57 protein-coding genes and 2 pseudogenes (2 of these 59 cut by a window edge) are annotated in these 55,349 nt (G+C 69.0%); 28 read left to right on the top strand and 31 right to left on the bottom strand.

Features of this window, described 5'->3' with window-relative positions:
* Together HDA45_RS40970 and HDA45_RS40965 are read right to left on the bottom strand one after the other, a co-directional pair.
* Positions 1-420, bottom strand: the start of a protein-coding gene (locus tag HDA45_RS40970; RefSeq protein ID WP_184906544.1) for an ABC transporter substrate-binding protein. The gene continues 1,368 nt to the left of window position 1, outside the view; the window shows 420 of its 1,788 coding nt (coding positions 1-420); it begins with the start codon at positions 418-420; its stop codon lies beyond the left edge, outside the window.
* 327 nt (positions 421-747) lie between these two features.
* A complete protein-coding gene (locus tag HDA45_RS40965; RefSeq protein ID WP_184904785.1) occupies positions 748-2,544 on the bottom strand; it encodes a hypothetical protein in 1,797 nt (598 codons plus the stop codon).
* Positions 2,545-2,650: 106 nt separating this feature from the next.
* Here HDA45_RS40965 and HDA45_RS40960 point away from each other — a divergent pair, with 106 nt between their 5' ends.
* The 3 genes from HDA45_RS40960 to HDA45_RS40950 are packed head-to-tail and all read left to right on the top strand — an operon-like array spanning position 2,651 to position 4,370.
* Positions 2,651-3,007 (top strand): cupredoxin domain-containing protein, encoded by a 357-nt coding sequence (locus HDA45_RS40960; protein ID WP_184904783.1) that lies wholly within the window; start codon positions 2,651-2,653, stop codon positions 3,005-3,007.
* Complete coding sequence (locus tag HDA45_RS40955; protein ID WP_184904781.1) at positions 3,004-4,227, top strand: hypothetical protein; 1,224 nt, start codon at positions 3,004-3,006, stop codon at positions 4,225-4,227. Before HDA45_RS40960 ends, HDA45_RS40955 begins: the two co-directional genes overlap by 4 nt.
* Positions 4,224-4,370, top strand: a complete 147-nt coding sequence (locus HDA45_RS40950) for a hypothetical protein (RefSeq protein WP_020635224.1) — start codon at positions 4,224-4,226, stop codon at positions 4,368-4,370. Before HDA45_RS40955 ends, HDA45_RS40950 begins: the two co-directional genes overlap by 4 nt.
* On the opposite strand, the gene HDA45_RS40945 is transcribed toward HDA45_RS40950, so the two are convergent.
* Complete coding sequence (locus HDA45_RS40945; protein ID WP_184904779.1) at positions 4,367-4,858, bottom strand: nitroreductase/quinone reductase family protein; 492 nt, start codon at positions 4,856-4,858, stop codon at positions 4,367-4,369. The genes HDA45_RS40950 and HDA45_RS40945 overlap by 4 nt on opposite strands.
* Positions 4,859-4,944: 86 nt before the next feature.
* Between HDA45_RS40945 and HDA45_RS40940 the strand changes: the two genes are divergently transcribed.
* Positions 4,945-5,613, top strand: a complete 669-nt coding sequence (locus HDA45_RS40940) for a TetR/AcrR family transcriptional regulator (protein WP_184904777.1) — start codon at positions 4,945-4,947, stop codon at positions 5,611-5,613.
* Between the two features lie 56 nt (positions 5,614-5,669).
* On the opposite strand, the gene HDA45_RS40935 is transcribed toward HDA45_RS40940, so the two are convergent.
* Positions 5,670-6,230 carry a TetR/AcrR family transcriptional regulator gene (locus HDA45_RS40935; RefSeq protein ID WP_184904775.1) on the bottom strand — a complete coding sequence of 187 codons (561 nt, stop codon included), beginning with the start codon at positions 6,228-6,230 and terminating at the stop codon, positions 5,670-5,672.
* 92 nt (positions 6,231-6,322) lie between these two features.
* Between HDA45_RS40935 and HDA45_RS40930 the strand changes: the two genes are divergently transcribed.
* Together HDA45_RS40930 and HDA45_RS40925 are read left to right on the top strand one after the other, a co-directional pair.
* Complete coding sequence (locus HDA45_RS40930) at positions 6,323-6,607, top strand: antibiotic biosynthesis monooxygenase (RefSeq protein ID WP_184904773.1); 285 nt, start codon at positions 6,323-6,325, stop codon at positions 6,605-6,607.
* On the top strand, positions 6,604-7,182 hold the full coding sequence (locus HDA45_RS40925) for a DUF2867 domain-containing protein (RefSeq protein ID WP_184904771.1): 579 nt from the start codon (positions 6,604-6,606) through the stop codon (positions 7,180-7,182). Before HDA45_RS40930 ends, HDA45_RS40925 begins: the two co-directional genes overlap by 4 nt.
* Before the next feature lie 168 nt (positions 7,183-7,350).
* On the opposite strand, the gene HDA45_RS40920 is transcribed toward HDA45_RS40925, so the two are convergent.
* The gene (locus tag HDA45_RS40920; RefSeq protein ID WP_184904770.1) at positions 7,351-7,797 is read right to left on the bottom strand and encodes a winged helix-turn-helix transcriptional regulator; all 447 of its coding nucleotides are present in this window, start codon (positions 7,795-7,797) and stop codon (positions 7,351-7,353) included.
* Positions 7,798-7,887: 90 nt separating this feature from the next.
* Between HDA45_RS40920 and HDA45_RS40915 the strand changes: the two genes are divergently transcribed.
* From HDA45_RS40915 to sigJ, 5 genes and pseudogenes are all read left to right on the top strand, one after another.
* Positions 7,888-9,069, top strand: a complete 1,182-nt coding sequence (locus HDA45_RS40915; RefSeq protein WP_184904768.1) for an acetyl-CoA C-acyltransferase — start codon at positions 7,888-7,890, stop codon at positions 9,067-9,069.
* Positions 9,066-10,100 carry a (4Fe-4S)-binding protein gene (locus tag HDA45_RS40910; protein WP_184904766.1) on the top strand — a complete coding sequence of 345 codons (1,035 nt, stop codon included), beginning with the start codon at positions 9,066-9,068 and terminating at the stop codon, positions 10,098-10,100. Before HDA45_RS40915 ends, HDA45_RS40910 begins: the two co-directional genes overlap by 4 nt.
* Positions 10,101-10,191: 91 nt before the next feature.
* Positions 10,192-10,644: pseudogene (locus HDA45_RS43135) on the top strand (FtsX-like permease family protein); the annotation flags it as partial.
* Positions 10,645-11,094: 450 nt separating this feature from the next.
* Positions 11,095-11,412: pseudogene (locus tag HDA45_RS43130) on the top strand (FtsX-like permease family protein); the annotation flags it as partial.
* Between the two features lie 196 nt (positions 11,413-11,608).
* Positions 11,609-12,496: an RNA polymerase sigma factor SigJ gene (sigJ, locus tag HDA45_RS40900; RefSeq protein ID WP_184904764.1), complete on the top strand. Its 888-nt coding sequence runs from the start codon at positions 11,609-11,611 to the stop codon at positions 12,494-12,496.
* Positions 12,497-12,564: 68 nt separating this feature from the next.
* On the opposite strand, the gene HDA45_RS40895 is transcribed toward sigJ, so the two are convergent.
* On the bottom strand, positions 12,565-13,644 hold the full coding sequence (locus HDA45_RS40895; RefSeq protein WP_184904762.1) for a glycoside hydrolase family 5 protein: 1,080 nt from the start codon (positions 13,642-13,644) through the stop codon (positions 12,565-12,567).
* A gap of 177 nt (positions 13,645-13,821) precedes the next feature.
* On the opposite strand from HDA45_RS40895, the gene HDA45_RS40890 reads away from it, so the two are divergent.
* Complete coding sequence (locus HDA45_RS40890) at positions 13,822-14,574, top strand: PIG-L deacetylase family protein (RefSeq protein ID WP_343072270.1); 753 nt, start codon at positions 13,822-13,824, stop codon at positions 14,572-14,574.
* On the opposite strand, the gene HDA45_RS40885 is transcribed toward HDA45_RS40890, so the two are convergent.
* Both HDA45_RS40885 and HDA45_RS40880 read right to left on the bottom strand, forming a co-directional pair.
* Positions 14,563-15,165 (bottom strand): CGNR zinc finger domain-containing protein, encoded by a 603-nt coding sequence (locus HDA45_RS40885; protein ID WP_184904758.1) that lies wholly within the window; start codon positions 15,163-15,165, stop codon positions 14,563-14,565. The genes HDA45_RS40890 and HDA45_RS40885 overlap by 12 nt on opposite strands.
* A 786-nt stretch (positions 15,166-15,951) precedes the next feature.
* Positions 15,952-16,797, bottom strand: coding sequence for an LLM class flavin-dependent oxidoreductase (locus HDA45_RS40880; protein ID WP_184904756.1), 846 nt, complete (start codon positions 16,795-16,797; stop codon positions 15,952-15,954).
* A 181-nt stretch (positions 16,798-16,978) separates the two neighbouring features.
* On the opposite strand from HDA45_RS40880, the gene HDA45_RS40875 reads away from it, so the two are divergent.
* Positions 16,979-18,244, top strand: a complete 1,266-nt coding sequence (locus tag HDA45_RS40875; RefSeq protein ID WP_184904754.1) for a family 1 glycosylhydrolase — start codon at positions 16,979-16,981, stop codon at positions 18,242-18,244.
* Here HDA45_RS40875 and abc-f read toward each other — a convergent pair.
* On the bottom strand, positions 18,228-19,850 hold the full coding sequence (abc-f, locus tag HDA45_RS40870; RefSeq protein ID WP_184904752.1) for a ribosomal protection-like ABC-F family protein: 1,623 nt from the start codon (positions 19,848-19,850) through the stop codon (positions 18,228-18,230). The genes HDA45_RS40875 and abc-f overlap by 17 nt on opposite strands.
* A gap of 280 nt (positions 19,851-20,130) precedes the next feature.
* On the opposite strand from abc-f, the gene HDA45_RS40865 reads away from it, so the two are divergent.
* From HDA45_RS40865 to HDA45_RS40845, 5 genes are all read left to right on the top strand, one after another.
* Positions 20,131-20,727, top strand: coding sequence for an Rv1733c family protein (locus HDA45_RS40865; protein WP_343072269.1), 597 nt, complete (start codon positions 20,131-20,133; stop codon positions 20,725-20,727).
* A 42-nt stretch (positions 20,728-20,769) separates the two neighbouring features.
* Positions 20,770-21,597 (top strand): M55 family metallopeptidase, encoded by an 828-nt coding sequence (locus HDA45_RS40860; RefSeq protein ID WP_184904748.1) that lies wholly within the window; start codon positions 20,770-20,772, stop codon positions 21,595-21,597.
* Entirely contained in the window at positions 21,590-22,885 is a 1,296-nt protein-coding gene (locus HDA45_RS40855) for a M20/M25/M40 family metallo-hydrolase (RefSeq protein ID WP_184904746.1), read from the top strand. Before HDA45_RS40860 ends, HDA45_RS40855 begins: the two co-directional genes overlap by 8 nt.
* 400 nt (positions 22,886-23,285) lie before the next feature.
* Positions 23,286-23,810, top strand: coding sequence for a hypothetical protein (locus HDA45_RS40850; RefSeq protein ID WP_343072268.1), 525 nt, complete (start codon positions 23,286-23,288; stop codon positions 23,808-23,810).
* Positions 23,811-23,826: 16 nt separating this feature from the next.
* Positions 23,827-24,468: a maleylpyruvate isomerase family mycothiol-dependent enzyme gene (locus HDA45_RS40845; protein ID WP_184904744.1), complete on the top strand. Its 642-nt coding sequence runs from the start codon at positions 23,827-23,829 to the stop codon at positions 24,466-24,468.
* 7 nt (positions 24,469-24,475) lie between these two features.
* Here HDA45_RS40845 and HDA45_RS40840 read toward each other — a convergent pair whose 3' ends face one another.
* Positions 24,476-25,684, bottom strand: a complete 1,209-nt coding sequence (locus HDA45_RS40840; protein WP_184904742.1) for an MDR family MFS transporter — start codon at positions 25,682-25,684, stop codon at positions 24,476-24,478.
* Entirely contained in the window at positions 25,681-26,958 is a 1,278-nt protein-coding gene (locus HDA45_RS40835) for an ATP-grasp domain-containing protein (RefSeq protein WP_184904740.1), read from the bottom strand. Before HDA45_RS40835 ends, HDA45_RS40840 begins: the two co-directional genes overlap by 4 nt.
* Before the next feature lie 202 nt (positions 26,959-27,160).
* On the opposite strand from HDA45_RS40835, the gene ovoA reads away from it, so the two are divergent.
* Positions 27,161-29,431 carry a 5-histidylcysteine sulfoxide synthase gene (gene ovoA / locus HDA45_RS40830; protein ID WP_184904737.1) on the top strand — a complete coding sequence of 757 codons (2,271 nt, stop codon included), beginning with the start codon at positions 27,161-27,163 and terminating at the stop codon, positions 29,429-29,431.
* 58 nt (positions 29,432-29,489) lie between these two features.
* Here the strand turns inward: ovoA and HDA45_RS40825 are convergent, their stop codons facing one another.
* Positions 29,490-30,098 (bottom strand): TetR family transcriptional regulator, encoded by a 609-nt coding sequence (locus tag HDA45_RS40825; protein WP_184904735.1) that lies wholly within the window; start codon positions 30,096-30,098, stop codon positions 29,490-29,492.
* A gap of 68 nt (positions 30,099-30,166) precedes the next feature.
* On the opposite strand from HDA45_RS40825, the gene HDA45_RS40820 reads away from it, so the two are divergent.
* Positions 30,167-31,735, top strand: a complete 1,569-nt coding sequence (locus HDA45_RS40820; RefSeq protein WP_184904733.1) for an FAD-dependent oxidoreductase — start codon at positions 30,167-30,169, stop codon at positions 31,733-31,735.
* A 119-nt stretch (positions 31,736-31,854) separates the two neighbouring features.
* Positions 31,855-32,928, top strand: coding sequence for a GDSL-type esterase/lipase family protein (locus HDA45_RS40815; RefSeq protein ID WP_184906541.1), 1,074 nt, complete (start codon positions 31,855-31,857; stop codon positions 32,926-32,928).
* Here the strand turns inward: HDA45_RS40815 and HDA45_RS40810 are convergent.
* Genes HDA45_RS40810 through HDA45_RS40785 form a run of 6 tightly spaced genes read right to left on the bottom strand, consistent with a single transcriptional unit; the run spans position 32,925 to position 36,912 of the window.
* Positions 32,925-33,224 (bottom strand): hypothetical protein, encoded by a 300-nt coding sequence (locus tag HDA45_RS40810; RefSeq protein ID WP_005150941.1) that lies wholly within the window; start codon positions 33,222-33,224, stop codon positions 32,925-32,927. The genes HDA45_RS40815 and HDA45_RS40810 overlap by 4 nt on opposite strands.
* On the bottom strand, positions 33,211-33,438 hold the full coding sequence (locus HDA45_RS40805) for a hypothetical protein (RefSeq protein ID WP_076166772.1): 228 nt from the start codon (positions 33,436-33,438) through the stop codon (positions 33,211-33,213). The genes HDA45_RS40810 and HDA45_RS40805 overlap by 14 nt, the downstream gene beginning before the upstream one ends.
* Positions 33,439-33,484: 46 nt before the next feature.
* Positions 33,485-33,937 carry an Lrp/AsnC family transcriptional regulator gene (locus tag HDA45_RS40800; RefSeq protein ID WP_007035424.1) on the bottom strand — a complete coding sequence of 151 codons (453 nt, stop codon included), beginning with the start codon at positions 33,935-33,937 and terminating at the stop codon, positions 33,485-33,487.
* Positions 33,934-35,076: a M24 family metallopeptidase gene (locus HDA45_RS40795; RefSeq protein WP_184904731.1), complete on the bottom strand. Its 1,143-nt coding sequence runs from the start codon at positions 35,074-35,076 to the stop codon at positions 33,934-33,936. Before HDA45_RS40795 ends, HDA45_RS40800 begins: the two co-directional genes overlap by 4 nt.
* Positions 35,077-35,086: 10 nt before the next feature.
* A complete protein-coding gene (locus tag HDA45_RS40790) occupies positions 35,087-36,337 on the bottom strand; it encodes an MFS transporter (protein WP_184904729.1) in 1,251 nt (416 codons plus the stop codon).
* On the bottom strand, positions 36,334-36,912 hold the full coding sequence (locus HDA45_RS40785) for an ArsR/SmtB family transcription factor (protein ID WP_184904727.1): 579 nt from the start codon (positions 36,910-36,912) through the stop codon (positions 36,334-36,336). The genes HDA45_RS40790 and HDA45_RS40785 overlap by 4 nt, the downstream gene beginning before the upstream one ends.
* Before the next feature lie 118 nt (positions 36,913-37,030).
* Between HDA45_RS40785 and HDA45_RS40780 the strand changes: the two genes are divergently transcribed.
* From HDA45_RS40780 to HDA45_RS40765, 4 genes are all read left to right on the top strand, one after another.
* A complete protein-coding gene (locus HDA45_RS40780; protein WP_184904725.1) occupies positions 37,031-37,567 on the top strand; it encodes an NADPH-dependent FMN reductase in 537 nt (178 codons plus the stop codon).
* Positions 37,568-37,688: 121 nt separating this feature from the next.
* Positions 37,689-38,618: a hypothetical protein gene (locus HDA45_RS40775; RefSeq protein WP_184904723.1), complete on the top strand. Its 930-nt coding sequence runs from the start codon at positions 37,689-37,691 to the stop codon at positions 38,616-38,618.
* Positions 38,619-38,679: 61 nt separating this feature from the next.
* Positions 38,680-39,624: a 5'-3' exonuclease H3TH domain-containing protein gene (locus tag HDA45_RS40770; protein WP_184904721.1), complete on the top strand. Its 945-nt coding sequence runs from the start codon at positions 38,680-38,682 to the stop codon at positions 39,622-39,624.
* Positions 39,621-40,589 carry a pirin family protein gene (locus HDA45_RS40765; RefSeq protein ID WP_184904719.1) on the top strand — a complete coding sequence of 323 codons (969 nt, stop codon included), beginning with the start codon at positions 39,621-39,623 and terminating at the stop codon, positions 40,587-40,589. The genes HDA45_RS40770 and HDA45_RS40765 overlap by 4 nt, the downstream gene beginning before the upstream one ends.
* Here HDA45_RS40765 and HDA45_RS40760 read toward each other — a convergent pair.
* The 12 genes from HDA45_RS40760 to HDA45_RS40705 all read right to left on the bottom strand — a co-directional run bounded on the left by HDA45_RS40760 (position 40,586) and on the right by HDA45_RS40705 (position 52,308).
* Positions 40,586-41,806, bottom strand: a complete 1,221-nt coding sequence (locus tag HDA45_RS40760; protein WP_184904717.1) for a GNAT family N-acetyltransferase — start codon at positions 41,804-41,806, stop codon at positions 40,586-40,588. The two genes, HDA45_RS40765 and HDA45_RS40760, sit on opposite strands and share 4 nt — an antisense overlap.
* 44 nt (positions 41,807-41,850) lie before the next feature.
* Complete coding sequence (locus HDA45_RS40755) at positions 41,851-42,243, bottom strand: DUF4333 domain-containing protein (RefSeq protein WP_184904715.1); 393 nt, start codon at positions 42,241-42,243, stop codon at positions 41,851-41,853.
* A 34-nt stretch (positions 42,244-42,277) separates the two neighbouring features.
* Positions 42,278-43,477 (bottom strand): GNAT family N-acetyltransferase, encoded by a 1,200-nt coding sequence (locus HDA45_RS40750; protein ID WP_184904713.1) that lies wholly within the window; start codon positions 43,475-43,477, stop codon positions 42,278-42,280.
* Positions 43,478-43,518: 41 nt separating this feature from the next.
* Positions 43,519-44,313: a DUF4333 domain-containing protein gene (locus HDA45_RS40745; RefSeq protein WP_184904711.1), complete on the bottom strand. Its 795-nt coding sequence runs from the start codon at positions 44,311-44,313 to the stop codon at positions 43,519-43,521.
* Between the two features lie 190 nt (positions 44,314-44,503).
* Positions 44,504-47,281 carry a DEAD/DEAH box helicase gene (locus HDA45_RS40740; RefSeq protein WP_184904708.1) on the bottom strand — a complete coding sequence of 926 codons (2,778 nt, stop codon included), beginning with the start codon at positions 47,279-47,281 and terminating at the stop codon, positions 44,504-44,506.
* Positions 47,282-47,361: 80 nt separating this feature from the next.
* Complete coding sequence (locus HDA45_RS40735) at positions 47,362-48,234, bottom strand: diacylglycerol/lipid kinase family protein (RefSeq protein WP_184904706.1); 873 nt, start codon at positions 48,232-48,234, stop codon at positions 47,362-47,364.
* Positions 48,235-48,240: 6 nt separating this feature from the next.
* A complete protein-coding gene (gene tatC, locus HDA45_RS40730; RefSeq protein ID WP_184904704.1) occupies positions 48,241-49,212 on the bottom strand; it encodes a twin-arginine translocase subunit TatC in 972 nt (323 codons plus the stop codon).
* A 108-nt stretch (positions 49,213-49,320) separates the two neighbouring features.
* On the bottom strand, positions 49,321-49,656 hold the full coding sequence (gene tatA / locus HDA45_RS40725) for a Sec-independent protein translocase subunit TatA (protein ID WP_101607697.1): 336 nt from the start codon (positions 49,654-49,656) through the stop codon (positions 49,321-49,323).
* A 37-nt stretch (positions 49,657-49,693) separates the two neighbouring features.
* Positions 49,694-49,903, bottom strand: coding sequence for a bacteriophage holin (locus HDA45_RS40720; protein WP_093936082.1), 210 nt, complete (start codon positions 49,901-49,903; stop codon positions 49,694-49,696).
* A gap of 9 nt (positions 49,904-49,912) precedes the next feature.
* Positions 49,913-50,890 carry a helix-turn-helix transcriptional regulator gene (locus tag HDA45_RS40715; protein ID WP_184904702.1) on the bottom strand — a complete coding sequence of 326 codons (978 nt, stop codon included), beginning with the start codon at positions 50,888-50,890 and terminating at the stop codon, positions 49,913-49,915.
* A complete protein-coding gene (locus tag HDA45_RS40710) occupies positions 50,887-51,867 on the bottom strand; it encodes a WYL domain-containing protein (RefSeq protein ID WP_184904700.1) in 981 nt (326 codons plus the stop codon). Before HDA45_RS40710 ends, HDA45_RS40715 begins: the two co-directional genes overlap by 4 nt.
* Before the next feature lie 9 nt (positions 51,868-51,876).
* A complete protein-coding gene (locus HDA45_RS40705; RefSeq protein WP_184906539.1) occupies positions 51,877-52,308 on the bottom strand; it encodes a winged helix-turn-helix transcriptional regulator in 432 nt (143 codons plus the stop codon).
* Positions 52,309-52,411: 103 nt separating this feature from the next.
* Here HDA45_RS40705 and HDA45_RS40700 point away from each other — a divergent pair, with 103 nt between their 5' ends.
* From HDA45_RS40700 to HDA45_RS40690, 3 genes are read left to right on the top strand one after another with little or no spacing between them, the layout of a single operon-like run.
* Positions 52,412-53,350 carry an NADP-dependent oxidoreductase gene (locus HDA45_RS40700; RefSeq protein ID WP_184904698.1) on the top strand — a complete coding sequence of 313 codons (939 nt, stop codon included), beginning with the start codon at positions 52,412-52,414 and terminating at the stop codon, positions 53,348-53,350.
* Positions 53,351-53,387: 37 nt separating this feature from the next.
* Entirely contained in the window at positions 53,388-53,840 is a 453-nt protein-coding gene (locus HDA45_RS40695) for an SRPBCC family protein (RefSeq protein ID WP_184904696.1), read from the top strand.
* Positions 53,837-54,535, top strand: a complete 699-nt coding sequence (locus tag HDA45_RS40690) for an SDR family oxidoreductase (protein ID WP_184904694.1) — start codon at positions 53,837-53,839, stop codon at positions 54,533-54,535. The genes HDA45_RS40695 and HDA45_RS40690 overlap by 4 nt, the downstream gene beginning before the upstream one ends.
* Here HDA45_RS40690 and HDA45_RS40685 read toward each other — a convergent pair.
* Positions 54,532-55,349 carry the 3' portion of a TIGR03620 family F420-dependent LLM class oxidoreductase gene (locus tag HDA45_RS40685; protein WP_184904692.1) on the bottom strand. Its footprint extends 46 nt past the window's final position, so only the last 818 of its 864 coding nucleotides appear in the window; its start codon lies beyond the right edge, outside the window — the gene reads right to left on this strand; it ends in the stop codon at positions 54,532-54,534. The two genes, HDA45_RS40690 and HDA45_RS40685, sit on opposite strands and share 4 nt — an antisense overlap.

Genomic DNA, 55,349 nt, shown 5'->3' with positions numbered 1-55,349 from the left:
GTCGTCCGGCGCCGAAACCGAGGCGAAGTTGGAGACGTAGCTGCCGTTCGCGGTGCGGGCGTTCTCGTCGTCGAGCATCCGCTGGAACGTGTACGCGGGGTCCTGCGCGGTGACCGGCTTGCCGTCGGACCACTTCATCCCCTGACGGATGGTGAAGGTCCAGGTGAGCTTGTCGTCCGAGGTCTTCCAAGACTCGGCGACGCCGCCCGTGGGCTGGGTGTCCTCGGCCGAGGGCAGGGTCAGGAACTCGTAGTTGAACCGGCCGACCTGCGTCGCCGCCGACAACTGGGCGGTGAAGGGGTTCAGGTGGTCGATCCCGGTCGTGAGCGCCACCCGGAGAACCTTGCCCTGCTGCTGCGCCGCCGCGGCGGGCACGAAAGGCACCGTCGCGACCGCCGAAGCGGCGAGGACGGCGACCACGTGAAGACCACGCCGTCGCCTGGGAAAACGCTCTGTGCGCACGAAGACCACCCCATCGAAATTCGCTGTGTCCCAACCCCCGAGGCGGAAAAGTAACCACATATCGCGGTAACCGCGCAATGACTCGCCAATACCGATCGTGCACGGCGGATGCCTTCGCGTGGCCAACAGCTACTTTACGTTGAAGCAAAGTAGCGGTGAGTCACCATTTCGACGCGTGAAGCGGGACCACGTGCAGTGTCCTGGGTATTCAAGGGAAGCGTGCTTGCAAAAGGCTTGCGCGGGATGATGCTCAATCGATACGTGCGACGAAGTGCGAGCAAAGCGTCAGCCGACGGAGACCTCACGCCGTCGCGCGGTGGCGGCCGCCGCGTAGAGCCACGCGAACAACGCCCACATACCCGCGAAGATGAGTCCGACGACGGCGTACGCGACCGTCCACAGCACGGCGGGCGTCTCCGACTTCCGTTCCCGCTGCAGGAACTCGATCTCGGACATGAACACACGCGAGCCGGACGCCGCGTCGATCGACGGCGCGTTCGCGGCCGGGTCGGCGGGCGCGTAGATCGGGGCGAGCCCCATCATCCGGTTCGGGACGTGCACGCGGATCCCGGTCTTCCACTGCCCGAACACCGGCAGTGGCTGCACCGTGCGGTAGACACCGTCGCCGATCTTCTCGAGCGGCGCGGTGAAGAAGTCGCCGCCCTGCCAAGCGAAGCCGTTCAGCCAGACGGCGTCGTCCGCCAGCTCGGGCCGCGAGATCGTGACGGTCGCGTCGACCCACCGGGGCGTGCCGCCACCGTGCGGATTCGAGATCGGCTGCCCGACGGCGGCTTCGGTCAGCCGGACGTCGGCACTGAAGCCCCGTTCCGGATCCTGCGGGACGGCGACCGACGACATCAGGACGACCGCGCCCAGCGCGCCGACGAGCCCGATCGCGTGCCGGGGGCCCGCGGCGGGCACCCGGGTCGCCGTCTCCTCCACTCGCTGGTACTGCCAGACACCGATGAACGCGCCCGCGAGCGCCGCGCCTGTCCCGAACAGGACGAACAACGGCAGATGGGCGACAGGCCACGGGTTCGGCATGAGCCACTGGGTGAACGCCGCCTCGGCGAGCATCCCGGCGGTCCCCACGAGCAGACCCGCGACAGCGGCGAACGAGTAACCCTGACGGTTCCGCATCGCCAGCGCGACGACCTCGATGATCACCGCTTCGGCGATGTACGGCAGCAACGAGGCCACGTGCAGGTCCGCGAACAGCGGGATGACGGTGAAGGACGCACGAGAGGCGAGGAAGACCGCGACGACGATCAGCGCGCCGCCGGGCCCCCAGGACAGCCGTCCGTAGGTCAGCGTCCAGGCACCGATCAGGCCGACGAGCACCACCTGGGACAGCATCGGGAACTGCGGGACGCCGAGGTCGAACTCCATGAGGAACGCCGAAGCGCCCATCATCCAGGCACCGGCGAGCACCGGGCCGAGCAGGCGCACGATCGGCCCGGTCGCGCCCACCTGGCGCGCCTCGCCGAGCAGCAACTGCAGACCCAGCACGACGCAGACACCGCCGCCGATCATCAGGACGTGTGTCGGCCCCCATTCGGTGACGTCCTGGCCGAACAGCCGGTGCCAGACGTCGTCGAGCGGGAAGCCGGCGATGCCGACCAGACCGGTCGCCATCATCTGGATGGAACCCATCGGCGCCCGCCAGTGCGGGCCGATCTTGAACGTGCGCTGGGGCAGGTTCTTCGTCGCGAGGGTCGCGCTGAGCACGCCGCTGGCGAAGATGCCCATCAGTCCGAAGTAGATCGGGTAGTGCGACGGGTTCGCGAGCGGCCCCTCGTCGCGGCCGAGCTCCATGTGGATCGGCACGTCCCAGTAGACGCCGATCAGCGCCGACATCCCCGAGAGGAAGGCACCGAACATCGGCAGCGCGGCCCAGCGCGGCAGCCCGCTGAAGTCACCCATCCAGTCCGCGACGCGACCGACGACGGTCCGCTTCCCCGCGCGCTCGCGGAGGACGAAAACACCCAAGGGGAGGAAGACCGCGGTGAACATCAGGCCCGCGATGACGATCTGCCCGAATTGCGCACCGCCCGCAGGCGGGCTCTCCTGAGCCAAGAACACCGTTGTTCGCCTTCCTGCTAACCTGAGTAACTGTTACCTTTGGGTAACACGATAGGGGCAAGGTCCCGGCCAGGCAAGCCGGGGCGTACGACTTGGAGGAACCTCGATGCGGAGGATCAGCGGGATCACCGTGGCCGTGCTGCTGGCCGTGGCGGGCTGTTCGGGATCGACCGGTTCCGAACCGGCGCCGGACACCGGCACCCGGACCGTGAAGTTCTCGATCACCGAGGGCAAGCGCACGACAGGCCCGGAAGAGATCGCGGTGCGCACCGGCGAGAACATCGCACTGGAGGTCACCTCCGACCAGGCGGACGAGCTGCACGTCCACGGCTACGACAAGGCCGCCCAACTGGCTCCCGGGGTTCCCGGGAGCGTCGCCTTCACCGCGAACATCGACGGGATCTTCGAGGTGGAACTGCACAAGAGCGGCGCGGCGGTGACCAAGCTCCGGGTGAGCGGATGATCCTGGCGCACGGCCTCGGCGGCCGGTCCGATCTGCCGGTCCCGCTGTGGCTCGCGCTCTACGCGGGAGCTGCGGCCGTCGTGGTCTCCTTCTTCGCGCTCACCATGTTCTGGAAGGAACCCAAGCTCCGCGGCGCCGACGCCGGTCGCCCGCTTCCCCTTGCCCTGCAACGGTTCGTCGACAGCACGTTCACCGGGGTCGCGTTGCGCGTGGTCGGCGTGCTGGTGTTCGCGGGCTTCCTGGCGATGGCCTGGGCTGGCCCCGGCACTTCGGCCGACAACCCTGCGCCGGCGTGGTTCTACGTCTGGTTCTGGGTCGGCCTGGTGCCGCTCTCACTTCTGTTCGGCCCGGTCTGGCGGCGGCTGAATCCACTGAGGACGGTCGCGTCCCTGATCCCCGCGCGACATCGCGAACTCCCGGACCGGCTGGGCTATCTGCCCGCGATCGTCGGCCTCCTTGCGTTCCTTTGGCTGGAACTGGTCTTCCCGCATTCGGACTCGCCGCGCGCGATCGCCCTTTTCTGCGCCGTATATGCCGTTATACACATCGCGTTCGGCATGGTCTTCGGTCCGCGCTGGTTCGACCGCGGTGACGCTTTCGAGGTCTACGCACGTCTGATCGCGGCCCTTTCCCCCTTCGGCAGGCGCGGCGACGGGCGTCTCGTGGTCAGGAACCCGCTGGACGGGCTCCTGACCATCTCCCCCGCGCCGTGGCTGACCGCGCTGGTGCTGGTGGTGCTCGGCTCGACGGCTTTCGACGGCCTGACGCGGCTCCCGTTCTGGACTTCACTGGACGCCGGCGTTCTCGGCGGGACGGCCGGGCTCGCGACCTGCATCGCGCTCACCTACGGCGCCTATGCGGGTGCCATCAGCCTGACCAGGCCGTATCTCCGACGCGGTTTCGACCCGTATCCCGCTTTCGCGCCGTCGCTGATCCCGATCATGGTCGGTTACACCGTCGCGCATTACTTCTCGTTCGCCGTGTTCTCCGGCCAGCAGGGGTTCGGTCGCGCGATCGACTACACGGTTCTCTCGACCGGCGTGATCGCGCTGGTGCAGATCGCCGGAATCGTCGCGGGGCACGTGCTGGCCGTAACCTCGGCACATGATCGCTCCGTCGGGGTGCTGCGCGCGAACTACGTCAAGGTGGGCCAGTACCCCATGTTGGCGCTGATGATCGGCTACACCGCACTCGGGATCGCGCTGGTCTCCGGCTCATGACCATCGCGGCGCGGGTGATGATGATGCACCAGGGCGGCTGGGACGAGATCCTCATCTTCGTCGGCCCCGTGGTGATCATCGGGCTGCTCATCTACGTCGCGCGCAAACAGGTCCCGACGACGCCTGAAGAGGACGACGACTAGGCGCGCTCAAGTACGACAACGGGGACTTGCCTGCCGGAGGCCGCTTCGAACTCGGCGAATTTCGGGACGAGCGCCACCTCTTCCGCCCAGATCCGCTCGCGCTCCGCACCCTGCGCGAGCCGGGCCACGGCCGGCACTCGCTCCGTACCCACCTCGACCGTGACCCGCGGATTCGCCACGAGATTGTGGTACCAGACCGGATGCCGCGGACTGCCGCCGTGGGTTCCGAAGACGGCCCAACCATCGCCGACCGGCTGGTAGAACAACGGGCTGATCCGCTCGCGACCGGTCTTGGCCCCGATGTGGTGCACCAGGATCAGTGGCATGCCTTTGTCGTCGAAACCGGGAAACCGGGGCGGGACGGGGCGGCCCGCGGCGAACTCCTCTTCGCTGCTCCAAGGAACGTAGCCGTCGTTCGCCCGGAACTCGGCGATGATCCGGTCATTCCAGCTGACCTCTTGAACGGTGGTCGTGGACGGTTCGGTCATGACATCCCCTTCACTATCCGGAGCACTTGCTCCTCAAAATAACACAGAGCGGAGCATGCGCTCCGCACAAGAGGTAGGGTCGGCACATGGCAGTGGCCGAACCCGAAAGCACCCGACGCCGCCGCGCACCGCGCGCGGACGCGATCCGCAACCAGGAAGCGATCGTCGAGGCCGCCACCAAGGTGCTGGCCGAACAGGGCACCGCGGTGGACGTGCGGGAGATCGCCCGCCTCAGCGGGGTCGGCATGGGCACCCTCTACCGGCACTTCCCGAAGAAGGAAGATCTCGTCAAGACAGTCCTGCGCCAGGACTTCACGAAGTGGGCGGAATCCGCACGCCTGGCCGCGATCGACGCCGAGGACCCCTGGGCGGCGCTGACCGATTTCTTCTGGCAGGCACTGACCGGTTACGCACGCCACCGCGCGATCGTCGAGAACTTCGCGCTGACCTGGTCAGACCCCGATCTGGAGGGCATCCAGCAGCTTCGCCTCGTCATAGAGCGGCTGTGTGACGGTGCCAAGGGTGTCCTGCGCCCCGGCGTGACCACCGACGACCTGCTGCTCCTGCTGGTCTCCCTGGGCCATGCGGTCCAGGTCACCGACGACTGCCGTCCTCAGATGTGGCACCGGCTGCTGCACATCTCCCTCGACGGCCTGCGCGCCGACCACCGCGAGCCACTCCCCGCTCGTCATTCGACCGGGACGTGGTCACCGCGCAGCAGGACGCCCTCTTCAGGTTGTCGAGAAACTCGATGATGTCGCGTTCGATCTCCTCCGCGAATTCGCGCACACGGGATCCAGCGCCTCGGACGTCATGACCCGGCCGTCTCACCGAGAAGCAGTTTCCCGGCGAACGCGGTGACCTCGTCGCGCGTACGGCCGCCGTGGTCCGCGGCCATGAAATGCTTGCCGATCAGGAGCGAGAACGCGAGCAGGCAACGGGCTTCGACCTCGTCTTCGTCGGCGAAGATCTCGCGCATGAGGGAGCGCAGGTAGTCCATCCGCTGGTTGTCGACCCGGCGGAGCCGTTCGGCCACCACCTGATCGCGCCGGGCCCAGTCGCGGATCGCGAGGTCGATCGGCAGCAGGCGGTCCGTGACGAGCATCCCCGCACGCCGGATCTTCGCCCTGGCGTCGCCGCCTTCACGCTCGACGCTCTCGAACAGCAGCTCGGTACTCCTCCGTTCCCAGGTGACGAGCATTTCCTCGAGCAGCGCGCCTCTGTCGGCGAAATGACCGTAGAAACCGCCTTTGGTGACCCTCAGCGTTTTCGCGAGCGCCTCGACGCGCACCGACTCGGGGCCTCCGGCGGCGAGAGCGAGCAGCCCGGCGTCGATCCAGGCGCTCGGCGGGGTCCGGGTTTCAGCGACCATGTGATCACCGTATCCCCCGTCACCCCGGCACCAGGACGACGATATATACGCTACCGTATAGATGGCGGAGTTCACCGGGAGGAAACAACGACATGACTGTCGGATTCGTGGCCACGCACTACCCGCACACCGACCATCACGACACCTTCGTCGCGCGCGTCCAGCGCGTCGCCGAGGCCTTGCGCTCCACTCCGGGCTGCCTCGCCGCCGAATGCTGGGTCACCGCCGCCGGCGACGCCGTGGTGTCGATCGTGCGCTGGGAATCCGAGGCGGCACAGGCGGCTTCGATGCGAGCATTGGGATCCGCGGACGTGGATGTCGCCTTCGACGACCGCGAAGTCCGCCCGCGCGAGATCGTCCAGCTGGTATCGGTATGAAACTCGCGAACACGGCCCACACGACGCGGTCTTGGCGGATCCACGAGGTCGCCGGGGACTTCGACCTCGAAGACGTCTGGGCGCTGGAAACGCCCGGCGGGCCGGACGACTTCGCCAAGCTGGTGAAGCAGTTCTCTTCGGGCGACTTCCCGGACGGGGCACCGCTGATCGTCCGCGCACTCTGGTCGCTGCGCTGGAAACTCGGCGCACTGCTCAGGCTGGACGGTCGCGACTCCGGTCTCGACACCCGGGTCGGCTCGCTGCGGGATCGGCTGCCCGAAGACCTGCGCGACACACTGACGGGACCGGACGAGGACTGGCTGCCGTTCACGCCGCTGTACCGGCTCGACGACGAATTCGCCGCCGAGATGGCGAACCGGACCATGCACGGCGTCCTGCATCTCGCGTGGATCGAGGACGGGCCCGGCCGGTATCGCGGTCAGATGGCGGTGCTGGTCAAACCCAACGGACGGTTCGGCCGGGCGTACATGGGGTTCATCAAGCCGTTCCGGTACCTGTTCGTCTACCCCGCGCTCCTGCGGATGATCGAACGGGAGTGGCGAGGGCGGCTTTAGCGGATCGGTATTTGCATACCCACCTGGAGCGGCCCACGTTGATGAAGGAATTGGGACAGTCAACGTCCCGATTCCTTCATCGTCGACGTCGTGGCTGCGCGACCGTCGCTCTCGTGCAGGTAAGGCGTAGGGAGGTAGATACGGGTCCGTTCCAACCGTCCTCACCACTCACGAGGAGCGAACACGCCGGCTGCTCCGCACCAGCGTCATGTCCTTCTCCCGCACCGGTTCCCGACAGTGCGCGCACACCGTCTCCGGCGCGAGTTCCTCGCCGCACGAGTGACGCCAGACCGTCGGCGGCGGCCCTTCCGTGACGTACTCATCGCCCCAGGCCATGAGGTTCAGCAGCACATGGTTCAGGGCGTGCCCGGCCTCGGTGAGCACGTACTCGTACCGCGGCGGATGCTCCTCGTACAGCCGTTTCTCGAGGATTCCCGTCTCGACGAGCTTGCGCAGCCGCGCGGTCAGGATGTCCCGGCTCGCGCCGGTGTTGCGGACGATCTGGTCGAACCGTCGCGCCCCGAAGAACACCTCGCGCAGCGCGAGCAGGCTCCAGCGCTCCCCGATCACCTCCATCGCGTTGGCGATCGAGCAGTCCCTCGGCCCTTCGGTCATGCCGACCAGCGTAAACCCAGTGGGTCTTGATTTCCAACCCACCCGATGCCACAGTGAGTTGGAGAAACCAACTCACCCCTGGAGGCAGCCGTGCACGACGCGGTCATCGTCGACGCCGTCCGTACCCCGATCGGCAAGGGCAAACCCGGCGGCACCCTGCAAGAGGTCCATCCGGTCCAGTTGCTCGCCCACACCTTGCGAGCGCTCGTCGAGCGCAACGGGATCGACCCGGAGCTGATCGACGACGTCATCGGCGGCGCGGTCGACCAGGTCGGCGAACAGGCCCAGAACGTCACGCGGTGGGCGGCGCTCGCGGCCGGGCTGCCGGAAAGCGTGCCCGCGACCACCGTCGACCGGCAGTGCGGGAGCAGTCAGCAGGCCGTGCACTTCGCCGCGCAAGGCGTGATGGCCGGGGCGTACGACATCGTCATCGCCTGTGGTGTCGAGTCCATGAGCCGCGTCCCGATGTGGTCGAACGTGCTGCCGGGCACCGACCCCCTCGGCCCCGGCGTCGCCGCGCGCTATCCGGAAGGTCTGGTGCCGCAAGGGATCAGCGCCGAACTCATCGCCGCGAAGTGGTCGCTCAGCCGCGAGGCGATGGACGAGTTCGCCGTGTCGTCACACCGGAAGGCGGCGCGAGCGCACGAACTCGGGCGGTTCGCGAGCCAGATCGTGCCGATCGAAACCCCGTCGGGCCGGGTCTCCGCCGACGAGTCCGTCCGGCCCGGCACCGACCTCGAAACGCTCGCCAAGTTGCGTCCGGCGTTCCAGGATCCGGCCGTGGCCACGCGATTCCCGCAGATCGACTGGTCCGTCACAGCGGGTAACAGCAGCCCGATCAACGACGGCGCCTCCGCCGTGCTCATCACCTCGAGCGAGACCGCCGCCCGGCTGGGCCTGCGGCCCCGCGCCCGCCTGCACAGTTTCGCCGTCACCGGCTCCGACCCGCTGCTCATGCTCACCGGCGTCATCCCGGCCACGGAGAAGGTGCTGCGGCGCGCGGGTTTGAGCTTGGCGGACATCGGCCTGTTCGAGATCAACGAGGCTTTCGCCAGTGTCGTCCTGGCGTGGCAACAGGAGACCGGGGCCGATCCGGCGAAGGTCAACGTCCACGGCGGCGCGATCGCGCTGGGCCATCCGCTCGGCGCGAGCGGGACCCGGCTGATGGGCACGCTGGTCAACGCGCTGCACCACCACGGCGTCCGGTACGGCCTGCAGGCGATGTGCGAAGGCGGCGGCCAGGCCAACGCGACCATCCTGGAGGCGTTGTGACCGACCGGCTCCCCAAGAAACTGGCGGGGCATCCATCGGTGCAGGCGGTGCTCGCCAGACCTCGCGAGAAGCCGTCTCCGGTGATCGACGCCGCATGGCTCAAGGAGATCTGCCTCGCCGCGGGCGCCGACGACGCGGCAGCCGTCTCGCTCGCCCACCCGGATCTGGCAGGCGAACGCGAGCACGTCCTGCGCGCGCTGCCCGGCACCAAGACCCTCGTCTCGCTCGTGGTGCGGATGAACCGGGACGACGTCCGCTCCCCTGCCCGCAGCGTGGCCAATCAGGAGTTCCATCGCGGCGGCGAGATCATCAACGAAGCCGGGCACACGATCGTCCGTGAGCTGCAGGACGCCGGATACCGCGCGATCAACCCGTCGGCGACCTTTCCGATGGAGATGGAGAACTACCCCGGCCGGATCTGGGTGGTCGCGCACAAGACCGTCGCCGTCGCGGCCGGGCTCGGCGCCATGGGGCTGCACCGCAACGTGATCCACCCGAAGTTCGGCAACTTCGTGCTCTTGGCGACGTTGCTGGTCGACGCGGAGGTGTCCGCCCTCGGCGAACCCCTCGACTACAACCCCTGCCTGGAGTGCAAGTTGTGCGTCGCGGCCTGTCCGATCGGGGCGATCTCGAAGACCGGCGAGTTCGACTTCCTCGCCTGCTCGACGCACAACTATCGCGAGTTCATGAGCGGCTTCACCGACTGGGCCCAGACCGTGGCCGACAGCGAGGACGCCGCCGACTTCCGGTCGAGGGTGACCGACTCGGAGAACGTGTCGATGTGGCAGAGCCTCGCGTTCAAGCCGAACTACAAGGCCGCGTACTGCATGGCCGTCTGCCCGGCGGGCGAAGACGTACTCGGGCCCTACCTCGAAGACCGCCGCGGTTTCCTCGGCACAGTGGTGAAACCGTTGCAGGACAAGGTGGAGACCCTGTACGTACGGCCGGACTCAGCGGCGAAGGCCCACGCCGAACGCCGGTTCCCGCACAAGCCGGTGAAGGAGGTCGACGGCGGCTACCCGAGACGGTGAGGCTGCCCCCACCCCGCGCACGGGGGCCTGTCCCATGTCCGGTGCCGCGATGTCTCCCTAATCTTGCGGCAAGGAACTGGGGAGGACCTTCATGATCACGATCAAGCTGGCGCTGTCGTCGCTCCGCCGTCGCCCGGCCGGATTTCTCGCGAGCTTCGCCGCGATGTTCTTCGGCGCCACGATCCTGATGACGTTCGCGTCCCTTTTGGACACCCGGACGGGCGCGGGCCCGGAGGCCGGGAAGACGCTGCTGCTGATGGCGTGCGTCGTCGGCGGCTGGGGTCTGGTGATCGTCCTGTTCGCGACACTTTCGACGCTGTCACTGCTGATCAGGCAGCGTGCCCCGGAGATGGCGTTGCTCAAGAGTGCCGGCGTGGCGCCGTCCCAGATCGGGCGGATGATCACCGTCGAAGCGGCAGCCGTCGCCGTCCTCGCCTCGGCCATGGCCGTCGTTCCGTCGGTTCTCGGCGGCCGATGGCTGGTCCGGCTTCTCGGTGACACGGGCCGTGTACCGGCGGGCCTGGACGCGCGGTTCGGCCCGATCGCGCTCGCGATGGGCACCGGGATCACGCTCCTCGCGGCAGTGGCCGCCGCGGCCGTCACGGCACGCCAGGTGACCAGGCGCGGGACGATCGAGGCGATACGTGAGGCGAGCGTGGACACCGGGCGGACCAGCCGGATCCGCGTGATCGGCGCGGTGATCGTGCTGGCGGCCGGCCTCGGCTGTGGTCTGGCGACGATGATCGCGTTCACCGGGACCGAGCCCGCTCTCATGGCCGTCGGCGGCCAGGGCGGGATCCTCGCCGCGATCGGTTTCGCGCTCCTCTCCCCCGTGCTGCTCGGCCCGATCGCCGCCGTGCTGGCCGCCCCGCTGCGCCGGACGGGCGTCACTGGCCATCTCACCGCAACGCACCTTCGCGTGCGGAGCCGTCAGCTGGGCGGGGTACTGGTGCCGATCATCCTGTTCACCGGGATCGCGACCGGAACGCTGTCCATGCAGGCCGTCGAGAACGCCGCGGGAACCGCGCCGTCGAAGATCGCGGCCAGCATCGAAACGCTGAACTACGTCGTCGTCGGGATGATCTCGCTCTTCGCCGCGGTGATGCTGGTGAACACCGTCGTGGCGGCGGTCATCGGACGCCGCCGGGAGTTCGGCCAGCAGCGGCTCATCGGTTCGACGCCGTCGCAGATCCTGCGGCTGGTCGGCACCGAAGGCACCGTCCTGGTGGCGGTCGGCGTCCTGCTCGGATCGCTCGCCTCGGCCGTGACCGTGCTCCCCTACAGCGTCGCCAGGACCGGCGAGCTGATGCCGGATCAGACGATCGGGTTCTCCCTCGCCATCGTCGGCGTCGCGGTGGTGCTGACCCTCGGTGCGCATGTGGGAGCGGGCGGCGAAGGCGATGCGAACCCCGGCGATCCAGGCCGGAACACGAGGCTGAGGCCCCGCTGTCACATCTCCCGCTCGCCATCCGTCAGGGTTACGACTGACTGCGAGAAGGATGGGGACCGTGGACGAACACGACTGGCTGGCACGGCGTTTCGAGGGACATCGGACGCACCTGAGGGCGGTGGCGTACCGGATGCTCGGTTCGCTGAGCGAGGCGGACGACGCCGTGCAGGAGGCTTGGCTTCGGCTCAGCCGGGCCGGCGGCGAGGACGTGGACAACCTCGGCGGCTGGCTGACCACCGTCGTCGGCCGGATCTGTCTCGACATGCTGCGCTCGCGCAAGTCTCGCCACGAAGACCCGGTCGGCGCGCAACTCCCCGACCCGATCATCGGCCGGGCGGGCGGGATCGATCCGGAACACCAGGTCCTGCTCGCGGATTCGGTCGGGCTGGCGCTCCTGGTCGTGCTCGACACCTTGGACCCCGCCGAGCGGCTCGCGTTCGTTCTGCACGACATGTTCGCCCTGCCCTTCGACGAGATCGCGCCGATCGTGGGCCGGTCGCCGGGGGCGACCAGGCAGCTCGCCAGCCGCGCCCGCCGCCGTCTGCAGGGCTCGCCGACGGTCCCCGACGCGGATCTGAGCCGCCAGCGGGAAGTCGTCGACGCGTTCTTCGCCGCCGCCCGGGGTGGCGACTTCGACGCGCTGGTCTCGGTGCTCGACCCGGACGTGGTGCTCCGTGCCGAGGGCGGTGCGGCTCCGGCGGGGACCTCACGCTCGGTGCGAGGTGCGGCCAAGGTCGCGGGACAGGCGCTCATGTTCCGGAAGTTCGGCGCGGGCGGGGTTTCGCGGCCCGTACTGGTCAACGGTGCGGCCGGGATGGTCGTCACCAAGGACGGCGTACCGCAGACGCTCTTCGCCTTCACCGTCGTGGGCGGGAAGATCGCGGCGATCGAGATCCTCGCCGACCCGGACCGCCTCGCCACGCTCGACTTCGAATTGCTGGGCTGAGCGTCAAGAGGGTCCTCTCAGGACGGATTTCGTCCTGAGAGGACCCCATGACCTGCGCGCTGCCGGGATCAGGAGGTCGGGAAGTTGTCCGCGGTGCGGATGCGGTCCCGGATCCAGACGCCGGCGGGCTTCAGCGGAGCCGTGCCGGTGAACGAACTGCCCGAACAGGTGCCGGGTTTGAACACCGCGCCCGAACGATTGTCGTCGGAGAAGTTCCAGTTGGTCCAGCTGATCTTCTTCGACGCCAGGAAGTCCAGGTACTTCTGGGAGTTGGTGAAGTCGTTCCCGCCGTCACCGCTGGCGGTCTGGGTGCCGAACTCGGTCACGAACAGCGGGATCTTGCTCGCGGCCCGGGTCAGCGCGTTGAAGTACTCGGTTTTGTGCGACGCCGCGTAGAAGTGGAACGTGTACATGAAGTTGCTCGCACGCACCGGGTTGTTGATGACGTCGGTCTCGTCACGGCCGTCGGAGATGCCGAGCGAGCCCCATCCGTGGGTGCCCACGAGCACGACGCCGTCGGCGTCCTGGGCGCGGATGACCGGGATCATCTGCTCCGCGTAGCTGCGGACGCGATCCCAGCTGACGTTGTTCGGCTCGTTGGCGATGTCGTAGATGATGTTGGTCTTGTCCTTGTGCCGCTGGGCGATCTCGGTGAAGAACGTCTTGGCGCGGCTGAGGTTCGCGTTCGGGTCACCGGGGGTGAGCTGATGCCAGTCGACCAGGGCGTACAGCCCGCGTTTGGTGGCTTCTTCGATGTACCCGTGCACCATGTCGGTGAACTTGCGCGGGTTGGTCTCGTAACCGCCTTCCTGGATGTACATCGAGATCCGGAGGACGTCGGCCTTCCAGTCGTTCGCCAGCGCGTCGAGCGAAGCGGTCTTCACACATTGGCTGTACCACTGGATTCCGTGGGTGCTCATGCCACGCAGCTGGATCGGCTTGCCCGCGGAGTTGCAGAGCTGGAGGCCGCAGACCTTCAGCTGTCCGTTGATCGCCGCCGGACTGCCCGGCGGCAGCGCGGCGGCTGCCTGCGTTGCGGGTCCTGCCGGGGTCTCGTTCGCCATCGAGGTGCTCGCGGTGGCGATCGGGGCCAGCAGTCCGGCGGCCAAGGCGGCCGTCACCCGGAGACGGATCTTGTCCCAACGCATTCGGCTTCTCCTCTCGCGTCGACGGCACCGGCGTTGGTGCGCCGACGGTCAGGGCGGCGGGATTAAATAGGAAACTTTCCTTACTATTGGAAAGTAAAGGAGAGATTACCCACGGGATCGACGGACGGTCAAGCCTTGACCACCGACTGTTTCGGCGACCTCGGGCATGCTCGGAGCGTGACGACCATCGTGGCCTTCCACGCGCACCCCGACGACGAAGCGCTGCTGACCGGCGGCACCCTCGCCCGAGCCGCTGCGGACGGGCACCGCGTCGTCCTGGTCGTCGCCACCATCGACATGAAGGGCGTCGACGCGTCGCGCCGGGCCGAACTCGACGCGAGCGCGAAGGTTCTCGGCGTCGCGCGGGTCGTGCACCTCGGCTACGCCGGAAGCGGCCACGGCGCGATCCTCTACCCGGACCCGCCGGGCTGGGTCCGCTTCGTGCGCGCGAGCACCGACGAGGCGGCCGCACGACTCGTGGCGATCCTCCGGGAGGAAAGCGCGTCCGTGCTGCTGAGCTACGACCGCAATGGCGGCTACGGCCACCGCGACCACGTCAAGGTGCACGAGGTCGGCAGACGGGCGGCCGAACTCGCCGACGGCGTCCGGCTGCTGGAAGCGACCATCCCCCGCGACGCCGTCGCACGTCTGGTGCGGATCGTGCGCCTTTCGCGGATCCCGTTCCGCTACGACGTCGACGCGCTTCTCCGTGCCTACAGCGCCCGATCCGAGATCACCCACACCTTCGACATCCGGCGCTTCGCACGCCAGAAACAGGCGGCGATCGCCGCTCATTCCTCGCAGGTGCGGGGAAACGGCAGGCTGGCGCCACTGATGCGCGTCGTGACCCGGCTTCCCGCGCCGCTCTTCGGCCTGGTGTTCAACCGCGAGTGGTACATCGACGCGACGCCGCCCGGCTCACGACTCTGACCGCCGCGCGCGGGCGCGATACGCGGCGGCCTTCACCCGATTCTGGCAGGCCAAACCACAGAATCGCTTGATCTGCGCCTGACTCGCGTCGATGTACACCTGATCGCATCTCGGCGCCGCGCACAGCCCGACCCGATGCGGGATGTGCTCGCCGAACGCCGCGGCCACCGACACCGCGAGCCCGGCCGCCCACTGCTGGACGAGGTCGGCCTCGGGGCTGTGGAAATGCAGATGCCACGACTGTTCGTCGTGGCGGTGCAGGTACGGCCGGGCCTTGCTGTCGACGAGCATCCGATTGAGCAATCCGGCCGCCTGGTCGTGCTCGCTGCGAGAAAGCGACTCGATGATCTCCCGCAACCGCGACGCGAGATTTCGCAACCGTTCCGCCGCGAGGAGATCGACCCGGCCGTTCCCGGATCGGGCGTCGCCGAGCGCTTCGACGGCGGCGAGGACGAGATCGTGACCACCGAGAGCGGGTTTCGGCCTGCCGTGGACGTGACTTCCGGTCAAGGCGTTGATCAACGCGACCCCGGTTTCCAGGTGCATCGCGTGGTGCCCGTCCAGCTTGGTCCCGTCCGGCTCGTCGGCCATCGCGCCCCCTCCCCCGGCATCACTGCTTCACAGGATGCCTTCGGTGACGCTACCAAAGGCGGGTGGTGCCACAAGGGCGATGAAGTCTTTTGGAGCAACGGAAGTGGCACATAAGTCCACTATGGACAGAGAGCGCAGTACGTGAAGGTGTGAAGGTCGAGTTTCCTCGGCTGAGCCGCGTGAAGGAGGCCTTCACGCGCAGCCGCTGTGACTACTGATGCGCCCGGGACTCATGAGGCGATCCACAAGTCCGTGAAGGCCTCCTTGCCTACTCTGAGGGTAGGTAAGGAGGCCTTCATTTGTTTACCTACGTCTGACCTGCGCGTAGCTGGCGGCTCGATCTGTTCGGGGATCGACGGTGGAGGATTTGGGACGTTCAACGTCCCAAATCCTCCACCGTCGCGCGAGTCACCCTGGTTGATCGAGGCAGTGTCGGTCACGACCTCGTGGCCGACGACCGAGCGAGGAACATTCCGGACGTTCAACGTCCTGAAACCTCCACACCCGGACCCACACACACCAGCAGGTCAGCAAACACAAGCCCGCTAAGGAGGCCTTCACTACCTTCGTCTGACCTGCGCGAGGACGGTGGCTGCGCGGATCCATCCAGTCGCGGACCGGTGGCAGACAACCCGAGTGGGGAAGATTGGGGACGTTCAACGTCCCAAAACCTTCACGCTCAACCGCCGGCCACGCCAGTGGCCAAGCAAATCAGGGGTCGCCAAGGAGTCCTTCACGGTCCGGGCCTGCGACCAACCGTAGACACCCGCGACCGAGGCGGCCAGCTCACCAGCGCGGCGGCCCCGCGTCCACGATCTTCTGCGACAGCTCCAGCGGATCGTGGTGCATGAGCGACTCCATCCACCACGTCATCCCGGCCTGCCCCAGCGCGGGCAGGTCGACCTTGATCGGCTCTTCCCACGCCGGGCTCGCGTTCCCCGCGATCGCCACGTCGAAGAGGCGCCCCGGCTCCAGCCCGGCCAGGCTGAGCGCGCGGTGGGTATCGGCGACCTCCTCGGCGGTCGGCGTGTGATCCTCCGGGTTCGGGAAGATCCCGTCGCACAACGCCGCCCGCCGCACCACGCGCGGATTGTCCGTGGAACTCGCCACCCAGATCGGGATCCGGAACGGTTCGGGCGGGGACTCGGCGAGCGCGACCTGATAGTGCGCGCCGTCGTGGTCGAACCGCCTGCCGGACCAGATCGCGCGGATGACGTCGAGGCCTTCGTCGAACATCGCCGATCGGGTCAGCAGGTCGGTCTGCTCACCGAAACGGCTGAAGTCACCGGATTCGTCCGAACCGAGCCCGGTGCCGAGGATCAGCCGCCCGCCGGAGAGCCGGCTGACGGTCGACGCGTGCCGGGCGACCACCCACGGGCGGCGCCGGGCGGGCGGCGTGATCATCGGACCGAACAGCAGGCCGCTGGTCGCGTGCGCGATCGCGCCGAGCGTCGTCCACGGATCCGCGATGGGCATGGTGTCCGCGACCACGTGATCCCACAGGAAAAAGCCGTCCCAGCCCGCCGCTTCGGCACGCACGGCGAGGTCGACGAGCACCGCGGGCTCACCGAACGGGCCGAAAGGCGGCAGATAGACGGCATGGCGGACCGTGCTGCCGGTCAAGTCGATCATCTCCCCAACGTCATCGTCGAAGTCCCCGGACGGCCGCTTGTTTACGCCGTTCACTCACGTTAGCGTCCGGAAGATGGCGGACACCGGTGAACGATGGACGAAGTGGCCGGAGCATCGGGGAAGATTACGCCGGGTCCTGGCCTCGGCGGTCGCCGTCTCACTATGCGCGACACTTTCGGCTGTGAACGCGTCCGCATCGCAGGATGACGACTGGTCCCGTGACTTCTACTGGGGTGTCGCGTCGTCGGGTTACCAGTCCGAAGGCAGTGCCCCGGACAGCAACTGGAAGCGGTTCGTGGACCGCTCCGCGGGCAAGGACGGTGTCGACGAGTACCGGGACTCCGTGGACTTCCGGCACCGCTACGCCGACGACATCCGCCTGGCGGCCGGGCTCGGCGTCAACACCTACCGCTTCGGCATCGAATGGGCGCGTGTCGAGCCCTCTCCCGGCCGGTGGGACGAGTCCGAACTGGCCTTCTACGACGACGTGCTCCGGCAGGTCCGCGCCGCGGGCATGACGCCGATGATCACGCTCAACCACTGGGTCTACCCGGGCTGGGCGCTGGATCAGGGAGGCTGGGCCGAGACACGGACGGCGGACGCGTGGCTGGAGTTCAGCCGGAAGATCGTCCAGCGCTACGCCGGGCAGGACGTCCTCTGGGTGACGTTCAACGAGCCGCTCATCTTCCTCCAGAACGAGCAGAAGGTCGGCGCGCTGAGCGCCACGCGGTACTTCGCGGCGCAGTCCAACGTCGTCCAGGCGCACCGGCGGGCCTACGACCTGATCCACGAGATCAATCCGACCTCGAAGGTCACCAGCAACCAGGCCTACATCACCGGGGTCAACGGGATGGCGGACTGGTTCTTCCTCGACCAGGTCAAGGACAAACTCGACTTCATCGGCATCGACTACTACTACGGCCTCAGCATCGACAACTGGACGGTGTTCGCCGCCGCGAGCGACAAGTTCTGGGACGTGAAGCTCCAGCCCGAGGGTATCTACTACGCGCTGCGCAGCTATCACAACCGGTTCCCGCGCCTGCCCCTCTACATCGTCGAGAACGGCATGGCGACCGACAACGGCCGGCTTCGCGACGCGGACTACACCCGCGGAGACCACGTCCGCGACACCGTGTACTGGCTCCAGCGGGCCAAGGCCGACGGGATGAACCTCATCGGCTACAACTACTGGAGCCTCACCGACAACTACGAATGGGGCAGCTACCGCGCCCGGTTCGGACTGTACACAGTGGACGCTCTCACCGATCCCACGCTGACCCGGCGCCCTACGGACGCCGTCACCGCGTACCAGGAACTAGTTACGGCGGGCGGCGTTCAGCAGGGCTACCGGCTCGAGCGCGGACCCGGACTCTGCTCACTCGTGGACGGGCTGAACAGCTGCCTGAACCCGGCCAAGGTGAACGGACCTCTCACGCGGCTGAAGTGACCAGTTCGAGCCGCCTGCCCTCGAACGTCCGCCGCATCCGCCGGTCGTGGGTGACGACCACGAGCGCGCCGGAGTAGTCCGCGAGCGCCTGCTCCATCTCCTCCACCAGGTCGGGGGCGAGGTGGTTGGTCGGCTCGTCGAGCAGCAGCAGGTCCGTCCTGGCCGCCACCAGCCTGGCCAGTTCCAGCCTGCGGCGCTGCCCGACGGACAGCTCCCGGACCGGTTTTCGCAGATCCGGCGCCCGGAACAGGCCGAATGACAGCAACTTCTCGGCCGCTTCCTCCTCGTCACCATCGCCCGCGAAGACCGTGAGGACGGTCCGAGCGTCTCCGACGAGCCCGCCGTTCTGACGCAGGAAACCGATCCGGCCCGCCCGCTCCGCCGAACCGGTCGACGGCGCCAGTTCGCCGGCGAGCACCCGCATGAGAGTGGTCTTGCCCGCCCCGTTGGGACCGGTCACGAGCACCCTTTCGCCGGGCAGCACGCAGAGCGACGTCCGCGGCAGGCGACCGTCCACCGACACGCCGTCCACCTTCACCACGTGACGATCGGCCGCCACCTCCGCCGTGCCGATCCGCCCGGTGAACCGGAGCGGCCGCGGCGGAGGCGAAACCGGGTCGGCCTCCAGCCGCTGGATCCGCTCGCGAGCCGACCGGATCCGGCTCATCGCCCCGTGCGCCCGGGAGCGGGCCCGGAACGCACCGGCCCCGCTGAAGGCCGCCGGAGCCTTGCGCGGGATCGCCGAGAACCGGTCGATGTTGGCGTCCGCCAGCCGTTCCTGACGGGACTTCTCCAGCTGCCACTCCTCGTACTCCCGGACCCACCGCGCCCGCGCGGCCGCCTTCGCCGCGAGATAACCCGCGTAGCCGCTGCCATGCCGGTGCACGGTCCGGCGATCGGCGTCGACCTCGAGGATCGTGGTGGTGACCCGGCTGAGGAACGTCCGGTCGTGGGTGATCGCGACGAGCCTGCCGCGATGCCCGCGGAGGTGGTCCTCCAGCCAGGCGACGGCTTCGTCGTCGAGATCGTTGGTCGGCTCGTCCAGCAGCAGCAGTTCGGGCGACGCGGCCAAGGTGGCGGCGAGCGCCAGCCGGGACCGCTGCCCACCGGACAGGCTGCCCAGCGGACGGCCGCGATCGAGACCGGGCTGCCCGAGCCCGTGCAGGGCGACTTCCACCCTGGCATCGGCCTCGTAGCCGCCACGGGCTTCGTACGCGGCGGTGAGATCGCCGTACACGATCAGGTCTTCGGCGGTCTCGAGCGATGTCTCGGCCGCCCGCAACCGGGACTCCAGGTTCCGGAGGTCGGCCAGCGCGAGGTCGATCGCGTCGCCGACCGTGGCGGTTTCGGGCAGCTCCAGCGTCTGCGGGAGATAGCCGACGCCTCCGGGCGCGGTGACGGTCACCGTGCCGTTGTCCGCCCGGTCGTGGCCGGCGATCAGCCTGAGCAAGGTGGACTTGCCCGAGCCGTTGTCGCCGATGACGCCCGCCTTCTCCCCCGGTTTGACGGTGAAGCCGACCTGGTCGAGTACGACGTGGTCGTCGAAACGTTTGGTGACACCGGAGAGCACGAGTTGTGTTCCGGGATTCCGATGCGGGGTACGCACAGGGGCGTCCTCCTGATTCTCGCAGGGAAGAAGAACATGCGGAAAGACGCGGCCCGGCGGAGCGAAGGCTCTACGCCAGGGCCGCGTCGAAGGCGAGAATCACAGGTAGAAGAAGAACCCCATGGCGAGAACGGTAGCGAGAGAACCCGGACGGGCAAAACGAATTAAAGTTGTGTACGGATTCACAGAGTGGTCTGTGTCCCCATACCGCGACAGCGGCGCCCCGGTGACCGAGAATCGAAGCCGGAGGTTTTCGCGGTCTGAGGGAATGGGGTTCCTCGTGCACGGGTCCAGCGGTCCGATCGCCCGGTTCAGGCGACGGCTCTTCCCGGGTCACAACTCGCTCGCCCGCGGTTCGGACCGCTTCGAAGCCCTCATCCTCAAACTCGTCATCCTCGCCGCGCTTCTCGCCGTCCCCGTGGCGGCAGCCGTCGGCTCGGCCAACCACGGCAGGCAGGTGGCCGCGGCGGCCACCGACGCGGCCGGACGTCAGGCCGCCACCGCGTACCTGCTGAAGGCCGCGCCCGTCCGCATCGTCGACAGCGAGAGCGTCGGGACCGAGGACTCGACCACCGAGGCGGCCTGGACCGACTCGCGCGGCGCCCGGCACACCGGCGGAGTCCTCGCGACGCCGGGCAGCCCCGCCGGATCGCCCGTGCCGATCTGGCTCGACGCCCGCGGAGATCTCACCGCCGCTCCGAGGACCGCGTCCACCGCCGTGTTCGATTCGGTGCTCGTCGGCCTCTGGCTCTGGTTCGCGGTGGTCGCCGCGCTCGTCCTGCTGCACCGGACCGTCCGGCTGGTGCTGAACCGGCACCGGGCCGCGGCCTGGGAGCGCGCTTGGGCGGTCTATCCGCGTTCGGGCTCCTGGCCCTGATTCCGGCGGCGAGGGCAAAGAGCCTCGGTTAGGGTGCCCTCCATGCGCATCATGATCTCGGCGGACATGGAGGGCGCCACCGGCGTCACCTGGACCGAGGACGTCATCCCCGGCACCGAACAGTGGCAACGATTCCGGCGCCTGTTCACCGGCGACGTCAACGCCACCATCGCGGGCCTGTTCGACTCCGGTGCCACCGACGTGCTGGTCAACGAGGCGCACTCGTCCCAGCGGAATCTCCTGCTCGAGGATCTCGACGGACGGGCGCGGATGCTCACCGGCAGGCACAAGCCGCTCTCGATGATGCAAGGCATCGAAACCGGTGTGGACGGCGTCGTCTTCCTCGGCTACCACGCGGGCGCCGGTTTCGACGGCGTCCTGTCGCATACGTACCTGGAGAACCAGATCACCGGCGTATGGCTCGACGACGTCCCCGCCAGCGAAGGCAGGCTCAACGCCGCGATGGCGGCCGAGTACGGCGTCCCGGTGCTGGTCGTTTCCGGTGATGACAAGGCCTGCGACGACGCCCAGGACTACGCGCCCGAGGCCGAGTTGGTCACGGTGAAGGAGTGCATCAGCCGCTACGCCGCGATTTGCCTCCCGCCCGCCAGGACCGCCGAACTGCTGTCCTCGGCCGCGGCGGACGCGATGAACCGGGCGGGCCGGGTCGAGCGGTTCACCACCCCTCACCGGATCGAGGTCGAGTTCGACGCGAGCCATCTCGCGCAGGCCGCGGCGGTGATCCCGACGGTGGAACAGATCGGCGTGCGGCGGGTCGGTTTCGACGCGCCGGACATGACCGAAGCGATGAAAGCGTTCAAGATCGTCACGGCGATCGCGGCTGGGGCGGTGCAGGGTATCTATGGCTGAGTTGGATGTCGTCGAAGTCTGCTCCCGGCTGATCCGGTTCGACACCACGAACCGGGGCAACGGGGATTCCGAGGGCGAGCGCGAGGCTGCCGAGTACGTCGCGTCGCTGCTGTCCGGGCTCGGGATCGACTCGAAGATCATCGAGTCCGCGCCCCGGCGCGCGAACGTGATCGCCCGGGTCCCCGGCACCGACCCGAGCCTGCCCGCGCTGCTCGTGCAGGGGCATCTCGACGTCGTCCCGGCCGACGCCGCCGACTGGTCGATGGACCCGTTCTCGGGCGAGGTCCGCGACGGATTCCTGTGGGGTCGCGGCGCGGTCGACATGAAGGACTTCTGCGCGATGGTGCTCGCCGCCCTCGCCACCGGTTTCCGGCCGCGGCGGGACATCGTGCTCGCGTTCGTGGCCGACGAGGAGGACAAGGGCGAATACGGCGCGCACTGGCTCGCCGCGGCACACCGCGACCTGTTCGACGGTTGCGCGGCCGCGATCAGCGAGTCGGGCGCCTACAGCTACCACGTCCCCGCCGCCGACGGACGGACCGTACGGCTCTATCCGGTGGCGACGGCCGAACGCGGCACCGCGCATCTGCGGCTGACCGCCAAAGGCCGCGCGGGGCACGGGTCGCGGCCCAACGACGAGAACGCCGTCACCCGGCTGGTCGCCGCGCTCGGCAAGATCGCCGCGCACCGCTGGCCGGTCCAGCTGACCCCGACGGTGCAAGCCTTCCTGGAGCGCACCGGCGAGGCGCTCGGGGTCCCGGTCGATCTGTCCGATGTGGACGGAACGATCGCGCGGCTCGGGCCCGCCGGGGCGCTGGTGGTGCCGACCGTCCGCAACAGCACGACGCCGACCATGCTCGACGCCGGCTACAAGGTGAACGTGATCCCGAGTTCGGCCGAGGCCCAGGTGGACGTCCGCGTCCTTCCCGGTGCCGAGCCGGACCTGTTCGCCGAGATCGACGCGATGCTCGGCGAAGGCGTGACGCGCGAATTCGTCGCGCACCAGCCGCCTGTCCAGGCCCCGGTGGACTCGCCGTGGTTCGACGCGATGGCGGACGCGCTGCGTTCGGAGGATCCCGAAGCCGTGGTGGTCCCCTACTGCATGGGCGGCGGGACGGACGCGAAAGCCTTCAGCCCGCTCGGGATCGACTGCTACGGTTTCGCGCCGCTGTGGCTGCCGGAAGGCTTCCCCTATCGCGCGATGGCACACGGTGTCGACGAACGCGTCCCGGTCGAGGGGCTGCGGTTCGGCACGCGGGTGCTCCGGCACTTCATGGAGAACTGCTGACTGCCTCGTAAGTGGTCAGGACGGTTAGTGAGGGGTACCTGTCGGGTAGGTCCGTGAAGACCTCAGGGGCACCAGCAGCCGCAGCGAGGCCGCCTGAAGGACCCCTTCACTGCGCTAGACGCAACGAACGAGGCCATCACGTACTCCAAGGCAGGCAAAGGCTATTGAAAGGTAAGGCAACCTGTCCTCTCGGAGTATGTCCGTGAAGGCCTCCTTCCCTACGCTCAGGGTAGTGAAGGAGGCCTTCACGGACACCCGGGTGGCCCCAGGAGCATCAGCAGCCACAGCGAGGCCGCGTGAAGGTCCCCTTCACCGCGCTCACGAGGCGGTATCACTGGCTCGCGCCGCAACCCGAATCAACTTCATCCGAATTTCATGAAGGCCGCTTAGCGTCGGCGGTGTGAGACCTCTGACTTCGCGCGCTCGGGCGGGCGTACTCCTGATCGGCCTCGGCACGGTCCTTTCGGCGTGCCGAGGCGGGCTCCCGGTACCGCGTTACGACTCCGCGCCCGAGACGTCCACGTCGTACTCGGCTCCCTCGGTCGAGACCCAGACCCTGACCGTGACGCCCCCGGCGCCGACCTCATCCTCCGCGCCCGGCCTCGAACCCGCCGCGATCGACCGGGTGTTCCAGGTCTACATGAACGGTCTCGCCAATCACGACATGACCGCGCTGCGCAGCGGAACGTGCCCGCGCCTGCGGTCGACCCTGCTCGGGTTCGAGCTCCACGGGCACTACGTCGAGCGCTGGCAGATGCTGCCGTACTCCGTCCCGCCGGGACAGGAGTTCGTGACGGTCCAGGCCACCGTCACCCAGCGGAACGCGCGCACCGGCAAAATCGCGGGTGACGTCGTCTATTCCTGGTATGTCGAGCGGAACGAGGACACCGACTACTACGTTTGCGGGTGGCTCGACTACCAGTGATCCCAGGAGGCCGCCGGTGGACACCGTCGCTCGACTCGCCAGGGAAGAACGTGCGGACTTCGCCGCGTTCCTGCGGACTCTGTCCCCCCTGCACTGGGACGAGCCGACGTTGTGTTCGGAGTGGACGGTCCGGGAAGTGGTCGCCCATGTCGTCGACTACGACGCCCTGCGCCTCCGGGACCTGTTCGGTCAGGCCCTCCGTGCCGGTCTGCGGCTGAACAGGATGAACGCGCTCGGGGTCGCGCGCAAACCCGACCGGACACCGGACGAGCTGATCGCGAGGATCGAGGAGCACCTCGAGCCGCGCGGCCTGACCTCCGCGTTCGGCGGACGGGTGGCGTTGCTCGACGGGCTCATCCACCATCAGGACATTCGACGCCCGCTGGGGTTCCCGCGCGAGGTGCCGCCGGATCGGCTGCGTCACGCCTTGGCTTTCGCTCTCCACGCCCCGCCGATCAAGGCCGGCCGGCGAGCACGCGGGCTCCGGCTCGTCGCCACCGATCTCGGCTGGTCGACCGGGTCCGGGCCGGAAGTCCATGGCCGTGGCGAGGCGCTCCTGCTGACGATCGCGGGCCGGGTCGCCGCTCTCGGCGACGTTTCCGGTCCCGGCGCGGCGATCCTCGCGTCCAGGATGGACGGTCGCCCCACCGCGGGGTGAAGCCGGATCAGGCCGCCACGGGAACGGACGCGGTGGCCATCCGGTGGCGGACGGCGTTGCCGAGCAACAGCTGGCCGACGGCCGCGGCCAGGCACAGGGCCAGGCAGACCGTCCACAGCACCGGCGCGCCCAGCACCAGCAGCTGGGTTCCGCCCAACGGAGCGACGAACGCGGCGAGGCCCGCCGCCGTACCGTAGGCGCCGTTGTAGCGCCCACGCAGATGCGGTGGGGCCAGTTCGGCCACGATCGCGACGCCCACCGACTGGATCACGATCTCGCCGAGCGTCCAGAACACCGCGCACGCCGCGTACACCGGTGTCGTCGACGCGAAGGCCGTGGCACCGAAACCCAAGCCCGTCAACAGGATCCCGCACGCGAGCACCCGTGAAGGATCCCAACGGCCCAGCCGATGACCCACCAGCGGCTGCACGACCACGATGACGATCCCGTTGACAGCCATCACCAGGCCGTACCCCGCCGGCGAAAGGCCGTCCTCCCTCATCGCCAGCGGCAGGGTCGCCAAGCTCTGCAGGAACACGAACGCGACCGCCAGCGAGACCAGCATCAACCCGACCATGACCCGGTCGCGCAAGACGACGGTGAAGCCACCCCGCTCCCGGGTCGGGCCGCCACCGCGCGTCTCCGGTACCGCCTTCCACACCAACAGGGCGAACAGCACGCACGTCGCCGCGTCCACCCAGAACAACGTCGTGAAACCGGCGCGGGCCATCGTGCCGCCCAGTACCATCGCGATCGAGAAGCCGAGGTTGATCGCCCACAGCAGCAGTCCGAAGGCCCGCGTGCGGTCGGCGCCCGGCACCAGATCCGCCACGATCGACTGGGTCGCCGGGCGGAACACGTCGAGCGCCAGCCCGAGCAGCAGCGCGGCGACCGCGATCAGTTCGAGGCGCTCGACGTAACCCAGCACGAGCATGATCGCGCCGGTCGCGAGCATGCCTCCGGTCAGTGTCGCCCGCCGTCCGATGCGGTCGGCCAGCACGCCACCGATCAGCTGCGAGAACACCTGCCCGATCCCGAGCAGCGCCAGCACGGTACCCGCCGTCGCCACCGAAAGGCCGCGCTCGCTGGTCAGGTACAACGCCAGGAACGGCAGGACCATCGTGCCGAGCCGGTTGACGAGCGTGCCCGTCCACAGCACCCAGAACGATTTGGGCAGCCCGCCGAGCCGCGTCCGCAGGAACCCTTGCGCCGTCATGATTCCAGCTCGTAGCAGCCCACACCGTCGAGGTACCGCAGCGTGCCGAGGTCGCGCAGGACGTACTCCTCGATCTCGTGCATGAACGTGACGACCACCGGGAACGTCGTGTCGTCGACGGTGCGGCGCAACGGTTTCCCGGGCCGGGTCAGCACGAACATCTCGTGGAAGCTCTCCAGCCGCTCGATCTCCTCGAGCACCGTGTACCGGCGGAGTGTGCCCTCGACCGGCGAGAGCAGCGCGGACCACGCGTAGTGGCGCTGGATCCGGTAGTCCTCGCCCCAGCGCTCGCGAAACCTCTCCGGCCGGAGCACGGCGTCGGCCATCCAGTCCAGCTGGGACTCGCCGATCGCGAGCCGCGCCAGATGTGGCAGGTCGCCGCCGGAAAGCCGGGAACCCACCTCGATCAGCCGCGGTCCCCGCGGGGTCAGCTTGATCTCGACGTGCGCGGCCCCGTGCCGGATGCCCACCGCGTCGAGCACGGCGAACGCGTACTCCACCAGCTCGTCGTGGCCCGGCGCGCGACGCGGCACGATCTGGCAGGCGCCGAGCAGATCGGACACCCCGTTGATGGCGAACCGCGAGCTCTTCCAGATGTCGCACACCTGGTGCAGTCCGTCCATGCTCACCGTGTTGACCATGTACTCGCTGCCGGCGAGATACTCCTGCGCGACGACGAAGTCGTTGTCCTCGGAGAACACGTTCTGGCGGCTGGTGATCGCGCGCAAGGCCTCGACCGACCGTTCCGGGGTGTCGCAGAAGGCCACCCCGTCGCCACCGGCGCTGCGGTTCGGCTTCACCACGATCCTGCCGCCCATCGCCCGGTGCCAAGCGGCGAGCTCGGCCTCATCGGCTGTCAGGAGCTGTCTCGCGCCGTTGAGGCCCGCCGCGTCGACGGCCTCACCCATGGCGAACTTGTCCCGCCGCGCCAAGGACAGGGCGGTGCCGTTCGACGGTACCCCCAGTGCTTCGCTGAGCACGTCGGTGAACGCGACCGCGTACTCGCCACCGGCCACGACCGCGACCGGCTCGTGCACGGACAGCGCGTCCAGCGTCTTCGTGAGATCGCCGTCGTGGACGATGTTCTCGCGGTAGTTGCTCATGGTGGGTGAGGACTTCCGGTACTGCCCGGGCGCGTCGGGCGCGCTCTGCACGCGCACGCATTCCGCGCCGAGCGCCACGAACGTCGGCGCGATGTGCCGAGCGGTCTGCGGCAACCCGTGGTCGGCGGTTTCGTAGGTGTCCACGAGCACGACACAGGGTTTCGTCGACAAGCTTTCACCTCGCAACTGGAGGAATCGGAACGCCGACGGTCCCATCTCCCGTGATCAAGGGGCATCTCCGCGCTTGCGCTGTCCAGCCGGACTTCTTCAGAAGGGCGATTCAGGGCACGAAAGGAGAGGAAATGACCTTTTCGAAGATGCGACGGTTTTCGCAGCCGGCCCTCAGTGCCCCGACGAACTGAAGTGAGGTCAGATGACGTCGACGGTCAATACGGAACCCTGGGAGAGAAATGCGCTGAAACACGCGGACGAGCGGTTGAACGGACCCCGGGATCCACAGTGGTGGTACACCGGGGTCCGCCCGGAACCCGGCCGCTGCCCCGGTGTCGCCGAATCCGGCGAGATCAGGGCACTGCCGTTGCCCGATCTGTCCGTCTGCAGCCGCGAAGAGGTGCTGGACTACTTCGACAACGCCTGGACACTGCACGAGGTGATGTTCGCCGGGCTGAAGGGCGCGGAAGCGTTCTACCGCCCGCCGGACCACAACCTGCGTCACCCGATGATCTTCTACTACGGCCACACGACTTCGCTGTACGTCAACAAGCTGCGGGTTTCCGGGCTGCTGGACGCGCCGATCGACGCCTACCTCGAGCACATCCTGGAAATGGGTGTCGACGAGAACTCGTGGGACGACATGTCGAAGAACGAGATGGTGTGGCCGTCGGTTTCGGAGGTGAAGGACTACCGGGCCGAGGTGTACCGGACGGTCGTCGGCATCATCGAGACCACGCCGTTCGCCCCCGACCTCGGGCGCCCGGTGACGATGAACGACCAGGCGTGGGCCCTGCTGCTGTCCATCGAGCACGATCGCATCCACCTCGAGACCAGTTCGGTGCTGGTCCGCGAGATGCGTTCGCGCCTGGTAGAACGGCCCGCCGCGTGGCCGGCACCGTCACCGCTGCGCCGCACCACCGAGACCGGCAAACCCGAGCCGGGTTCCGTACCGGCCAACGGCACCGTCACCGTGCCCGGACGCACGGCCCAGCTCGGCAAACCGCTGTCCTTCCCGTCCTACGGCTGGGACAGCGCGTACGGTTCACGCCGCCAGGAGCTGCCGGACTTCGAAGCGGCGCGCTGTCTGGTGAGCAACGGCGAGTTCCACGGATTCGTCGCCGACGGCGGCTACCGGCGGCCGGAGTTGTGGTCGGCGGAGGGCGAGGCTTGGCGCCGCTTCCGCAACACCAAGTGGCCGCGTTTCTGGATCCCGACCGGCCCGACCGGGCTGCACGCGTTCCGGCTGCGCACGTTGTTCGACGAGATCGACATGCCATGGGACTGGCCGGTGGTGGTGAACTACCACGAGGCCAAGGCTTTCGCCGCCTGGCGGTCCGAAAAGGAGGGTCGGGACTACCGGCTGCCGACCGAAGCGGAGTACTTCCTGTTGCGCGATCTGCCGGAACGTCCCGGAGTCGCGGACGACGTGGTCATGCGGCTCGACGGCGGGCAGCTGCGTGAGGCAGGCGTCAACCTCGGTCTCGCTTGGGGTTCGGAAGGCCCTGTCGACCTCTCGCCGACGACCTCTCAGGGCCTGCACGACGCCGGCGGCAACCTGTGGGCGTGGAGCGAAGACACCTTCAACCCGCTCGAAGGCTTCACCCCGCATCCCTACTACGAGGACTTCTCGGTACCCAGTTACGGCGGGCAGCATCAGCTGATCCTCGGCGGCGCGTACATCAGCACCGGCGAACTCGGCAGTATCTGGGCGCGGCATTTCTACCGGCCGCATTTCCTGCAGCAGGCGGGGATCCGGCTGGTCGTGGCACCGGAATCCACTGTGGACAGCGAGGCGCGCGCGGAGCTCGACCGGGTGCTGCTCGGCCAGTACGGCACCGCCGAACAGGCCTTCGGCCGGACCGGGCACCCGCTCGCCGCGACCGCGGCCTATCCGGACCGGCTGACCGCGAAGTTCACCGAAGCCGCGGCCACCGCCGGGGTCGAGCTACGCCGTGTCGCGGATCTCGCCACCGGGGCGGGCGGGCTGGCGTTCTCGCTCGCCCGGTATCCGGTCGAGGTGGTCGGCCTTGACGACCGGCCGTCGCTCATCGCGGCGGCCGACCGGCTCGCCGAAGGCACGGATGTCGGCTACCGGGTGCCGGGACGCGGGGAGCTGCACGCGCGGCGGCCGTCGCTCTCGGCGGGCGGCGGTGTCTCGTTCGTCCTCGCCGAGACGGCCCGTCCACCCGCCGCTCTCGGCACGTTCGACGGCGCTGTCGTGGCGGACGCCTTCGACCGACTCGGCGGCGCGGCGGGCTACCTGCGACCGCTCGTCGGTTCGGCGAACCTCCTGCGCGCAGGAGGGCTGCTGCTCGTGGCGCTCCCGCGGGCGTCGGCCGCCGAACTCGCGAACGTCCTCGGCGAGGCGTTCGAGCTGCTGTCGGAAAGTACGGAGCCGAGCCTGACCAGGGTCGACGGCCGCCGGTACGAGATCACCGATCTTGAGGTCTCGATCTGGCGTAAGCGCTGACCCCGCCACAGGGCCGCATCAGGTGCTCCCGCATCTGGTGCGGCCCGGCGGTATGAGCTCAGCTCCGCAGAGCCGTGGACAGCGCGCCGAAGGCGGCGTTCAACCGCTCGCAGTGCGCGGTGACCACGGCGGCGAGATCGTCTCCGTGGAGGCGTCGCCGCACCGTCGCCACGGCGACGGTGCGGTACGCGGCGACGATCAGCGCGGCGACCAGTTCGCTGTCGCCCGAGAACCGGGCGTCGTTCTCGAGCTCGTCGGCCAGCTCCGCCTCGATCTCGTGCTCGAACTCGCGCAGCCGCGAAATGAGCGCCCGCGAACCGGCGACAGTGCGCGCGAGCGGATCGCCCCCCTCGGCCAGCCCTGAGAGCGGATGCTGTTCTTCCGCGAGGGCGAGAGCCGTCCGGCGCAAGGCTTCGACGACGTCCACCCCGTCCGGCCGCTCGCGAATCGAGGCCCTGGCGATACCGACGGCGTCAGGCAGCCTGTCGAGCGCGAGGTCCTCTTTGCGATCGAAGTGCGCGAACACCGTCACCTTCGACACACCGGCCGCGGCGGCGACCTCGGCGACGGTGACGTCGTCGAAGTCGCGCTCCAGGAACAGCTCCGTCGCGACGGCGGCGATATGCGCCCGCGTCTTCGCCCCGCCCCTGTCTCCTCGCTTCGCCATGTGACAACCGTACCTTTACTCGTTAAGCTTACCAAGTAAACTTACCGAGTAAACCTTGGAGAGATGGCATGCGGAACGCTGTGATCGTCGTCGGAGCGGGGCCCACCGGCCTGCTTCTCGCGAGCGAGCTGGCCCTGCGAGGAGTGCGAGTGACCGTGCTGGAGCGGCTCGAAGAGCCCGATCAGACGATCAAGTCCGGTTCGATCAACGTCGCCAGCGCGGAGATTCTCGACCGGCGTGGCCTGCTCCCCGCCGCGGAAGAGGTGCAGCGCGGTCGCCTTGCCGCCTCCGGGGCCTTCACCACCGGACGCATGAACCGAACCGTGCGCGCGCTCGAGGACGCGGCCAACGAGAAGTCCCGCCGGTTCGCGGTCATCGGGCATTTCGCGGGGCTCATGTTCCGGCACGACCTCGTCGACCAGGACGATCCGGTGCTGGCCGCGCACACCGCCGTGGCCAACGGCATCTTCGTGCCGCAGCACGATCTCGAACTGCTTCTCGGAGCACACTGCGCCCGGCTCGGCGTCGAGATCCGCCGCGGCGTCGAGGTGCGGGGGTTGCGCGGCACGGGCACGGACCTGGATGACGATGCCGACGTCGTCGTCGAGACCAGCGCCGGCGACTTCACGGCCGGCTGGGTCGTGGCGGCCGACGGCGGCCGGAGCGTCATCCGCAGGACGCTCGGCGTCGATTTCGTGGGCACCGACCCGGAACTCGTGGGCTACCAGGCGATCGCCGATTTCGACGACCCAAGCGAGCTGCGCCGCGGCTGGAACTGGACCCCCCGCGGCATCTACACCTACGGCCCGGTGCCCGGACGCATCCTCGTCGCCCGGTTCACGCCGCAGCCGGAAGACCGCGACGCGCCCGTCACCGTCGAGGAGCTGCAGAGCGCGGTGCGGGAGGTCAGCGGGATCCCCGTGACGATCACCGGCCTGCACGGCCGGGCGACCCGGTGGTCGGACAACGCCCGTCAGGCGCGGGCTTACCGTCGCGGCCGGGTGTTCCTCGCCGGCGACGCCGCCCACGTGCATTCGCCGTTCAGCGCGCAGGGTCTCAACCTCGGGCTCGGCGACGCGGTCAACCTCGGCTGGAAACTCGCCGCGACCATCCAGGGCACGGCTCCGGCGGGACTGCTCGACACCTACCACTCCGAACGGCATCCGATCGGCGCGTGGGTGCTGGACTGGACGAGGGCGCAGGTCGCCCTCATGCGGGGCGACGAACGCACCGCGCAGCTGCGGAAGGTGATCGGCGACGATCTGTTCACCGTTCCGGGTGCGACGAACCACATGATCGCGCTGTCCTCCGGGATCCTGCAGCGGTACGACGTCGCCGAGGACGGAGAGGAGCCTGTCGGTTCCATCACGGGGGACGCCGAGTTGAGCACCGGAGGCCGTCTCGCGGATCACGCCCATGACGGCCGTTTCGTTCTCCTCGACCGGTCCGCCGAGGGCCGGTACGCGGAAGCGGTCCGCGGGCTGGAGCACCTGGTCGCATACGTGGCGGACGCCGATGCTTCCGAGCCGAGCCTGTTCGTGCGTCCGGACGGGATCATCGCCTGGGCGGACAACGTCTCCGACGACAATGCGCGGAAGCTGCTCGACACCGCGATCGAGCGCTGGGCCGGCGTCTGACCACCCCCGGTTCCCAAGGGCGGCGGAGCCTCGCTCCGTCGCCCTCGTCCGGCCGGATACGCAACGTCACACCGCCATGATCACCCTGTCGGGCAAGGAGTCCGTAGAATCCGGTGACGATGCGACGTTTCCGGTGGTGGTGGGGTGCTCTCGCGCTCACGTTCGTGGTGGTTCTCGTCGGGTTCATTGCCTTTACCGGGTCGGAGAGCCGCCCGGGGCAACCGTCCCCGCGCCAAGGCCCGCCGGGAACGGGGCCGCTGACGGTCGTCTCCATCGGCGACAGCACCGTTTCCGGTGAGGGCGCGGGCGACTACACGCCCACGACCAACGGGCAGGGCGGCAACTGGTGCCACCGCTCCCCCAACGCCTTCGTCGAGCAGATCAAGATCCCCGACGTCACCGCACGGAAGAACCTCGCTTGTTCGGGCGCGCCTTCCGAGCAGATCGCTCTCGGCGAGGCCAAGCAATGGACCGAACCGTCGCAGGCGCAGCAGCTCGCGGAGCTGATCAAGAATCACCGGGTCGCCGCGGTGGTGATCGCGGTGGGCGCGAACGACGAGCCGAAGTTCTCCGCTCAGGTCAGCGAGTGCTTCAAGGCGTGGTTCTCGCCGCAGAATCCGCCTTGCAGCGAGGCGCTTCGCACCACCTGGAAGTCCAAAGTGGACGCCATGGTGCCGAAGGTGACCAACGCGGTCGCGGACGTCAAGAAGGTGCTGGCGCAGGCCGGTTACGTCCCGGCGGACTACCAGCTCGTGCTGATGTCGTACGCCTCGCCCGTCGGCCCCCAGATCCCGGAGGCGTTGCGCAGCCTCAACGGCTGCCCGTTCCGCACCGAGGACCTGGAATGGATGCGCCGCGACGGCGTCTCCGTCCTCTCGGACGGGCTCAAGCAGGCATCGAGGGCGACCAGCTCGCGGTTCCTCGACCTTTCACGGGCGGGTGCCGGCCGCGAAGCGTGCAGCAGCGAACCGGCGAACGAGTGGTTCAGCAGGCTGACGCTGCAGCTGCGTGACCTCGGCCAGGTGGACCGCGCGAGCCACGCGTTGCAGGAGTCCTTCCACCCCAACGCGAACGGGCACGCTCAGATCGCGAACTGCCTCAACGAGTTCCTCGCCGCCCGCGGCGGGAACGCGTCGTGCCTCTCGGGAGCCGACGGCAAGCTGCACGCCGCACCCGAGGTCATCGCCCGCTAGAGATCCAGTGCCGCGCGCAACGCGATGTCGATGCGCTCCTGGACCTCTTGGTCGATCTCCGCGATCTTCTCGTCGAACCATGGCCGGTACAGGCGCGTGAGGTTCAGCGTGGAGACCCAATAGCGCGCGTCGACCGCGACACCGAGGATGTCCTGCGGATCACGGTCCAGCAGTTCGGTTCCGAGCAGCCACGGCCGCTCGGATTCGTTCACCCCGTCCGAGGACAGCAGTACGACGGTGCGCTGCCGTGCCGGTTCGGTCGGGGGGTGGTACGTCCAGACTTCACCCCTGTGCACGCAGATCCTTCTCCGCGGCTGTCAGCTCGGCCTCGTCCGATTCGGCGGACGGTGCGACCGGGGCTCGCTGCGGGGTGTATCCGGTGCGGACGGCTTCCCTGCGGGCAGCCTTGGACAACCACGACGAGACCGAAATCCCGTGTGCCTTGGCCGCCCGCTCGGCGAACTCGAGCGCACCACTGTCGAGTGAGAGTGTGACCTTACGTGTTGCCATACCTTTTATCGTACCAGCGCCGCGCAAGCCCACCCGGTTTCCGATTTCACAAGGTGGGCGAGCGACCTTCGAACGGCGTCGACAGCACCACCGTGGTCCGCGTCGAGACCTTGGCGGACTCGCGGATGCGGCGGAGCAGATCCTCCAGGCCGAGCGGCGAAGCCACCCGGACCAGGAGGATGTACGACTCGTCCCCGGCGACCGAGTAGCAGGACTCGATCTCCTTGATGTGCTCGAGCCGCTGCGGATAGTCGTCCGGGGCGGCCGGATCGTTCGGTGTCAGCGAGATCAGCGCCGTGAGCGGGAGGCCGATCTGTTCGCCGTCGAGCCGCGCGGTGTATCCGAGGATCACGCCGCGCTGCTCCAGGCGCCGCACCCGCTGGTGCACCGCGGACACCGAGAGCCCGACCCGCTCGGCGAGGTCGGTGAAACTGCGCCGCCCGTCCGCCGCCAGCTCACCCACGATGGCCTGGTCCAGCGGCTCCAGAGAACCGGTCATGCGTCGAGCACGATCAGGTCGTGCGGACGCTGGTTGACCGACTCGACACCGTCTTCGGTGACCACGACGATGTCCTCGATGCGGGCGCCCCAGCGGTTCGGCTGGTAGATACCGGGCTCGACGCTGAAGGCCATACCCGGCTCGAGCGGCAGCGCGTTGCCCTTGATGATGTAGGGCTCCTCGTGCACGTCGAGGCCGATGCCGTGACCGGTGCGGTGGATGAAGTACTCGCCGTAACCCGCTTCGGCGATTATGTCGCGCGCGGCGGCGTCGATCGACTCGGCGGTGGCGCCCGGGCGGACGGCCTCGACCGCGGCGCGCTGGGCCCGCTGCAGGACGGCGTACGTCTCGGCGACGTCGGCGTCGCGCGGCTCACCGACCGCGTACGTGCGGGTGGAGTCGGAGTTGTAGCCCTCGGCGATGGGGCCGCCGATGTCGACCACGACGACGTCGCCGCGCTCGATGACCCGCTCGGAGACGTCGTGGTGCGGGCTGGCGCCGTTCGGGCCCGAGCCGACGATCACGAAGTCGGCGTGGGTGTGGCCTTCTTCGACGATCGCGGCGGTGATGTCCGCGCCGACCTCGGCCTCGGTCCGGCCCGGCCGCAGCCACTCGTGGACCCGGGCGTGGACCCTGTCGATGGCCGCGCCCGCGTCGCGCAGCGCCTGGATCTCGGCCGCGTCCTTGCGCATCCGCAGTTCACGCACGATCGGCCCGGCCAGCGTCTGCTCGGCGTCGCCGAGCGCGCCGCGGAAGGCCAGCACGTGCAGGGCCGGGGTGAAGTCGCTGACCGCGACACGGCCGGCCTTGCCCAGCCTGTCGGCGACCAGTTCGTAGGCGTTGTCCCCGTCGACCCAGGTGACGATCTCGATGCCGAGTTCGTCGGCGGGGACGTCGGCGTAACCGGGGGCTTCCAGCTTCGGCAGCACCAGCGCCGGGACGCCGTCGGCCGGGATCACCAGCGTGGTCAGCCGTTCGAAGGAACCCCCGGCCTGGCCGATCAGGTAGCGCAGGTCCGAACCGGGCGCGATCAGCAGGGCGTCGGTGTCCGCGGCGGCCGCGGCGGCACGGGCCCTGTCGAGGCGAGCGCGGAGGCTGGCGGCGTCGGGGGCTGGGTTGTGAAGGGAACGGCGCGACATGACGCCGAGCCTAGTCGGTCCGCGCCCCCTGGTTCACCAGCCGGTCACCCCCGATCGGGGCGGGATCGTCGAGCCCGCGCCAAACCCGGAAGATCGCCGGGAACGTGCCGGCGATCAGGTACAGGCCGCCGAACACGGCGAGCGCGCCGACGAGCCCGGCACCGTCCAGCAACAGTCCCGCCGCCATCGAGCCGAGCGGCATCGCGGCGAGCACCCCGCCGACGAGCAGACTCAGCACGCGGCCCCGGACGGCCTCCGGAACCCGTTCGTAGACCACCGGGAGCAGGATCGGGTTGAGCGCGCCCGCCCCGATCCCGGCGACCACCAGCCCCGAGAGGAGGACGGCCGGCTTCGGCTCCAGAGCGAGCAGGGCGAATCGCGGGGCGCCTTCGATGCCGACGGCGACGAGGATCGCGGTCCGCCGCGAAAACCGGTGGCCCACCCAGCCGTAGAGCGCCGAGCCGATGAGCGCGCCGACCGCGACGGCGGTGATCATCGCGCCGATGAGGGCGGTGCTGTGCAGGACCTGGTCGCCGTACGCCGGGTACAGGACGCCGAGCAAGCCGAAGTCGAGGCTGTTGGTGAGCATCAGCATGCCGACGATCGCGCGCAGCACGCCGTCCCGTTTGACGTACCCGAGCCCTTCGCGCAGTTCCTTGAGGTATCCGCCCGAAGACGGCCTCGGCGGACCGGCCGCGGCGGGGATCAGCGTGAACACCAGCGCGGCGGACAGCAGCAGCGCACCGGCGTCGACGTACAGCACCTGGATCGGGCCGATCAGCGCGATGAGCGCGCCGGCGGCGGGCCCGCCCACCATCCGTCCGGTTCTCATCGCCGCCTCGACGGCGCTCGCGGCGCGGCTCATGCGGACATCGCCGAGTTCGGCGACTCCGGGGAGCAGCACCTGCTTCGCCGTGTCGGCGGGGCCGCGGGACACACCCATCACGAACGACAGCGCGATCAATCCGGGCAGGCCGAGTCCGGTCGTGCTCGTCGCGAGCGGGATCAGCAGGACCGTGACGGTGGTCAGCAGGTCCGCGCCGACGCTGGCCCGGCGCGTGCCGACCCGGTCCACGATCGGTCCGCCGAGCAGTGCGGCGACCATCAGGCCGAGCACCTCGGCTGCGGTGACGAGACCGGTCTTGGTGCCGCTCCCGGTGCTCTGCAGGACGAACCAGGGAATCGCGAGCAGTGTCATCATCACCCCGGCCGAGGAGATCCCCGACGCCACGACCAGGGCCCCCAGTGGCAGCCTGCTCATGGTCGTTCCGGGCGCGACCGTCTCGGGAAGGCCGCCCAGTGCACGCGGACCTGGGTGTCGCCGTCCTTCTCCGGACGGCGATAGCGGCCGATCACGTCGAGGATCTCGTCGCTCAACGCGGCGGCCTCGTCGGGAGTCAGCGACAGCGGCGAGTCGTGGAAGCTGACCTTGTCGATCCACTCGTCGGCCCAGTCCCGCACTTCGGCGACGAACTGTGCTTCGGCGGCGTGACGCCGCTCGATCATCGTGTGGGCGTAGGCGTTGAACGGACCGGCGAGGTCCGGGTCGTCGATGAAGTCCGCGGCGCGCATCTGATCGCCTTCGTGCACGGCCTTCCACCATCGGTCGCGTCTGCTGCCGCGTTCGGCGTCGTCCGCGATCAAGCCGCATTCGGCCAGCTGGCGCAGATGCCAGCTCGTGGTCCCGGAACTCTCCCCCACCCGCTTCGCCAGTCCGGACGCCGTGGCCGGGCCGTCCTCCCGCAGCAGTTCCAGAATCCTGACCCGCAGCGGATGCGACAACGCTCGCAGAAGGCGGCCGTCGATCCGCGCGAGATACCTCTCGCTCTTCCCCATGCCTTCCAGCCTATAACCGCAGAGAATCCTTTGCAAAGAGTTCTCTGCGATTGCCTCTTGGAAATGGGCGGATTCTGGAGTTTGACCTCAACCTAAGTTCAGGTTTTACGGTCTGGGCATGACAACGAACTCGCCCTATCAGCTCGCCGTCGTGATCAGCAGCGTCCGTGAGGGCCGCTTCGCTCCCGTAGTCGCGAACTGGTTCCTCGATCGCGCCAAACAGCGCGACGACCTAGCCCTGACCGTCATCGACCTCGCCGAAACCCCCGGCGGCCTCGCCTCCGGCGTCGCCACCGCGGACGCCGTCGTCGTGATCGTCCCCGAGTACAACCACAGCTACCCCGGCCCGTTCAAGAACGCGCTCGACGAAACCGGCCGTGAATGGCACGGCAAGCCGGTCGCCTTCGTCTCCTACGGCGGGATCTCCGGCGGCCTGCGCGCGGTCGAGCACCTGCGCCCGGTCTTCGCCGAACTCCACGCCATGACGATCCGCGAAACCGTGAGCTTCCCCTACGCCTGGAACAACTTCGGCTCCGACGGCGAGCACCTGGACGCCGACGGCGCCGACCTCGCGGCGACCACGTTGCTGAACCAGCTGAACTGGTGGGCCAACGCGCTGCGCGACGCGAGGCAGGTCCGGCCCTACGCCGCCTAGCGAGCGAGGGCTGAAGGGGCCCTTCACCGCGTGAGACGCGGGGAAAGTCCCCTTCAGCCCTCCTTCTCACCGGAACCGTCGGTGCCCACCGCTAGCTTCTCCCCGAGACCGAGGAGAAGAAATGACCGAGGATGTTCACGCGGACCTCAGCGTGCCGAGCTGGCCCGAATTGAGCGGCCTGATGGCCGCGGCGTTCCGGGTCGCCGTGGCGGGCACCGTAAGGGTGACCGGATCGGGAGCGGCGCCGCGCACGATCAAGCTGTGGCACCGCTCCGCCGACGAACGCCGGTTCGCCGAGGTGGACGGCGAACCGCTCTACATCAGCGACGTGCGGGCACAGTGGATCTTCGACCGGCCGGGTGAGCCGCCGTCCTACGAGGTAGTCCACTCCGGGGGGCCGTCGTCGACGCATCACGAGATCACGGCGGTTTGCCGCCCCCTCGTCGGTCGAGTGATGCTGGACGACTACTGGTGGGAAACCACGCCGTCGGGTATCTCCGCCGGCACCCGGATCGGCCGCCCGACCTGGGAGTACGAAACGGAAGACGGCGAGCTGGTAGCGGTCGACGCCGCCACCGGGGTACGGCTCTTCCGTCGTCTCGGCCCGCCTGGATACGAACACGTCGTGGAGTTCACCGACTTCACGCCGGACGCGGTTCTCGGTGACGAGCTGTTCGAATGGGACGGCCCGATGCTCCCGATTCCGAGCACAGCACAGTTCGAAGAACTCCTGGATCAGCCCTACGACGTCCGGGCCGCCACGGCGCGGTGGGCTCAGGTGCCGCGTTACTGGCCGGGTGGCGTGGGGATGAATTCCAGCAGCGGCAACTGGATCACCGGCGCGTACCGGACCGTGCTCACCGTCCCCGCCGGCCGATACCCGGTCGTCGTGGACCAGCGGCCGGAGGACGGTGCCCCCTTCCAGCCCGACGACGGGGCCGAGCACGTCTACTCCTGGAACGCCGACGGCCTGCGGTTCACGCTGGTGGCGGGAATCCCGCTGAGCGAGGACGACCTGAACCGGGTACAGGAGTCCATGATCGAGATCTGAGTCCGGCACGCGCAGGGCGCGGCAAGTGGGCAGGGCGGGAAGGTCATGGCAGGCTGTCCGCGTGACCGGACCTCTCGCCCTCCTTGATTCCGCGAGCCTCTACTTCCGCTCGTTCTACGCACTGCCCGAGTCGATGACCGCCCCGGACGGGACGCCGGTCAACGCCGTACGCGGATTCACCGACACCATCGCGCGGATCCTCGTCGACCGGCGGCCCGCCCGGCTCGTGGCCTGCCTGGACGCGGACTGGCGGCCGAAGTTCCGCACCGACCTGCTGCCCAGCTACAAGGCGCACCGCGTGGCCGAAGAGGTCCCGGAGGGCGGCGACGTCGAAGAAGTGCCGGACACGCTCACCCCGCAGGTGCCGATCATCCTGGAACTGCTGGAGGCCTTCGGGCTCGCGACGGCCGAAGCGGCCGGATACGAGGCCGACGACGTCATCGGCGCGCTCGCGATCCGTGAGAAGAAGTCCTCGGTCGAGGTCATCACCGGTGACCGCGACCTGTTCCAGCTCGTGCGCCACGAGCCGACCCCCACGGTGGTCATCTACGTCGGCAAGGGCTGGAACAAAGCCGAGATCCTCGGCCCGGACGAGCTCGCCGAGAAGTATGGGATCCCGGCCGCCAACGCAGGCCCCGGCTACGCCGACATGGCCGCGCTGCGAGGCGACCCGTCGGACGGCCTGCCCGGCGTGGCCGGGATCGGCGAGAAGACCGCGGCGAAGCTGATCACCCAGTTCGGTTCGCTGCAGGAGCTCATCGAGGCGTCCAACGCGGGCGACTCGCGGGTGCCGCTCAAGACGCGGCTGCGGCTGACCGACGCCGCCGACTACCTCGCCGTCGCGCCGACCGTCGTCCGGGTCGCGGCCGACGCGCCGGTCGAACAGTCCCGTCCGGACACGGTCCCGTCCGAGCCCGCTGACCCGGACAAGGTCGCGGAACTGGCGGAGCGCTGGAATCTCGGCCGTTCGGTGGAGCGTCTGCTGGCCGCGCTCCCCAAGCCGTGAGCAACACCGAGACCGAACCGGCCGAGTTGCTGTGCCGGGACCGGCCCGGCGACGGCGTCACCGTCCTGACCCCGCGTGAAGTCCCGCTCGGCGGGCCGCGCGCGATCCGGGTCCGCCGGACCCTTCCGCAGCGGCAGCGGTCCCTGATCGGCGCGTGGTGTTTCGCCGACCACTACGGACCGCAGGACGTGTCGGAGTCCGGCGGGATGGACGTCGCGCCGCATCCGCACACCGGGTTGCAGACCGCGAGCTGGCTGTTCAGCGGCGAGATCGAGCACCGCGACAGCATCGGCACCCGGGCCGTGGTCCGGCCGGGCGAACTCAACCTGATGACCGCCGGGCACGGCATCGCGCATTCCGAAGTGTCCACACCGGACACGTCGGCTCTGCACGGTGTCCAGCTGTGGATCGCGCTGCCGGACGAACACCGTGACACCGCACGGGACTTCCGGCACCACGCACCGCCGCTGACGCGGCTGCCCGGTGCCACCGCGCGGGTCTTCCTCGGCAGCCTCGCCGGGATCACCTCGCCGGTCCCGGCGTTCACTCCCCTGCTGGGCGCCGAACTCACCCTCGAGCCCGGCGCGACCTCGGCCCTCGACGTCGATTCCGCCTTCGAACACGGCGTCCTGCAGGACATCGGCTCGGTCACCGTCGCCGGCACCGCGCTGGGGACCGGGGAGCTCGCCTACCTCGCACCCGGTCCGAAGCGGCTGGAGCTGGCCAACCACGGCGACGTACCGGCCAGGGTGCTCCTCCTCGGCGGGGCACCGTTCACCGAGGAACTCGTCATGTGGTGGAACTTCGTGGGCCGCAGCCACGACGAGATCGCCGAGTACCGCGAGGCGTGGCAGGCACAGGCAAGCCGCTTCGGGCGCGTCGACGGCTACGAGGGGACGACGGCGTGGTTGCCCGCACCCGCGTTACCGCAGGTGCGGATCAAACCACGGCGCAATCCGGCTTAGAAGAACGTCCCGCACCACGGGGCACGGGCGGTGTGGAACAGCGTGTCCGCACGGACGGCCGCCGCCTCGTCCAGCACCTCGACGCGGCCGGACAACGCCAGATCGGTGAACAGGCCATGGCCGAGGTACAGCGACGACAAGGTGCTGACGTCCAACCGAAGTTCCGGCTCGGCGGTGGTGCGTTCCACGCCGTCCGGGCCGACGGCGTATCGGCCGTTGTTGTCCTGAAGCTGTTTGTCGAACACCTCCAGCACCACGGGTTCCGCGGTGCCGTAGGTGCGCGCCCGCAGGGCCGCGAGCACGTCGACGAGCCGGACCCACAGGTCGTCGATGACCTCGGTCGTGTTCACCGCACGCGGGTCGGTCAGCAGTTCGGCGACGGGCTCGTCCATCGGGCGGCCCCGTCCGGCGACAGCCGAGACCAGGTCGATCTGCAGCAGGAAGCGCCACAGTCCCGCCCAGGCCCGCGGTGTCGCTGCCTCGAGTTCACGGATCTCCAGGATCGCTCCGCGTTCCGGCGCCTGCCGGTCCCGCGCGTCGATGGTCCGGTAGACGACGAAACCGTCGTCCCCGTCCGGTCCACTGTGGATGGCGACGCGATATCCGTCGTTCCCGGCGACGAGCCTGTCGAAGAAGCCCGGCCACCACTGGGCGGGGCGGGAGGCGAACCCGGGCCGCGTTCCCTCGAAGCGTTCGTACAGCGCGGGAACGCGCTGGACCGCCTCGGCCGGGGTGACGAACCTGACCACGCCGTCCCGTCCCACGCCGTCGCGGACCTGGGCGCGGGGGCGTTCGACGAACACACCCTTGCTGAAGGTGGCCGTGCCGTAACCGAAGCGGCCGTAGATCACACCTTCCGAAGCGTGCAGCGCGGCCAGCGGGATTCCACGGGCGGCGAAGTCTTCCAACTGCGCGGCCATCATCGTGGTGAGGATCCCGCGACGGGTCCAGTCCGCGCGGACGCCGACGCCGTCGACCGCCGCGGTGGTGAGCTTCCGTCCACCCGGGACAGTGAGCTCGATCTCGAAGGAACTGGCGATCCCCACGGGGGTGCCGTCGTCGTCGAACGCGGCGAACTTCCCCGCGGCGGGCCAAGTCGGGGCCATCTTCGCCCAGGCTTCGTCCGAGATCGGCTTGGCGTGCAAGGCCTCTTCGAGGACTTCGAGGCAGGCCCGCTGCTCGCCTTCGGCCACGGCACGCACATGGAATTCGCTCATGACAGGAGATCCTGCCGTCCGGCCCCCGCGAACCCAACCGGTTTTCAGCCCGGCGCGCCGACTTCGTAGCGGCCGTCGTCACCCGTGACGGTGATCGTGACGGTCTTGCCCTCCCCGCCGACCTGGACCGTGCAACTGAACGTGCCGCCGTCCTTGACCGTCTGGTTGGACGGGCAGAGCACGTCGCCGACGTCCTTGAGCTGATACGTCTCGGTGAGGACCTTCTTCACGTCCGCCTGCATGGTCCTCGGGTCGAAGACCCTGCCCGGAGCACTGGAGGAACCGCCCGATGTGCTGCCGGTGGCGGGCGTGCTCGTCGTCGGCGGGACCGTGACGGTCTTCGTCGCCGGCGCGGGCACCGGACTGTCCGAACACGCCGCCAGCACCGCGAAAGCGGCGCAGCACAGACCGACCGTCGCGACGGCTCGCCTGCTCAAGCTTCTCCACCCCCGGGAGTGTGATCTTCCAACGTCAGAAGAAGGTACCGCACCAGGGGTTCACTCGCGTGCCGAACAGCAGGTCCGCCCGTTCCAAGGCGAGTTCGCCGGTGGCACGGACGCGTCCGGCGACCGCGAGATCCGACGCGCGCCAGCCGCCGAGGTACAGCATCGACAAGGTGTCGGCGTCCATCGCGAGATCCGCCGGGCCGGTGGTGCGGACGGCGCCGTCCTCGGACAGGCGGTACCGGCCGGAGTTGTGGTCCAGGAAGCGATCGGTGACTTCGATGACGACCGGTTCGCTCCGGTACGTGCGGGCGCCCAGCATCCTCGCGACGTCGACCAACCGGAGCCAGCCCTCGTCCTGGGTCTTCTGCACGGTCACGCGCCGCGGGTCCGCGAACAGCAACTCGACGGGTTCGTCGAGTGGCCGCTTCTCGGCGGTGATGCGGTCGACCAGGTCCACCGACAGCAGGTAACGCCACAACCCGGCGAACGCGTCAGGACCCGCGTAGTGGAAGGACTGGACCTTCAGCAGCGACGGGGCATCGAATTTGGCCCTCTCGACGGTGTACGTGACGTAGCCGTCGACCCCGTCCGCGCCTCGGTGCACGGCGGTCGTGACAGGAGTGGTCGCCCGCCGCACTTCCCGCTCGTAGCCCGGCCACAGATGCGGGCTCCGCGCGATCATCCCGGGCCGGGTGCGCGGCAGGGCGTCGAAGAGCGACGGCCACTGCTCGATGGTGCTTTCCAGGTCCAGCAAGGAGATCTGCCCACCGGCCGGAACCTCCTGGCGGAATCGGGCCCGGTGCCTGTCGATCTCGATCGACTTGCCCCGCGCGGCGATGCCGTAACCGAACCTGCCGTAGATGGCGCCTTCGGACGCGTGCAGCATCGCCGCGGGGACGTCGCGCGCGGCGAAATCCTCGAACTGGGCGCGCATCAGGCCGGTCAGCACGCCACGCCGGATGCGGTCGGCTCGGACGCCGACGAGGCTGACCGCGGCGAGTGGCGTGATGCCGCCGCCGGGCAGCGTCACTTCCGAATCGAAGGACCGGACGGTGCCGATCAACTCCGGGTCGAACGCGCCGAACCCGCGGTCCGGTTGCATCGACGGGGAGATGGCCGACCATTCCTCGTCGGTCATCTCCCTGGCGTGCAAGGCGCGCCTGAAAACGTCCGTCGCGGCCCGATCCTCGTCTGGCCGCAGCAGCCGCACTGAGAAGTCGCTCATGGGACGATCATGCAGGATCGACCGCCCCCGGCGCCCGTCGTTTACTTGGTGACGGCGGGAGGCGAGACCTCGTAGTTGCCGGTGTCACCCTTCACGGTGATCGGCACCTCCTGCGGCTTGCCCTCGATCGTGGCGGTGCAGGTGAACTTCACCCCGTCCTTGACCTCCTGGCCCGAGGGGCAGGAGACCGCGCTGATCTCCTTGATCCCGTAGGTCTCGGTGAGCAGCTTCTGCACGTCGGTCTGCATCTGGGTGTTGTTGAAGACCTGGGTGTTGAACCAGCCCGGTGTGACGAACCCGAGGATGCCGACCGCCGCGATGATCACCACGAGCGCGCCGATCCCGATGAACAGGCCCTTCTTGGACTTCGGCTTGTCCTGCGCCTCGCCCTGGGTGCCCTGGAACTGGCCCTGGCCGTATTCGTACTGGCCCTGCTGCTGCGGCTGCCCGTACTGCGGCTGCTGCTGCGGGCCGCTCTGCGGGTAGCCGGGCTGCTGCTGGGGCCCGCTCTGCGGATAGCCCGGCTGCTGGCCGTACTGCGGGGGTTGCTGACCCCACTGCGGCTGTTGCTGCTGCGTCTGGGAGGGGTCGTAACCGGGCTGCTGCTGGGGATACCCCGGCTGCTGCTGCGACGGGTCGTAGGGTGCGGGCTGCTGGCCCCACTGGGGCTGTTGCTGCTGCGTCTGCGACGGGTCGTACTGCGGCTGCTGTCCCCACTGCGGCTGCTGCTGCGGACCACTCGGCGGTTGAGAGCCGCCCGGCTGTTGCCCGTAGCCCGGCTGCTGCCCCCACTGGGGCTGCTGCTGCGGGTCGTTGCCGCCATACGGCGTGCTCATCGTTTCGCCTCCGCCTGTTCCGCCATCGTCACCGGCCGTCTGACATGGCCGTCGTGGGCGATCCAACCACAGGTCGGCGCCCCTGCCCACTGTTCCCGGGTGGTGTCGGCGCAACTCGATCCGCCGGTCGGCCCAACGCCTCGTGAGTGGTCAAGGCGGGCAGAACCGTCTTGACCACTCACCAGACCCACTAAGCGCCGCCGGCCGCGACGACACCGCGCCGCAGAGCCTTCACGGCGTCCGAAGCCGCCGCGCCCACCGGATCGGCCCGGCCGAGGACGTCGCGAATCTGGTCCAGCAGGTCGATGACCTGCCGCGACCACCGCACGAAGTCGCCGGCGGACAACTCCTGCCCGTTCGCCTCGGCGGCGGTGAGGACCTTCTCCAGCGATTCGCCGCGCGCCCAGCGGTAGATGGGCCACGCGAACCCGGCGTCGGGCTCACGGGTGCGGTCCAGCTTGTGCTGCCGCTCGTCCTCGGTGAGCTCCATCCACAGGCGCGTTGTCGCCTGCCAAGCGTCGAGCACCTTGCCCGCGGGCAGGCGCGGTTCCCCCGCGATGTCACGGCGGGCCTCGAAGACCAGCGTCGAGACGACGGCCGCGAGTTCGGCGGGCGCCAGGCCCTTCCAGACGTCGTGCCGAATGCATTCGGCGGCGAGCAGATCGGACTCGCTGTAGAGCCGGGTGAGCCGCTTGCCGTGTTCGGTGACGCGATCCTCGCCGTTCCGCTGGGATTCGGGACCGAGGTAGCCGCGCTCACCGAGCAGCCGCAGGATGCGGTCGAACGCGCGCGCGAGCGAATGCGTGGTCGCGGCGACCTTGCGTTCCAGCTGCTCTGTCTCCGCCGTGAGGCGCTGGTATCGCTCCACCCAGCGGAGGTTCGCCTCGCGTTCGGCCAGCCCGTGGCACGGATGCGCGCGCAACGCACGGCGCAGCGCGGCCAGCTCACCGTCCTCATTGGCCCCGGCGCGGCGCTTTTGCCTGCCGGGCAAGGAGATTCCCGCGTTACGGAGACTCGAAGCGATGTCCCGACGGGTTTTGGGTGAGCGCAGCTCGATGTGCTTCGGCAGCTTGATGTTCCCCAGCGCCTCGACGGGTGACGGGAAGTCGGCGACCGAGAGCGGCCCGGACCAGCGATCCTCGGTGACCACGACGGGCCGAGGTTCGCGGATCGGGTCGAGGCCCGGATCGACGACGACGGCCAGCCCCGCCCGCCTGCCCGCCGGGACGGCGATGACGTCGCCCTTGCGGAGCTTCTCCAGCGACTCGGCCGTGCCCGCCCGGCGCGCGGAGGTGTTCTGCCGCGAGAGCGCCTTCTCCCTGGCCGAGATCTTCGTGCGCAGCTCGACGTACTCGAGCATCTCCTCGAAATCGCCCGTGATGGCGGAGGTGTAGCCCCGCAGGGCCTCCTTGTTCCGCTCGATCCGCCGCGACGTCCCGACCACCGACCGGTCGGCCTGGAACTGCGCGAACGACTGTTCCAGCAGGCCACGGGCCGCGTCCGCACCGACCTGGGCGACCAGGTTCACCGCCATGTTGTAGCCGGGCCGGAACGACGAGCGCAGCGGGTACGTCCGCGTCGACGCGAGCCCGCCGACCTGCTTCGGGTCGATCCCCGGCTGCCAGGCGACGACGGCGTGGCCCTCGACGTCGATTCCGCGCCGTCCGGCGCGCCCGGTGAGCTGCGTGTACTCGCCCGGCGTCAGGTCGACGTGCGCCTCGCCGTTGTACTTGACCAGCCGTTCCAGGACCACGGTGCGCGCGGGCATGTTGATGCCGAGCGCGAGCGTCTCCGTGGCGAAGACGACCTTCACCAGACCTTGGACGAACAGCTCCTCGACGGTCTCCTTGAACGCCGGGAGCAGCCCCGCGTGGTGCCCGGCGATACCCCGTTCGAGCGCCTCACGCCACTCCCAGAAGCCGAGGACTCCGAGATCGCCTTCCGGCAGGTCCTTCGTGCGTTCGGCGACGATGCGGCGGACCTTCTCGACCTCTTCGGGACCGTTGAGCCGCAGCCCGGACCGGACGCACTGGCCCACGGCGGCGTCACAGCCGGCGCGGGAGAAGATGAACACGATGGCGGGGAGCAGACCGGCGTTGTCCAGTCGCTCGACCGTGTCCGTACGGGACGGTGGCCGGAATCGCGGCATCCGTGACGGCGCCCCGCGCCGCCCCCGCGGCCCGCGCATCCCGGCCGGGGCGAAACCTCGGCCGACCTCTTCGGTACGACGCTGCAGGCTGGGGTTGATCCGCAGTTCGGCACCGGGCGCGTGTTCCTCCTGGCCCGCGAACAGGTCCATCAGCCTGTTGCCGACCAGCATGTGCTGCCACAGCGGCACGGGACGATGCTCGTCGACGACGACGGTGGTGTCGCCGCGGACCTCGACGAGCCATTCGCCGAACTCCTCGGCGTTGCTCACCGTGGCCGACAGACCGACCACCCGGACGTGCTCCGGCAGGTGGAGGATGACCTCTTCCCAGACCGCGCCGCGGAACCGGTCGGCGAGGTAGTGGACCTCGTCCATCACCACGTAGGCGAGCTCACCGATGGTCGAGGACCCGGCGTAGAGCATGTTGCGCAGGACTTCGGTGGTCATGACCACGACCTGCGCATTGCCGTTGATCGAGGTGTCACCGGTCAGCAGACCGACGGCGTCGGCGCCGTAGCGGCCGACGAGGTCGGCGTACTTCTGGTTCGACAACGCCTTGATGGGTGTCGTGTAGAAGCATTTGCGGCCTTCGGCGAGGGCGAGATGCACCGCGAACTCGCCAACCACGGTCTTCCCGGCGCCGGTGGGCGCGCAGACGAGCACGCCGTGCCCGCCTTCGAGCGCCTCGCAACCGCGGACCTGGAAGTCGTCGAATTCGAAAGACGACTCCGCCGCGAAGCGGGTCAGCTGGGGATACTGCGCTCGGCGCTGGGAGGCGGCGTAGGCCTCGGCCGGGGTCTGAGAAGGGCTATTGACCACTTCGTCAGGGTTCCATACCCCACCGACAGTTCGCACTCGGTGTGACGATCGAGGTCAGGGCGAACCCGTATTCAGCCGACTCAGACGACGGTGAGCGCGCCGGGAACGCAGGAGATGTCGATCGGCAGCGCGCCCAGCGGCTCGCCGTCGGCGTAGACGGGCAGATCACTGCCCGCGAGATGGATCTGGCTGGCCTTGAGGGTCCGGACCGCCGGATGCTCGACGTGCCTTCCGGAACGGACACCGGGCAGCATGCGGAGGAGGTCACGCCTGGTCGCGTCGCCCACGACGGTGACGTCGAACCGGCCGTCCTCCGGATCGGCTCCCGGGCAGATCCGCATGCCACCGCCGTAGAACGGGGTGTTGCCGACGGCGATCATGGTGGCGTCGAGTTCGAGGGTCTCGACGTCGGTGCGGAGCACGACCGGCCGCGGCCGGAAAGCGGCGAGTTCGGCCAGGATCGCGACGTCGTAGCGGCGCGGGCCACGAGGCCAAGACAGCCGATTGGCGCGTTCGGTGACCAGGGCGTCGAAACCGGAGCACAGCACGGTGGCGAACCATTCGCCGCCGGCCCGCCCGAGATCGATCCTGCGACGCTCCCCGGCCCGCAGCCGCCGTGCGACCGCGTCGGCGGCCGCGTGCGGGCTCTCCGGGATGCCGAGCGCCCTGGCGAAGTCGTTGCCGGTGCCCGCGGGGACGAGGCCGAGAGCGACCCCGGAATCGGCGCAGAACTGGACGCCTTCGTGCACCGCGCCGTCGCCGCCGAGTACGACCAGGACGTCCAGTCCGGCCGCGCGCGAGTCGGTCATCAGCGCGCGGGATTCCTCGACCGTGTTGGCCACGAGGACGTCGAGCCTGTCGACGGCGGGCCGCAGCCGCGCCGCGACCGACTCCATCAGCCGTCCCGCGGCTCCGTCACCGGAAGCGGGGTGGACGGCCAGTGCCGCGTGCATCCCGGATCAGGTGACGTCGTCGGTGCTGGTCCGCTTGCCGTTCGTGGCGGCGGAGGGCTCCTCGTCGATCGTGCTCGGCGTGTAGTCGAACGGCGCGGCCTCATCGTCGTCGAGCTTGTCCCAGCCCTCGGTGCCGCGTTCCTTGTCGAGCTTGCGATCGTGGAAACGCGCGATCTGGATGGACATCTCCAGCAGCACGATCAGCGCACCCGCCAAGGCGATCATCGAGAACGGGTCCGAACCGGGCGTCGCGAACGCGGCGAAGACGAACACCACCATGATCAGGCCGCGGCGCCACTTCTTCAGCATCTGGTACTTCAAGACGCCGACACGGTTCAGCATCACCACGAACAGCGGGAGTTCGAAGCTGACGCCGAAGATCAGCAGCAGCGACAGGATGAACGAGATGTACTTGTCACCGGTGAGGGCGGTGATGAACTGGTCGCCACCGAAGTTCATCAGCAGCTCGAGAGCGTGCGGGATGAGCAGGTACGCGAGCACGGCGCCGGTGGCGAAGAGGATCGACGCGAAGAAGACGAAGGTGAGCGCGTACTTGCGCTCCTTCGAGTAGAGACCGGGCGCGATGAACGCCCAGACCTGGTAGAGCCACAGCGGCGCGAGCAGCACCGCGCCCGCGGCGAGGCCGACCTTCAGCTGGATCATGAAGGCTTCGAACGGGACCGTCTGGAGCAGCTGACACGGACCGTGCTCGGTGCCTCCGAGCCTGCGCTGATACGGAATGCCGCAATACGGGCCGGTCATGATCTCACCCAGCGACGGGATCGGGCCCACCTTGGTCTGGAACCAGAGGAAACCGATGATCCCGCCGGCAAGGATGGCGAGCAACGCGAAGCCCAGGCGGCGCCGGAACTCGTAGATGTGCTCGATGAGCGTCATCGTGCCGTCGGGATTGCTCCGACGGCTGCGCTTGCGCCGCGGCGTACCGCGGCGCTCCTCACCGGGGGCGGAATCCGCCACTGGACAGTCCGTTCTCGTCAGGGTCCACCATGAGCGCGCCGTGCTTTCGACGCGCTCATCCGCGAACAGGCTCCGCTGGTCTGGCTACAAACTGCTTGCCGAGACCGCTCAGCTGGCGTTCTTCTGCGCCTGCTCGGCCGGTGCGGGCGTGGGAGCCTGCTGCTTCTTGAGCTCGTCGAGCTGACGCTGAAGGTCGGCGACCTGCTTGTCCTGCGCCGTCGACGCGGCGGGCGCGGGCGTGGTGGCCTGCGGCAGCTGCTTGGTCTCGACCTCTTCGGTCTCGGCGGCCTTGTCCTTGTCCCCGGCCATGTCCTTGGTCTCGGCCTTGAAGATCTTCATGGACTTGCCGATGGACCGCGCGGCGTCCGGAAGCCTCTTGGCGCCGAACAGCAGAACAACGACGAGCACCAGGATGATGATGTGCCACGGCTGCAGCGCGTTCATCGTTTGCGGCCTCCTTCTCGAGTCTCTGGGTGAGATGTTACCGGTCTTCGAGCCCACGTCGTTGCGCGATCGCCACGCGGAGCGCGGCCGACCGGGCGCGGAGCAGCCCTGTCCGTTTTCGGGTGTTCGTAGCCACCATGCTCATCGTATGGGTGAGCACGCGCAAGACTCTGCGTAATTTGATGAGCAGAACAAAGAGCAGGATCAGCCCGGCGACGGCGAGCACGATGCTCGGCAGGTACGACACGGCGTCACCCTACTGCTCGTAGGTTGACGTTAGGTGACGAGCCCGCGCCAGCGCGTCGGCCGCGCGTCGACGAACAGCCTCCGCGAGCACGGCGGGGCTTTCGACCTGCGCGTCTCCACCCAGACCGAGGATCAGCCGGACCATCCACGACTCGTCGGCGTACCGCATCCGGATCCGCAGGCGGCCGCCGTCGAGCTCGGCGAGTTCCTCGCAGGGGTAGTACTCGGCTACCCAGCGTGTGTCCGGGTCGAGCACGAGAACGGCTTCCTGCTGATCGGGACGCGGGCGGAAGACTCCGTCGGAAATGTCGGTCGGCCGGGCGTGTGCGGGCGGGACGGCCGGCTCGTCGAGCACCGTCAGCTCGTCGATGCGGTCGAGCCGGAACAGCCGGACGTCCTCGGCGCGGCGGCACCACGCTTCGAGGTAGCCGACGGCCTGGACGATCAGCAGCCGCATGGGGTCGACGGTGCGTTCGGTGATCTCGTCCTTCGACGCGGTGTAGTACCGGATCCGCAACGCGCGCTTCGCGGTGAGAGCGGCTCGGACGGCTTCGCGGGTGCCGGCGGTCTTCTTGCCTTCCCGCACTCCCCCTCCGACGACGATCCCCGACGGCTGAGCCTGTCCCGCGGCGGCCTCGATCTTCGCGATGGCACGGCGGACGGCGTCGGCGTCGAGTACGCCGGGTGTCTCGGCGAGTGCCCGCAGCGCGACCAGCATGGCCGTCGCCTCGCCGCCGGTGAGCCGCAGCGGGCGGTTCATTCCCGCGTCGTGCGTGACGACGATCGTGTCGCCCTCGAAGGAGAGGTCGATCAGGTCGCCGGGGCCGTAGCCGGGCAGCCCGCACATCCAGAGCAGTTCGAGATCCTTGCGCAGCTGCTTGGGCGTGACGTCGAAGTCGTGGGCGGCGTCGGTGATCTTGATACCGGGCCGGGCGAGCAGGTACGGCACGAGCGCGAGCAGGCGCGGCATCCGTCCGGTGGCGCTCATCGAGCACCGCCCGCGTGCGCGATGGCCTCGAGGCGGCTGAAAACCGACTTCGCGAGGACCTCGGGTTCGAGGACCAGGATGTCCGGGCCGTGGGCGGTGAGCCAGTCGGCGGCGGATTCGGGGTAGTACAGCTCGATCTCCACGAGGTCGCCTTCTTCTCCCCCGGCGTCGCTGCGGCCGACCACGCGGCCGCGGCGGCGGACCCCGGCGGCCCGGCCGTCGGCGACCCAGACGCTGGCCGTGGTCGGCGCGGACGGGTCCTCACTGCTGCTGGCCGAAACCATCTGCAGCAGGTTGACCCCTTCCGGGCGGTCGACGACGCCGCAAGCGCCGAAGGCCGCGACCTTCCCTGTCACGCGCGAGAGGCGGAAGCAGCGGGACGCGCCGCGGTCCCTGTCGTGCCCGACGACGTACCAGCGGCCTCGCCAGGACACCACGCCCCACGGTTCGAGCGTGCGGATCTTGCGTTCGGCCGAACCGCTGCGCCGGTACTCGAAGCGCACCGCCTGCCCGGCTTGGACGGCGGCGAGCAGCGGGCCGAACGCCGGTTCGGCGCGGACGCGGGGCTCGACGACGGTCGGGGCGTGGTCGTCGACCTCGACCCCGGCGGCACGGAGCTTCACCAGCGCGCCCTGCGCTTCACCGGTCAGCTCCGGTGAATCCCAGAGCCGGACGGCGAGGCCGACCGCGGTCGCTTCGTCGGGCGCCAGGTCGATTTCGCCGAGTTCGTAGTCGCGGCGCGCGATCCGGTAGCCGTCGATCGCGTCGAACGCGGAGTTGCGGCCGGTCTCCAGCGGGATGCCGAGTTCGCGCAGTTCGGTCTTGTCGCGCTCGAACATGCGGAAGTAGGCCTCGTCGCTGGCCGCGTCGGCGTACCCGGGCACGATGCCCCGGATCCGCTCGGCGGTGAGGTACTGCCGGGTGGACAGGAGGGCCAGAACCAGGTTGACCAATCGTTCGGCGCGTGCGGTGGACACCCGGCTACCCTAGCCCGCGCCGTCCGACCCGATGGTGAGAGCCGCCGATCGCGCGTCATAACGATCCCTGGCGGTCTCGACCTCGTCGAACCGTGTCTCCGCCCAGTCCTTGATCCCCGCCACCAGCTGCCGCAGGCTCAAGCCCAGATCGGTCAATTCGTAGTCCACGCGGACCGGTACGCAAGCGGTGACGGTGCGGGTCAGCAGGCCGTCCCGTTCCAGGGTCCGCAGGGTCTGCGTGAGCATCTTCTGGCTGACACCGGCGATCCTGCGCGAGAGGTCGCTGTAGCGCTGGGGACCGTCGCCGAGGGCGACGAGGACGAGACTGACCCATTTGCCCGAGACCTCGTCGAGCAGCTTCCGGGCCGGGCAGGCCGCGAGGTAGGCGTCATAGGCCCGTTTTTCCTCGGCTCGCCGCTCCTGTGCCGTGCGCGTGACCACGGTCGCCGTACCTCCGCGTGGGTTGGGCACCTCGAGGTGCGTACTTCCCGATGGAGAGTAACTCCCCATACGTTCGCGGTGAACGACCCCTTGGAGGAGAACGATGCGCGCAGTGGTGGTCCGCCGGTTCGGCGGCCCGGAGGTCCTGGACTTCGCCGAGATCCCGGTGCCGGAACCGGGAACCGGTCAGGTGCGGGTGAAGGTGGCCGCGGCCGGGGTCAACCCGGTCGACGCGGCGACCCGGTCGGGTTTCCTGACCGAGGCGGGGATCATCCCGCCGCGCGAAGTGCTCGGGATCGGCTGGGACGTGGCCGGGACGGTCGACGCGGTGGGCGCCGGGGTCGCCGGATTCGCCATCGGCGACGCCGTGATCGGCCTGCGGGACCGGCCTTCGGCCGCGCTCGGCACTTACGCCGAGTTCGTCGTACTCGATGCCGCCGCGATCGCCGCCGCCCCGCGGACGGTGTCCACTGTGGAGGCCGCGACCCTGCCACTGAACGGCCTCACCGCCGCGCAGGCCCTCGACTTGCTCGATCTGCCGCCGGGAGCGACGGTCCTGGTGACCGGTGCGGCGGGCGCTGTCGGCGGCTTCGCGGTCGCGTTGGCCAAGGCCCGCGGCTTCCGCGTGGTCGCGGTCGCCGGTTCCGCTGACGAGGCGCTGGTTCGCGGCTTCGGCGCGGAGGTTTTCATCCCTCGCGGGGATTTCGTCGCCGACCGTGTGCGAGCGCAGATCCCCGGCGGCGTCGATGCGGCCCTCGACACGGCGCTGCTCGGGCTCGAAGCTCTCGACGCCGTGGCGAGCCGTGGACGGTTCGTCGTGTTCGCGGCCGGAGCGGCCCCGATCCCCTTGCGCGGCATCAGGGTCGAGCACGTCTGGATCCGCGCGGACGGTGTCGCGCTGGCAGATCTGGCGAACCTCGTCGATGATGGCGTGCTCGCTCTCAGGGTCACCGACACGGTGCCCCTGAAGGACGCGATCGCGGCGCATGAGCGCCTGGCGGCGGGCGGACTCCGCGGACGGCTGGTCCTGACCAAAGAATAAGTTGACGCTTAATTAAGCACTCGGTTATCTTCGCATTATGGACAACCAGGAGACCCGGCTCGAACTCCGGCGCGAGTACCCGGACCCGATCGAAGACGTCTGGTCGGCGCTCACCGAATCCGACCGCACGGCGCGCTGGATCGGCCCGTGGACAGGCGAAGCCGGAGTCGGCAACACGATCATGCTGTCGATGACCGCCGAGGAGGGCTCCGAACCGAGCCGCGCCGTCATCCGCGAATGCGACCCACCGAAACGCCTGGTCATGGATCTGCAGAACACCGAGGAGCCGACCTGGCGGGTGGAGCTGACCCTCACCGCGCAGGGCGACAAGACGGTGCTCGATTTCGTGCATCTGTTGCCCAAGACCGATTGGGACACCTCGGACATCCTCAAGGGCTGGCACTTCTACCTCGACCGGCTCGGCGCCTCCCTCGTCGGCGAACCCGTGCCCGAGTGGGACACGTACACGGCGCCTAGTTTGGAGGCATGAACGATCGAGTACTGCTGATCACCGGCGCCTCCCGCGGTCTCGGCGAGGCCACCGCGCGCCGGGCCGCGGCGGCCGGATTCCGGCTGGCGTTGCTGTCCCGCGACCGCGAGGCGCTGCTCCCCCTCGTCGCCGAGTTCGGCGAGGAGCGCGCCCTCGCGCTCGCCGTGGACGTCACCGACTGGGAGTCGCTCTCCTCCGCCGTGGAGACGGTGAAAACGACCTTCGGCCGCCTGGACGCGGTGTTCGCCAACGCGGGACAGAGCGTCGTGGTCTCGTTCTTCGGCGACGGCGGCGCGGACCCCGAGCAGTGGCGGGACATGGTGCTGACCAACGTCTACGGCACCGCTCTCACTGCGCGGGCGACCCTGCCGTCACTGGCGGAATCGAAGGGGCACCTCGTGCTGACGGGTTCGGTCGCCGGGCGCTATCACCGGCCCGGGAACCTCTATTCGGCGACGAAATGGGCGGTGACCGGGCTCGCCGGTTCCATTCGCGAGGAGGCCATCGGCACCGGTGTCCGCGTGACCGTGGTCCAGCCGGGGCTGGTCGACACCTCGATGATCCCCGAGGACTCGAAGTCCAAGCCGAAACTGGAACCCGACGACATCGCGAGGGCGGTGCTCTACGCGCTGGAGCAACCGCCCTCGGTCGACGTCAACGAGATCGTGGTCCGGCCGACCGGGCAGGTCCGCTAACTCGGCAGCAGCGCTTCGGCCAGCCGCCGCCAGTGCGGCATGGCCGATTCACCGGGTCCGACACCGAGGACCTGGATCCCGACGTGATCGGCGCCGGCGTCGAGATGTCCGCGCAGTTTCGTGGCGACGGTGTCGAGGTCACCCCAGAACACGAGATCGTCGACGAGCCTGTCGCTGCCGCGGCCACCGTCGATGTCGGCCTCGGTGTAGCCGAGGCGGCGATACTTGGCGACGTTGTATTCCGACGTGAGGTACACGTGCAGGTGCCCGCGGGCGATCTCGCGGGCCTTGCCCGGATCGGTTTCGAACAGGACGGCGTGTTCGACGCCGAGGAAGGCCTTGTCCCCCAGCACTTCCCTCGCCTGGGCGGTATGCGGCACCGTCACGTGATAGGTGTGCGCGCCCTCGGACCGGTCGCGGGCCAGTCCGAGCATCTTCGGCCCGTACGCGGCCAGCAGCCGCCGCATCGGGGCGGCGGGCAACGGGTTGGCGCTGGTGATCGCGTCCAGTTCGTCGAGGTAGTCACCCATCGCTTCCAGCGGTTTGATGCCGGGACGCGCACCGCCGAAGCCGAGTCCCAGTACATGCCTGTCCGGGAAGGCGTCGGCGAGCAGGAGTGCCGCGCCGTGGGTCCAGCGCGATCCACGGGAGTCGATACGCGCGATCCCGTTGACGACGGAGATCCGTTCGGTGGACGCCAGCAGGAATCCGGCGTGGGTCAGCGCTTCCCGGCCGTCCCGCTCCGGGATCCAGATCGCGGGCCAGCCCAGCTCTTCCAGTTCCCGCACCGAATCCCGCAGCATGCTCGCGGGCT

This window comes from Amycolatopsis umgeniensis, assembly GCF_014205155.1.
In the GTDB taxonomy this organism is placed as follows: domain Bacteria; phylum Actinomycetota; class Actinomycetes; order Mycobacteriales; family Pseudonocardiaceae; genus Amycolatopsis; species Amycolatopsis umgeniensis.
Note: the sequence above shows the minus strand (reverse complement) of the source record. Positions and strands in the feature narration are given on the sequence as shown.

What these genes read in the sequence shown, in the direction of transcription:
- HDA45_RS40775 (WP_184904723.1), top strand. Translation starts at nt 37,689, where the DNA reads ATGACCGAGGATGTTCACGCGGACCTCAGCGTGCCGAGCTGGCCCGAA.
- ovoA (WP_184904737.1), top strand. Translation starts at nt 27,161, where the DNA reads ATGACGTCGACGGTCAATACGGAACCCTGGGAGAGAAATGCGCTGAAA.
- HDA45_RS40945 (WP_184904779.1), bottom strand. Translation starts at nt 4,858, where the DNA reads ATGACCGAACCGTCCACGACCACCGTTCAAGAGGTCAGCTGGAATGAC.
- HDA45_RS40825 (WP_184904735.1), bottom strand. Translation starts at nt 30,098, where the DNA reads ATGGCGAAGCGAGGAGACAGGGGCGGGGCGAAGACGCGGGCGCATATC.
- HDA45_RS40780 (WP_184904725.1), top strand. Translation starts at nt 37,031, where the DNA reads ATGACAACGAACTCGCCCTATCAGCTCGCCGTCGTGATCAGCAGCGTC.
- HDA45_RS40935 (WP_184904775.1), bottom strand. Translation starts at nt 6,230, where the DNA reads ATGGTCGCTGAAACCCGGACCCCGCCGAGCGCCTGGATCGACGCCGGG.
- HDA45_RS40800 (WP_007035424.1), bottom strand. Translation starts at nt 33,937, where the DNA reads ATGACCGGTTCTCTGGAGCCGCTGGACCAGGCCATCGTGGGTGAGCTG.
- HDA45_RS40690 (WP_184904694.1), top strand. Translation starts at nt 53,837, where the DNA reads ATGAACGATCGAGTACTGCTGATCACCGGCGCCTCCCGCGGTCTCGGC.
- HDA45_RS40815 (WP_184906541.1), top strand. Translation starts at nt 31,855, where the DNA reads ATGCGACGTTTCCGGTGGTGGTGGGGTGCTCTCGCGCTCACGTTCGTG.
- HDA45_RS40745 (WP_184904711.1), bottom strand. Translation starts at nt 44,313, where the DNA reads ATGAGCACGCCGTATGGCGGCAACGACCCGCAGCAGCAGCCCCAGTGG.
- HDA45_RS40735 (WP_184904706.1), bottom strand. Translation starts at nt 48,234, where the DNA reads ATGCACGCGGCACTGGCCGTCCACCCCGCTTCCGGTGACGGAGCCGCG.
- HDA45_RS40840 (WP_184904742.1), bottom strand. Translation starts at nt 25,684, where the DNA reads ATGACGGCGCAAGGGTTCCTGCGGACGCGGCTCGGCGGGCTGCCCAAA.
- HDA45_RS40790 (WP_184904729.1), bottom strand. Translation starts at nt 36,337, where the DNA reads ATGAGCAGGCTGCCACTGGGGGCCCTGGTCGTGGCGTCGGGGATCTCC.
- HDA45_RS40940 (WP_184904777.1), top strand. Translation starts at nt 4,945, where the DNA reads ATGGCAGTGGCCGAACCCGAAAGCACCCGACGCCGCCGCGCACCGCGC.
- HDA45_RS40950 (WP_020635224.1), top strand. Translation starts at nt 4,224, where the DNA reads ATGACCATCGCGGCGCGGGTGATGATGATGCACCAGGGCGGCTGGGAC.
- HDA45_RS40695 (WP_184904696.1), top strand. Translation starts at nt 53,388, where the DNA reads ATGGACAACCAGGAGACCCGGCTCGAACTCCGGCGCGAGTACCCGGAC.
- HDA45_RS40805 (WP_076166772.1), bottom strand. Translation starts at nt 33,438, where the DNA reads ATGGCAACACGTAAGGTCACACTCTCACTCGACAGTGGTGCGCTCGAG.
- HDA45_RS40715 (WP_184904702.1), bottom strand. Translation starts at nt 50,890, where the DNA reads ATGAGCGCCACCGGACGGATGCCGCGCCTGCTCGCGCTCGTGCCGTAC.
- HDA45_RS40885 (WP_184904758.1), bottom strand. Translation starts at nt 15,165, where the DNA reads ATGGCCGACGAGCCGGACGGGACCAAGCTGGACGGGCACCACGCGATG.
- HDA45_RS40795 (WP_184904731.1), bottom strand. Translation starts at nt 35,076, where the DNA reads ATGTCGCGCCGTTCCCTTCACAACCCAGCCCCCGACGCCGCCAGCCTC.
- HDA45_RS40880 (WP_184904756.1), bottom strand. Translation starts at nt 16,797, where the DNA reads ATGATCGACTTGACCGGCAGCACGGTCCGCCATGCCGTCTATCTGCCG.
- HDA45_RS40895 (WP_184904762.1), bottom strand. Translation starts at nt 13,644, where the DNA reads ATGCGTTGGGACAAGATCCGTCTCCGGGTGACGGCCGCCTTGGCCGCC.
- HDA45_RS40785 (WP_184904727.1), bottom strand. Translation starts at nt 36,912, where the DNA reads ATGGGGAAGAGCGAGAGGTATCTCGCGCGGATCGACGGCCGCCTTCTG.
- HDA45_RS40860 (WP_184904748.1), top strand. Translation starts at nt 20,770, where the DNA reads ATGCGCATCATGATCTCGGCGGACATGGAGGGCGCCACCGGCGTCACC.
- HDA45_RS40820 (WP_184904733.1), top strand. Translation starts at nt 30,167, where the DNA reads ATGCGGAACGCTGTGATCGTCGTCGGAGCGGGGCCCACCGGCCTGCTT.
- HDA45_RS40700 (WP_184904698.1), top strand. Translation starts at nt 52,412, where the DNA reads ATGCGCGCAGTGGTGGTCCGCCGGTTCGGCGGCCCGGAGGTCCTGGAC.
- HDA45_RS40750 (WP_184904713.1), bottom strand. Translation starts at nt 43,477, where the DNA reads ATGAGCGACTTCTCAGTGCGGCTGCTGCGGCCAGACGAGGATCGGGCC.
- HDA45_RS40855 (WP_184904746.1), top strand. Translation starts at nt 21,590, where the DNA reads ATGGCTGAGTTGGATGTCGTCGAAGTCTGCTCCCGGCTGATCCGGTTC.
- HDA45_RS40920 (WP_184904770.1), bottom strand. Translation starts at nt 7,797, where the DNA reads ATGACCGAAGGGCCGAGGGACTGCTCGATCGCCAACGCGATGGAGGTG.
- HDA45_RS40960 (WP_184904783.1), top strand. Translation starts at nt 2,651, where the DNA reads ATGCGGAGGATCAGCGGGATCACCGTGGCCGTGCTGCTGGCCGTGGCG.
- HDA45_RS40930 (WP_184904773.1), top strand. Translation starts at nt 6,323, where the DNA reads ATGACTGTCGGATTCGTGGCCACGCACTACCCGCACACCGACCATCAC.
- tatA (WP_101607697.1), bottom strand. Translation starts at nt 49,656, where the DNA reads ATGAACGCGCTGCAGCCGTGGCACATCATCATCCTGGTGCTCGTCGTT.
- HDA45_RS40955 (WP_184904781.1), top strand. Translation starts at nt 3,004, where the DNA reads ATGATCCTGGCGCACGGCCTCGGCGGCCGGTCCGATCTGCCGGTCCCG.
- HDA45_RS40760 (WP_184904717.1), bottom strand. Translation starts at nt 41,806, where the DNA reads ATGAGCGAATTCCATGTGCGTGCCGTGGCCGAAGGCGAGCAGCGGGCC.
- HDA45_RS40925 (WP_184904771.1), top strand. Translation starts at nt 6,604, where the DNA reads ATGAAACTCGCGAACACGGCCCACACGACGCGGTCTTGGCGGATCCAC.